Annotated in this window: 42 protein-coding genes and 7 pseudogenes (1 of these 49 only partly in view); 23 read left to right on the top strand and 26 right to left on the bottom strand. The window is 67.5% G+C overall.

Features of this window, described 5'->3' with window-relative positions; genetic code table 11:
* Window positions 1–932 precede the first annotated feature (932 nt).
* Window positions 933–2381, top strand: coding sequence for a cellulase family glycosylhydrolase (locus CPH93_RS00685; RefSeq protein WP_096211588.1), 1449 nt, complete (start codon window positions 933–935; stop codon window positions 2379–2381).
* A 285-nt stretch (window positions 2382–2666) separates the two neighbouring features.
* Window positions 2667–3038: a hypothetical protein gene (locus CPH93_RS00680; protein ID WP_096211587.1), complete on the top strand. Its 372-nt coding sequence runs from the start codon at window positions 2667–2669 to the stop codon at window positions 3036–3038.
* A 366-nt stretch (window positions 3039–3404) separates the two neighbouring features.
* On the opposite strand, the gene CPH93_RS00675 is transcribed toward CPH93_RS00680, so the two are convergent.
* Complete coding sequence (locus CPH93_RS00675) at window positions 3405–4262, bottom strand: RICIN domain-containing protein (RefSeq protein ID WP_231977122.1); 858 nt, start codon at window positions 4260–4262, stop codon at window positions 3405–3407.
* A 302-nt stretch (window positions 4263–4564) separates the two neighbouring features.
* Here CPH93_RS00675 and CPH93_RS00670 point away from each other — a divergent pair, with 302 nt between their 5' ends.
* Both CPH93_RS00670 and CPH93_RS00665 read left to right on the top strand, forming a co-directional pair.
* On the top strand, window positions 4565–4813 hold the full coding sequence (locus tag CPH93_RS00670; RefSeq protein WP_096211586.1) for a hypothetical protein: 249 nt from the start codon (window positions 4565–4567) through the stop codon (window positions 4811–4813).
* A 677-nt stretch (window positions 4814–5490) separates the two neighbouring features.
* Window positions 5491–5829: a MerR family transcriptional regulator gene (locus CPH93_RS00665; RefSeq protein ID WP_096211585.1), complete on the top strand. Its 339-nt coding sequence runs from the start codon at window positions 5491–5493 to the stop codon at window positions 5827–5829.
* A gap of 286 nt (window positions 5830–6115) precedes the next feature.
* Here CPH93_RS00665 and CPH93_RS00660 read toward each other — a convergent pair whose 3' ends face one another.
* The 6 genes from CPH93_RS00660 to CPH93_RS00630 form a co-directional block, all read right to left on the bottom strand.
* The gene (locus tag CPH93_RS00660; protein WP_269460136.1) at window positions 6116–6412 is read right to left on the bottom strand and encodes a hemolysin III family protein; all 297 of its coding nucleotides are present in this window, start codon (window positions 6410–6412) and stop codon (window positions 6116–6118) included.
* Window positions 6413–6488: 76 nt separating this feature from the next.
* On the bottom strand, window positions 6489–6791 hold the full coding sequence (locus CPH93_RS00655; protein ID WP_096211584.1) for an SCO5918 family protein: 303 nt from the start codon (window positions 6789–6791) through the stop codon (window positions 6489–6491).
* A 60-nt stretch (window positions 6792–6851) separates the two neighbouring features.
* Window positions 6852–7241, bottom strand: coding sequence for a CBS domain-containing protein (locus CPH93_RS00650; protein ID WP_096211583.1), 390 nt, complete (start codon window positions 7239–7241; stop codon window positions 6852–6854).
* Window positions 7242–7301: 60 nt separating this feature from the next.
* Entirely contained in the window at window positions 7302–8801 is a 1500-nt protein-coding gene (locus tag CPH93_RS00645) for a DEAD/DEAH box helicase (RefSeq protein WP_096211582.1), read from the bottom strand.
* A gap of 346 nt (window positions 8802–9147) precedes the next feature.
* Window positions 9148–9351, bottom strand: a complete 204-nt coding sequence (locus tag CPH93_RS00640; RefSeq protein WP_006604711.1) for a cold-shock protein — start codon at window positions 9349–9351, stop codon at window positions 9148–9150.
* A gap of 1686 nt (window positions 9352–11037) precedes the next feature.
* Window positions 11038–12114 (bottom strand): helix-turn-helix domain-containing protein, encoded by a 1077-nt coding sequence (locus tag CPH93_RS00630; protein WP_096211581.1) that lies wholly within the window; start codon window positions 12112–12114, stop codon window positions 11038–11040.
* A 182-nt stretch (window positions 12115–12296) separates the two neighbouring features.
* Between CPH93_RS00630 and CPH93_RS00625 the strand changes: the two genes are divergently transcribed.
* The gene (locus tag CPH93_RS00625; RefSeq protein ID WP_093488245.1) at window positions 12297–12590 is read left to right on the top strand and encodes a DUF1330 domain-containing protein; all 294 of its coding nucleotides are present in this window, start codon (window positions 12297–12299) and stop codon (window positions 12588–12590) included.
* A gap of 928 nt (window positions 12591–13518) precedes the next feature.
* Complete coding sequence (locus CPH93_RS00620) at window positions 13519–14226, top strand: peptidylprolyl isomerase (RefSeq protein ID WP_231977121.1); 708 nt, start codon at window positions 13519–13521, stop codon at window positions 14224–14226.
* Between the two features lie 352 nt (window positions 14227–14578).
* Here the strand turns inward: CPH93_RS00620 and CPH93_RS00615 are convergent, their stop codons facing one another.
* The 3 genes and pseudogenes from CPH93_RS00615 to CPH93_RS36555 form a co-directional block, all read right to left on the bottom strand.
* On the bottom strand, window positions 14579–16222 hold the full coding sequence (locus tag CPH93_RS00615) for a pyridoxal-dependent decarboxylase (RefSeq protein WP_231977120.1): 1644 nt from the start codon (window positions 16220–16222) through the stop codon (window positions 14579–14581).
* A gap of 537 nt (window positions 16223–16759) precedes the next feature.
* Window positions 16760–16906 (bottom strand): hypothetical protein, encoded by a 147-nt coding sequence (locus CPH93_RS36040; protein WP_162501003.1) that lies wholly within the window; start codon window positions 16904–16906, stop codon window positions 16760–16762.
* Window positions 16907–16941: 35 nt separating this feature from the next.
* Window positions 16942–17109 (bottom strand): annotated as a pseudogene (locus CPH93_RS36555) (IS5/IS1182 family transposase); the annotation flags it as partial.
* Between the two features lie 493 nt (window positions 17110–17602).
* Here CPH93_RS36555 and CPH93_RS00600 point away from each other — a divergent pair.
* The 3 genes from CPH93_RS00600 (at window position 17603) to CPH93_RS00590 (ending at window position 21793) form a co-directional block, all read left to right on the top strand.
* Window positions 17603–18406: an IS5 family transposase gene (locus CPH93_RS00600; RefSeq protein ID WP_231977119.1), complete on the top strand. Its 804-nt coding sequence runs from the start codon at window positions 17603–17605 to the stop codon at window positions 18404–18406.
* Window positions 18407–18756: 350 nt separating this feature from the next.
* Window positions 18757–20097, top strand: a complete 1341-nt coding sequence (locus CPH93_RS00595) for an NACHT domain-containing protein (RefSeq protein WP_159394939.1) — start codon at window positions 18757–18759, stop codon at window positions 20095–20097.
* Window position 20098: 1 nt separating this feature from the next.
* Window positions 20099–21793: an NACHT domain-containing protein gene (locus CPH93_RS00590; RefSeq protein ID WP_096211577.1), complete on the top strand. Its 1695-nt coding sequence runs from the start codon at window positions 20099–20101 to the stop codon at window positions 21791–21793.
* Between the two features lie 319 nt (window positions 21794–22112).
* Here the strand turns inward: CPH93_RS00590 and CPH93_RS36035 are convergent, their stop codons facing one another.
* The 4 genes and pseudogenes from CPH93_RS36035 to CPH93_RS00570 form a co-directional block, all read right to left on the bottom strand.
* On the bottom strand, window positions 22113–22553 hold the full coding sequence (locus tag CPH93_RS36035) for a hypothetical protein (RefSeq protein ID WP_162501002.1): 441 nt from the start codon (window positions 22551–22553) through the stop codon (window positions 22113–22115).
* 22 nt (window positions 22554–22575) lie between these two features.
* Window positions 22576–29427 carry a polymorphic toxin-type HINT domain-containing protein gene (locus CPH93_RS00580; protein ID WP_443031480.1) on the bottom strand — a complete coding sequence of 2284 codons (6852 nt, stop codon included), beginning with the start codon at window positions 29425–29427 and terminating at the stop codon, window positions 22576–22578.
* Window positions 29428–29591: 164 nt separating this feature from the next.
* Window positions 29592–33914 carry a LamG-like jellyroll fold domain-containing protein gene (locus tag CPH93_RS00575; protein ID WP_096211576.1) on the bottom strand — a complete coding sequence of 1441 codons (4323 nt, stop codon included), beginning with the start codon at window positions 33912–33914 and terminating at the stop codon, window positions 29592–29594.
* Between the two features lie 474 nt (window positions 33915–34388).
* Window positions 34389–35040 (bottom strand): annotated as a pseudogene (locus CPH93_RS00570) (HNH endonuclease family protein).
* A gap of 144 nt (window positions 35041–35184) precedes the next feature.
* Between CPH93_RS00570 and CPH93_RS36550 the strand changes: the two are divergent.
* Window positions 35185–35346 carry a hypothetical protein gene (locus CPH93_RS36550; RefSeq protein WP_231977118.1) on the top strand — a complete coding sequence of 54 codons (162 nt, stop codon included), beginning with the start codon at window positions 35185–35187 and terminating at the stop codon, window positions 35344–35346.
* A 38-nt stretch (window positions 35347–35384) separates the two neighbouring features.
* A complete protein-coding gene (locus tag CPH93_RS35650; RefSeq protein WP_159394938.1) occupies window positions 35385–35546 on the top strand; it encodes a hypothetical protein in 162 nt (53 codons plus the stop codon).
* 273 nt (window positions 35547–35819) lie between these two features.
* On the opposite strand, the gene CPH93_RS00560 is transcribed toward CPH93_RS35650, so the two are convergent.
* The 6 genes and pseudogenes from CPH93_RS00560 to sigJ all read right to left on the bottom strand — a co-directional run bounded on the left by CPH93_RS00560 (window position 35820) and on the right by sigJ (window position 42071).
* Window positions 35820–36242, bottom strand: coding sequence for an RICIN domain-containing protein (locus tag CPH93_RS00560; RefSeq protein ID WP_231977117.1), 423 nt, complete (start codon window positions 36240–36242; stop codon window positions 35820–35822).
* Window positions 36243–36379: 137 nt separating this feature from the next.
* Window positions 36380–36973, bottom strand: a complete 594-nt coding sequence (locus CPH93_RS00555) for an RICIN domain-containing protein (RefSeq protein ID WP_159394937.1) — start codon at window positions 36971–36973, stop codon at window positions 36380–36382.
* Window positions 36974–37324: 351 nt separating this feature from the next.
* Window positions 37325–38455 (bottom strand): annotated as a pseudogene (locus CPH93_RS37395) (IS630 family transposase).
* Window positions 38456–38542: 87 nt separating this feature from the next.
* Complete coding sequence (locus tag CPH93_RS00545) at window positions 38543–39037, bottom strand: DinB family protein (protein WP_096211574.1); 495 nt, start codon at window positions 39035–39037, stop codon at window positions 38543–38545.
* Window positions 39038–40461: 1424 nt separating this feature from the next.
* Window positions 40462–41088, bottom strand: coding sequence for a flavodoxin family protein (locus tag CPH93_RS00540; RefSeq protein WP_096211573.1), 627 nt, complete (start codon window positions 41086–41088; stop codon window positions 40462–40464).
* A 92-nt stretch (window positions 41089–41180) separates the two neighbouring features.
* A complete protein-coding gene (sigJ, locus tag CPH93_RS00535) occupies window positions 41181–42071 on the bottom strand; it encodes an RNA polymerase sigma factor SigJ (RefSeq protein ID WP_096215225.1) in 891 nt (296 codons plus the stop codon).
* Between the two features lie 829 nt (window positions 42072–42900).
* Here sigJ and CPH93_RS00530 point away from each other — a divergent pair.
* The 3 genes and pseudogenes from CPH93_RS00530 to CPH93_RS00520 all read left to right on the top strand — a co-directional run bounded on the left by CPH93_RS00530 (window position 42901) and on the right by CPH93_RS00520 (window position 45797).
* Window positions 42901–43782, top strand: coding sequence for a hypothetical protein (locus CPH93_RS00530; RefSeq protein ID WP_096211572.1), 882 nt, complete (start codon window positions 42901–42903; stop codon window positions 43780–43782).
* Between the two features lie 170 nt (window positions 43783–43952).
* Entirely contained in the window at window positions 43953–44810 is an 858-nt protein-coding gene (locus CPH93_RS00525; RefSeq protein WP_159394936.1) for a class I SAM-dependent methyltransferase, read from the top strand.
* Between the two features lie 238 nt (window positions 44811–45048).
* A pseudogene (locus CPH93_RS00520) lies at window positions 45049–45797 on the top strand (SOS response-associated peptidase).
* Between the two features lie 126 nt (window positions 45798–45923).
* On the opposite strand, the pseudogene CPH93_RS36540 reads toward CPH93_RS00520, so the two are convergent.
* Window positions 45924–46127 (bottom strand): annotated as a pseudogene (locus CPH93_RS36540) (hypothetical protein); the annotation flags it as partial.
* 525 nt (window positions 46128–46652) lie between these two features.
* Here CPH93_RS36540 and CPH93_RS36535 point away from each other — a divergent pair.
* The 4 genes from CPH93_RS36535 (at window position 46653) to CPH93_RS35645 (ending at window position 49276) form a co-directional block, all read left to right on the top strand.
* Entirely contained in the window at window positions 46653–47138 is a 486-nt protein-coding gene (locus tag CPH93_RS36535; protein WP_231977099.1) for a hypothetical protein, read from the top strand.
* A 58-nt stretch (window positions 47139–47196) separates the two neighbouring features.
* Window positions 47197–47541 carry a hypothetical protein gene (locus CPH93_RS00500; protein ID WP_159394935.1) on the top strand — a complete coding sequence of 115 codons (345 nt, stop codon included), beginning with the start codon at window positions 47197–47199 and terminating at the stop codon, window positions 47539–47541.
* A 695-nt stretch (window positions 47542–48236) separates the two neighbouring features.
* Window positions 48237–48797: a hypothetical protein gene (locus CPH93_RS00495; protein ID WP_096211568.1), complete on the top strand. Its 561-nt coding sequence runs from the start codon at window positions 48237–48239 to the stop codon at window positions 48795–48797.
* A gap of 47 nt (window positions 48798–48844) precedes the next feature.
* Window positions 48845–49276 carry a hypothetical protein gene (locus tag CPH93_RS35645; RefSeq protein WP_159394934.1) on the top strand — a complete coding sequence of 144 codons (432 nt, stop codon included), beginning with the start codon at window positions 48845–48847 and terminating at the stop codon, window positions 49274–49276.
* On the opposite strand, the gene CPH93_RS00490 is transcribed toward CPH93_RS35645, so the two are convergent.
* Window positions 49232–49444 carry a hypothetical protein gene (locus CPH93_RS00490; protein WP_096211567.1) on the bottom strand — a complete coding sequence of 71 codons (213 nt, stop codon included), beginning with the start codon at window positions 49442–49444 and terminating at the stop codon, window positions 49232–49234. The genes CPH93_RS35645 and CPH93_RS00490 overlap by 45 nt on opposite strands.
* Before the next feature lie 862 nt (window positions 49445–50306).
* On the opposite strand from CPH93_RS00490, the gene CPH93_RS35640 reads away from it, so the two are divergent.
* Window positions 50307–50621, top strand: coding sequence for a hypothetical protein (locus CPH93_RS35640; protein ID WP_159394933.1), 315 nt, complete (start codon window positions 50307–50309; stop codon window positions 50619–50621).
* A gap of 344 nt (window positions 50622–50965) precedes the next feature.
* On the opposite strand, the gene CPH93_RS00485 is transcribed toward CPH93_RS35640, so the two are convergent.
* Window positions 50966–52417, bottom strand: coding sequence for a glycosyltransferase family 39 protein (locus tag CPH93_RS00485; protein WP_159395133.1), 1452 nt, complete (start codon window positions 52415–52417; stop codon window positions 50966–50968).
* A gap of 972 nt (window positions 52418–53389) precedes the next feature.
* Between CPH93_RS00485 and CPH93_RS00480 the strand changes: the two genes are divergently transcribed.
* Window positions 53390–53614 (top strand): hypothetical protein, encoded by a 225-nt coding sequence (locus CPH93_RS00480; protein ID WP_096211566.1) that lies wholly within the window; start codon window positions 53390–53392, stop codon window positions 53612–53614.
* A 490-nt stretch (window positions 53615–54104) separates the two neighbouring features.
* Here the strand turns inward: CPH93_RS00480 and CPH93_RS00475 are convergent, their stop codons facing one another.
* Window positions 54105–54686 carry a PspA/IM30 family protein gene (locus CPH93_RS00475; RefSeq protein ID WP_231977114.1) on the bottom strand — a complete coding sequence of 194 codons (582 nt, stop codon included), beginning with the start codon at window positions 54684–54686 and terminating at the stop codon, window positions 54105–54107.
* Between the two features lie 84 nt (window positions 54687–54770).
* Between CPH93_RS00475 and CPH93_RS36065 the strand changes: the two are divergent.
* The 3 genes and pseudogenes from CPH93_RS36065 to CPH93_RS00465 form a co-directional block, all read left to right on the top strand.
* A pseudogene (locus CPH93_RS36065) lies at window positions 54771–54893 on the top strand (IS21-like element helper ATPase IstB); the annotation flags it as partial.
* 104 nt (window positions 54894–54997) lie between these two features.
* Window positions 54998–55198 (top strand): annotated as a pseudogene (locus tag CPH93_RS37520) (ATP-binding protein); the annotation flags it as partial.
* A gap of 162 nt (window positions 55199–55360) precedes the next feature.
* On the top strand, window positions 55361–56242 hold the full coding sequence (locus CPH93_RS00465) for an IS5 family transposase (protein ID WP_096215222.1): 882 nt from the start codon (window positions 55361–55363) through the stop codon (window positions 56240–56242).
* 19 nt (window positions 56243–56261) lie between these two features.
* Here the strand turns inward: CPH93_RS00465 and CPH93_RS00460 are convergent, their stop codons facing one another.
* A complete protein-coding gene (locus tag CPH93_RS00460) occupies window positions 56262–56807 on the bottom strand; it encodes a GNAT family N-acetyltransferase (RefSeq protein ID WP_096211564.1) in 546 nt (181 codons plus the stop codon).
* A gap of 274 nt (window positions 56808–57081) precedes the next feature.
* A protein-coding gene (locus CPH93_RS00455) for a hypothetical protein (RefSeq protein ID WP_096211563.1) crosses the window boundary here: on the bottom strand, window positions 57082–57671 show its 3' portion. Its footprint extends 445 nt past the window's final position; only the last 590 of its 1035 coding nucleotides appear in the window; the start codon falls outside the window, past its right edge; it ends in the stop codon at window positions 57082–57084.

Below are 57671 nucleotides of genomic sequence, written 5' to 3'. Positions count from 1 at the left end.
GGGGTGTGGTCGACAGTCCTTCGCCGTGAACGAAGTGCTGCCGCAGTTGCACGAGCTGCTGTTTCCTCAGTCGAGTCGTGTTGGTGGAATCGTTCGAGGTGATCGAGACGGTCGTCCGGGTCGGGGCCCGTACGACCGCAGGACGGGCGGCCTGTCCGGGGTGCGGGTGCTGGTCGGGGCGAATCACGGCTCCTACCTGCGATTTTTTGGTGATCTGCCGACGGCGGGCAGGTTCGTCGTGGTGTCGTTGCGGGTGCGGAGGTTCGTCTGCGAGGAAGGATCTTGCGAGCGCATGTCCTTCGTCGAGCAACTACCCGGTCTCACCCGCAGGTTCGGGCGACGGACCGAGCGGCTGCGGTCGACGCTGGTGTCGGTCGGCCTTGCGCTCGCGGGCCGGGCCGGCGCCCAGATGACGGACGCCTTCAAGGTTCCGGTCAGCCGGAACACCCTGTTGAGGCTGATTGCCTCGCTTCCGGACCCCGCCACCGCAGTACCCCGCGTGGTCGGCGTGGACGAGTACGCCCAGCGCAAGGGCCGCGAACGGCCCAGTCTCCGGAGCTTCGCCCAACACCTCGAACGACCTCGACGCCGTCACCGCGGGCCTCACACTGCCCTGGAACTCCGGCGTCGTGGAGGGTCATGGCCGGGTTTGGGGTGGTTGGCGCGGGCCGGGTGCCGCGGAGGGCCCCCAGCGAAGGCCTCGAGGAAGACGCAGGCGAGGCATCGGCAGGCGAGGACCCAGGCGAAGGCCCTGGGGGACGCTGGCGGTGACGCTGGGGGGCCGTTGAAGTAGGAAGTCCGCCAACTCCCGTCAACTCCCGCTAACTCCCGCCAACTCCCGTGCGGGCCTGGGAAGTTGACGCATCCGCCAGTAGCATCCGGCCGGCCATTAGCACGCTGCCCTTGCAGCCACCTTCGAAGGGGTCTTCTGCATGCGCTTGACCTGCCGCGTCGCCCCCGCCGCCCTCGCCCTCGCCGTGGCTGCTCTCCTGCTCGGCGTCCTCCCTGCGCAGGCCCAGACCCGCCCCGACCGCGTTTCCGATCGCGTCCCCGGCCGCGCCCCTGACCGGGTTACGGTCGGTGACCGCACCTTCATCGCCGACGGCCAGGGCCGCGCGCTGCAGTGGCGCGGCTTCAACCTGGCGGATAAGAGCAGCCGGGGCGCCAACGCGTTCGCCGGCATCCACGAGGGCGACCTCAAGGACATGGCCGCCCGGGGCTTCAACCTTGCGCGTCTCGCGTTCTTCTGGGACGACCTCGAACCCACCCCCGGGCACTACGACCGCGGCTACCTGACCAAGATGCGCCGCATCCTCGACTGGGCCGGCCGCTACCACATCAAGGTCATCCTCGACGCCCACCAGGACGTATACGGACCCCACTTCGGCTCCCGCGGCGTCCCCGACTGGGCCACCCGCGACGAGGGGCTGCCGTTCGAGCCGATACCCGACGACTGGTTCTCCGAGTACTTCGAGCCCTCCGTACAGACCGCCTTCGACCACCTGTACAAGGACACCGACCTGCGCGCCGCGCACGCTCGCATGTGGATGACGGTCGCCTCCGCCCTGGGCAGGCACCCGGCGCTGCTCGGCTACGACCTGATGAATGAGCCGTTCGCGAAGTTCCTCGAAGGCGAAGACCTCCCCGCCGCCGCGGCCCGCTTCGAGGCCACCGAGCTCACCGAGCTGTGGAACCGCCTTGCCCGCGCGATCCGCCTGGTCGACCACAGGTCGTGGGTCTTCGTCGAACCAACCGTCATCGTCGGTACCGGCGTCCCCACCCAGCTGGGCCACATCGACGACCCGCACGCCGGCTACGCGCCGCACTTCTACCAGACCGCGATGGAAACCGGCGCCGACTACGACCCCAACGGCACCTTCATCCCCGCCTACGAGGCCGCGATCAGCCACTACCCGACCCGTCACCGCATGCCGGTGATCGTGGGGGAGTGGGGCGGCAACCCCTACGTTGCGCACGCAGGCCAGTTCGTCACCGACATGACGGCCTCCCTGGACCGCTTCTCCAGCGGCTGGACGTGGTGGCAGTGGTGCCGGGGCGGCGGCTACTGCTTCCTCGACCACACGGGCACAGCGAAGCCCCACGCCCAACTGCTCGTCCAGCCGTACGCGCAGGCCGTCGCGGGCGACCCGCTCACGTTCACGTACGACCCGGCCACCCGCACCTACACACTCACCTTCCGCACCCGCGACAACGCCCAGGGGCCCACCCGGATCACCGTGCCCAGGGACATCTACCCAGGCGGCTACCGCGTCGATATCCAAGGCAGCAAAGCCAGTTGGGACGACCACGGCCAGACCGTCACCGTGACCACCCACGGCAGGGCCGAAGCCACCTACCGGGTCACGATCAGCCCGAGATAGCCCACCCGATTCGCCCGGGGCTGCGGCCCACGGCCCCGCCTCAACGAAAAGAAACGCCTTCTCCACCTCACTGCCGGCAAGTACCTGCCTCCGCAGCCGGCGACACCACCTCCCCCAGGCCATGCGATCGACGTTCACCACACACGACTAGGTTCGCCGGCAAGGAAGCCCGAACGACTGAGTTCGCTGTCGAACGCCTCGATTGGAAGACAGCGGTCACCAAGAGCCCTGATTCACCCGTGCGTGCGCTGCGCCGTAAATCGAACTTGCGATGCGATCCCGGGGGTGTCCTCCTACGACTTCCCCGACGACCAACGCGCCTTCAGGCGCCGCCAGGATCAGCGTGACCAACTCCGCGCGCAGCAGCGCGAGCAGGAGGAGCGGCAGCGCGAACGCGAGCGCCAAGAAGCGCGGGAGCGCCGGGCGGCACAGCAGGCCGCTGCCGAGGCGACCAAGGAGCCCGACCCGATATGCCAGAGGTGCGACGGACCGCTGGAGGGCAGCCCCTTCGACGACGACCCGCTGGAAGAGACCGCGCCGCCGGCCGACGGCGCGTACTGCGCGGGCTGCCGCTTCCAGCTGGCTGAACTCACCGGCCGTCTTGGCCGCATGTTCCGCCGCCTGGTCGCCGGAGACGAGCACCCCGGGCACAGGTAACCCGCCTCACTCCGGTCGTGATCGATTCCAGGATGGCTTACCCGGGCCTGTGACTTGCGGGGATGGGAGGTGGTGAGGCGGGTGGTAAGCGGGCTGCGGGCAACTACGCGATGGACGGCGCCTCTGTTGGGCGGGGGCCCCTGCTCAGTTCCACACCCAGCGCGGCGGTGACATCGCTGGCTTGGGAGGTGCCGCCGCGGACCTCTCACCGCAGCCCGTGAGGTCAGGCGTGGATCTCTACGTGGTAGCCCTGATCGTCGATCTCACGCAGGACACTGACGGCGAGCTGACCGACGTCCATCCCGTGCATCGCGATGTCCTGCCCGAGCGCAGCTGATAGACAAACGGGCGGCCACAGCTGCTCGTTCAGCCCCTCCGTATGAGGAATCGCTGGTCGGCCGCGCCGGTACACCGTTCTTCGATCGCTTCGGCTCCCTCGGTGGTGTCGTTGCCGGCGATGCCGATGCACCTGCTGCTGTTGGCCGGGAGGAGTCGGAAACCCTCGCGGTCAGTGGCGGTGGCTGCCACGCGGAACAGGGTGGCCTGAGCACAGTCGTTGCGGGGCTCGAGCATGCCCTTTACCGGCCCGGAGCTCATGACCGTCAGACATCCCTTCCCCATCTGGGGGTGATGCCACTGGATGCGGTAGAGGCCCTCGCCAGCCGGTTCGAGGTAGGTGCGGGGCACGGTGGCCTGGGCGCAGGGGAGCTGGGCGGCGACCGCGCTGGCGTAGGCACCGCGACGGTCACGTCCGTCGGTCAGGCAGAGGTCGGGTGTACGGGCGGGGCGGATGGTGACCCAGCCGTCTGCGGGGGCCCTAGGAGTGGACGGAGCATTGGGCCTGTCGGGGAGTAGCGCCCAAACGCCCCAGGCGAGCGGCGGGACCATGACCGAGGCCACGAGCTTGACTGTGCGCCCCTTGGTCAGGCGAGGCCGTGAGGCCGTGGCTTCTTCGCTCCGCGGTTGAGCCGCGGGCTCGGGCCCGGAACCGGGGGGCCCGGCATCGATACCTGCGGCGATCCGGCCCCTGGCGTCCAGCCAGGCGCTGACCCGCTGCCCGTCCCCGCAGGCGCGGACGAACGCGGCCAGCACGTCGGGGCGCGGCAGGCTCGTCCGTCGCAGGACGTCGGCCAGCGTGCTGCGCGCCAGTACGTCACCGTTTTGGGCAGCCCGCTCCTCCAATTCGCGGTACGTCAGTCCCGAACGCTCTTTGAGCTGCTGCATCGACCGGACAAGGTCGGCAGCGTCTTGGGCTGCGTGCGGCGACACCTCACCCCCCAGGTTCCCCATGACCGTCATCCTGCTGCGGTCATGTCATAGGGGCAACGGTGGAATCCGCCATGCCTCGCTGTCCGGGACGCGATCCGGGCAAGGTCCTGACCAGCCCGGACACGTCCCGGACTGTCCCGGACAGGTTGTGTGCTGACATCCCGAGAGCCAGTGAGCAAGCTTGGAACGTCCGACCCGACGGGAAACCCGAGCACAGGTACCCGTCCAACCTGCCTCAATACAAGTGGAGTTCACCTATGAGGATGCGTTTAGCCGTCGCGGCGGCTGTTCTGGGTGCTACCGCCGCTGTCGCCGTGCCGGCGACGGCGATTGCTGCCCCGCCAACGATCTCTTCGTCCTGGTACGACACCCACGAGGACTTCAACAAGAAAGCCGCGTGTCAACAGCGCGGTCAGTGGTTCCAGGACAACCACACCAACGTCATACGGTGGCGCTGCGACTGGACCTCGACCAGAAGGTTCCACCTGTACCTGCTGCTCCGCTGATCCAGGTACGTCAAACGGTCCGCCCCTCCGTAAGAGGGGCGGACCGTCGTCGTGTTGGGGGCCCGTGGCGTAGTGCGCAGCAGGCCGGTGTGCATGTCTGCAATCAAGCTCGCTTGCCGGAGATGCGGCCTGGTTCCTCGACTGAATACGACTCCGGCGACAGAAGCTCGGGCACTGCCTTCACAGAAAATCTGTCATGCCGGCAGCAGACATCCGGCCTCCCGCGGGTTAGGGTTTCCGTCGTAGCCAAGAGATCGAAAGGCGCGGCAGAGGTCGAACTGCCGCGCGTGCAGTACCAGAAGAGGCACGGCAGTGGAGTCGCGGGGCCGAAGGTATATGCGTGGGCCCCGCGACTGACTGCCGGGCTGGGCGGCCCCCGGGACCGCGAGCAGAACCGCAGTAGCAAGCAGGTCGGCAGAAGGATGAGAAGGAGGCAGGCGCCATCAGGATCGCCCGGGCGAGGAAGTGAGTCCGCTCGGGTACCGCAGGCCCCGGATTGGAAGGTGGTCCCCGGTCACGCATCCGCGATCCCCGCACTTCCCGCCCTCTCCCGGGCGACGGTGCGGAAACAGAAGGCCGGCACCGCAGTAAGCCGGCAGATGGTGTTCAATCCCTCGGGGCCCTGGTGCGTGTTCGGCACCAGGGCCCCACGATGCATTCCCCGATCAGAGGTGCAAATGACCGCAGAAATCTCTCACGACCGTCTCAACGACGAGGACTACCCCGCCTACACCATGGGGCGAGCCGCCGAAATGCTCGGCACCACCCCCGCCTTCTTGCGGGCCCTCGGTGAGGCCCAGTTGATCACGCCTTTGCGTTCCGAGGGCGGCCACCGCCGCTACTCCCGCTACCAGCTGCGTATCGCCGCACGCGCCCGCGAACTCGTCGACCAGGGAACCCCCGTCGAAGCAGCCTGCCGCATCGTCATCCTCGAAGACCAGCTCGACGAAGCTCAGCGCATCAACGAAGAACTGCGCACTGCGCCCTCCCGGCCCCACCTCAAGACCGACGTCTGAACTCCGTTTGGCGCCCGCGCCCGGCCGCCGCGCCCCAGGGACGCTCAGTCAGCGTCAGGCAGCCTGACCGCCCCCACAGCAGCCACGCAGCAGAGCTCCGTCGATGTCGATATCGTCGCCGGAGCTCTTCGCCTTCAGCCTGTCACCAACCGGGCTGAGCGCCGCGGCCGAGGTGTCCTCTGATCTCGCGGCAGCGTCCGAGGCTCCGCGCCTCTCATTCATCGGGGCCGGGCGGGCCACCGAGACATCGGACGGACGAGGCCCATGAGCCAGCACACCGCTGTGGTCAGCAGACGGCGAGAGAGACGGCGATGTAGTGCGCGGTGAAGCCTGCCACGGTCAGGGCGTGGAAGACCTCGTGGAAGCCGAACCAGCGAGGTGAGGGGTGGGGCCGCTGGATGGCGTAGACCACCGCGCCCACGCTGTAGAGAAGGCCGCCGGCCACGATCAGGGCGAGTGCGGCCGCTCCGCCGGTGCGCACGAAGTCGGTCAGGTAGCGCACCGGTGCCCAGCCCAGGGCCAGGTAGCAGGGGGTATGCAGCCAGCGGATGTCTCTCACCGTGGTCGTCCAGTGCGCAGTCATCACCCGACGGCCGGCCCCGAGACGGCGGCAACGTGAGCCGAGGTACTGGAGCGGATTCCTGGCGGTCCGGTCAGGCTCAGGCCGGGTACCCCAGCATGGCCGACGCCGTCTCCAGTGGTGTGAGACCGGTCGGTGGCACGAGCGCGGCAGCGGGGCGGCACACGAAGCCGAGGCGGCTCAGGGCTCGGGTCACTTCACCGGCGGAGAAGTCACGGCGATCCTGCCGGGTGATGATCTCCCCGACCTGCTTGACGGGATAATGGCGGCGACCGATGAGCACGGACTCACCCGTGACGGGTTCGGGTTTGATGCCCTTCATCGCATCCTGCACCTCGGTCTTGAGCAGGTCGAAGGGGAAGCGGGCGATGACGACGCGCATAGTGCCTCTACAAGGTCGAAAAGAAGCCGGAAACGGATCGCCGGCCCGGCCGGAGGGGGATCAACGGCTGAGGACGACGACGCCCAGGGCGTGCCCGTCCTCGCCGATCACGGGTGAGGCCCGCAGCGCGCGTTGGCGCATGGCGCCTTCCGCGTCGTGTGCAGACATCAGGGGCGAAGTGAAGGGCCCACGGTCGTAGAGGAGGTCCCGCAACCGGGTCTCCTCGGTGTACCAGGGGCCTTGATGGTGGGCTGTCATCTGGTAACGGGTGATCAGGCCCGTACACCGCCCGTCCTCGTCACGGACGAGGAGATGGTCGGCACCGGCACCGATGAGGACGGACAGAGCCACGTCGACGATCATGTCGTCGCCGACCTGTGGTCCCGGCGACGACATGACGTCGCTGGCCGCCTTGCCGGGGAAGTCCCCCTGGGGGTAGCTCTGCAGCATCAACGAAAGCCTCCGTGACGATGGTGATCCGACAAGCCGAGCGTGATCGTCCTGACCGGCCTAGGCGGCCGGGGCCGAGGAGGCCTGCCGCCCAGTCGGTGTCCCGGTACGGGCTGATCCGGCGGCACGACGGGCCTGGGCGGGGCGGCTGCGGCGGCCTCGCGTGGAGGAGCCGCTGCGCTTGGCACGTTCGACAGCTGGTGCGGCGATGGTGACCGGGGTGCCGGAGGGTGCCTGGGCGCCGGTGATGCGGCTCAGCTCGGCCTCGCCGGAGCGGACCTGGGTGGTCTGTGGGGTGATGCCCGCGTCCGCCATCAGGCGGTTCATGGTGCGGCGCTGGTTGGGCAGGACGAGGGTGACGACGCTGCCGGACTCGCCGGCGCGCGCGGTACGGCCACCGCGGTGCAGGTAGTCCTTGTGGTCGCTGGGCGGGTCGACGTTGACGACGAGGTCGAGGTTGTCGACGTGGATGCCGCGGGCGGCGACGTTGGTGGCCACCAGGACGGTGACATGGCCGGTCTTGAACTGGGCCAGCGTGCACGTGCGTTGGGGCTGGGACTTGCCGCCGTGCAGGGCCGCGGCGCGCACGCCGCTGTTCAGCAGGTGTTCGGTGAGGTTGTCCACGGCGTGCTTGGTGTCCAGGAACATGATCGACCGACCTTCGCGGGCGGCGATCTCGGTGGTGGTGGCGTGCTTGTCGGCGCCGTGGACGTGCAGCACGTGGTGCTCCATCGTCGTGACCGCGCCCGCCGAAGGATCGACGGAGTGGACCACCGGGTCCGTCAGGTAGCGCCGGACCAGGAGGTCGACGTTGCGGTCCAGGGTGGCCGAGAAGAGCATCCGCTGCTGGTCGAGCAGCGCGGTGACCTGAGGCATGAAGCCCATGTCGGCCATCTGGTCGGCCTCGTCCAGCACGGTGATGGCGACCTGGTTCAGTCGGCAGTCGCCGCGCTCGATGAGGTCCTTGAGCCGTCCCGGCGTGGCGACAACCACTTCGGCCCCACCGCGCAGTGCGCTGGACTGGCGGCCGATCGACATCCCGCCGACGACGGTGGCCAGCCGCAGCTTCAGCGGCCGGGCGTAGGGGGCGAGCGCGTCGGTGACCTGCTGGGCCAGCTCCCGTGTGGGGACCAGGACCAGGGCCAGCGGCTGGCGGGGCTCGGCGCGCCGGCCGGCAGTGCGGGCCAGCAGGGCCAGACCGAAGGCCAGCGTCTTGCCCGATCCCGTGCGTCCGCGGCCGAGAACATCGCGTCCGGCCAGCGAGTTCGGCAGCGTGGCGGCCTGGATGGGGAACGGGGCGGACACGCCTTCCGCGCTGAGGGCCGCCAGCAGCGCCGACGGCATGTCCAGCTCGGCGAAAGTCTCGGCCGGGGGCAGGGCGGGAGTGTGGGTGACGGGCAGGGCGAACTCTCCCTGCAGTGTCGCGGTACGCCGTCCGGGGCCCCCGGAACGGCCCGTGCCCGAGCGGTTCGGACCACCGGAGCCGTAGCCGCCGCGGCCTGAGCCGGACGAGCCGGCGGAGCGGGAGTAGCGGTCATTCGTGCGAGCTGCGCGGTTCATGGAGAACCTTCCTCGATGCGGTACGTCGAGGAATTCCCGGCGGTAATGAGCCGCACACCAGGAATCGCAAGAACGAACCGATGAAATGAGATGAAACGAAGCAGGGCGGAAATATGTCGACCCTGCACGCCGAAGCGGGATCAGCAGTGCCGCAAAGAAGAGCGAAACAGTTGCCGGATCATGCATGCGGGCGGATCGCCCGTCGCGTCATAGCGGACGGGAAATCAAACTGGCTGCGCGCACGCTGCCCGTGCGGCCGTTGTGGGGCACGCGGGAAACACCGAAAAGCAACGAGCTGGGGCCCGCACCCAAGGTGCGGGCCCCAGCTACGGTGTACGCGTCAGCGTCAGGCGGGAACGATGTTCTCGGCCTGCGGGCCCTTCTGGCCCTGCGTGACGTCGAAGTTCACCTTCTGGCCTTCCTGCAGCTCGCGGAAGCCCTGGGCAGCGATGTTCGAGTAGTGGGCGAAGACGTCGGCGCCGCCACCCTCCTGCTCGATGAAGCCGAAACCCTTTTCCGCGTTGAACCACTTCACGGTGCCAGTAGCCATGTCGAATCTCCTTCGGGGCAGTGCCCGGAGCCCACGCCGTGCGGGCTCCGTGTCGCTGCGTTGATTGCCCGTCCGGAAATAAACACCGGAATTACGAAAGCGCTCCGCCATGTACGACAGCGAGCACGCTTGAAGTCTTGGGAACCACAACTGCAACTGAGATCGACGGTAGCACGGTACCGGCAGCCATGCGCGACACATGATCCCGACGCTTTCGAGAGGGTAAAAAACCCTTACCGCAGCAGGGGTCATTTCTGCAGTTGCGGCATGAGATATTCAGCATCGAGCTCGCCCCTATTCGCCTGGAAATGCGTCGACCTCAACGGCTGCCGTCCAGGCTCCGCAGGCACGGGCGGGGCACCACCCGTGCCTGACCGAACCGCACCGCACAACCCTGACGAGGCCCGTGCCCTCTCGTGCCCCAACGAGCGGTAAATCACGGTCACCGCGGGCTCCCACTGACCTTCTGCGCCCTGCCTCGCAGCCCACGTCTAGGCAGGTCAGGCGTGCAATGATGCATGCACGCTCCATTGCTTACCAAGTTCAGAGCGCGGGTTCGATTGCCGTCACCCGCTCCATAGTTGAGGCCCAGGTCAGCGACCTGGGCCTTGTCTGTTGCCTTGACCAGTTCAGGCGTCCCGCACCAGTCAGGCCGGGATGCTCGACATCGAGCAGTTCCCGGCTGTCGAGGACGACGTGACGGAGTTGGCCCGAAGCATCATCAGCGAAGTCGAGACGCCGTTCGGGATGTGACCCGGCCGGCCGCACCTGGCACCGTTCGGTTCGCCAGCCTGCCGGTCGGCCTCGTCGCGCCATGCCCCCGCACTACGTCCAGCAGGTCATGGACCGCATCCACTCGCCGCCCACCACGGCCTGCCCAACTGGCAGAACTACATCAACGACTTGCGGTTTCCTGCGTGCGGCGTCGCATCCACCAGTTCAGCACTGCCCTGGTCGCCACGAGCGCCGCGGCGATGCCCGCGATCAGACCCACGGGTATCGGATCCGGTGTTGGCGAGGTCGCCGTCGGTCCTTCGTCGTCGAGGGTCGGCTGTGGCCGCCACCGCGTGTAGACGGGGCCGGCGCTGGCGTCGCCGGGCTGTGCCTCGGGGTGGGTTGCTGGTGCCCGTCGGCGTGGGGGCGGGGTGGGCTCGCCGCCGCCGCGCTCACCAGTGGACCCCAGGATGCGCCGCGGCGCTGCGTGTCAGCTGCCAAGATCGCGGGGACGGCCGGCCGGTGCCACCGCATCCGACGACGCCGGCTGCGCCCGCGGCGCCTCGGCCCGCGTGGGCACGGCCACCGGCTTCCGGGCTGCGTGTCGCACTTCGGGCAGGCGTGCCGCTCGACATCGTCCGCGTCCGACTGCTCGGACGGGCAAGGGGTTTGAGGGTCCGTCATGGGCCCGGATTTTCGCAAAATGCAAGTCTCAGAAGGGGGTCCACCTCGCTTTTGAGAACGGGTTGTGAGAACCAATCGCCGGTCGGGCGGGGTCCGGCGACCCGTTCTTGATCATGCTCGCGCAAAGGGCCGTTTGTGAGAGCCGGGGTGACCGCCACGGCGACGATGACGGATCAGCACCCCGTTGACACCGACGACGCTCGCGGGCGAATCGCCGCGCGCCGCGGCCGATGGACGTCCGGCGCAGAGGTTCGGATGAACCACCGGGAAGCGTACGGTGCGTCGTGGCTAGGCGGGAATGGAGCCCGCATCGCCGGCGTCCGGATCCGGGGCACGGAAGGTGCGACGGTACGCCGACGGGGCGACTCCGGCCTCCGCCGCGAGGTGCCGCCGCAGCGAGGTGGCGGTGGCGAATCCGACCTCGTGGGCGACGCGTTCCACCGGCAGATCGCTGGACTCCAGCAGGTGCCGTGCCCGCCGCAGCCGCTGCGAGGTCAGCCAGCGGCCGGGGCTCAGACCGGTCTCCTCCTTGAAGCGCCGGGCGAAGGTACGGGTGCTCATCGCCGCGTGCGCGGCCAACTCGTCCAGCGACAGCGGCAGTTCAAGCCGCTGCAATGCCCAGTCGCGGGTCGGCCCGGTGCCGGTTGCGCCCGTCGGCGGCAGTGGCCGCTCGATGTACTGTGCCTGCCCGCCGTCCCGGTACGGCGGCACGACGCAGAAGCGGGCGACCTGGTTGGCGACCTCGGTGCCGTGGTCCTGGCGCAGCAGGTGCAGGCAGACGTCGAAGCCGCTGGCCGCCCCCGCTGAGGTCAACACGTCACCGTGGTCAACGAAAAGAACGCCGGCGTCGAGCTCGACCCGGGGGAACAGTTCGCGGAAGCGGTCGGCGAGTGCCCAGTGGGTGGTGGCCCGACGCCCATCCAGGAATCCGGCGGCGGCCAGCAGGAAGGCGCCGCTGCAGATCGACACCAGACGGGTGCCGGGCCGGACGCTGGAAAGCGCGTCCAGGGCCTTCGAGTCCGTGGCGGCGGCCGAGGCCTGGGTGATCGCGTACCCAGGGATGATCACGGTGTCCGCCTCGGCCAGCACCTCAGGGCCGTGCCCGGGGGTGACGATCAGGTCCGAGACGGTGCGCACGGGCTTCCCGTCCACGCCCGCGGTCACCACCTCGTAGCGGCCACCGGCGGAGCCCAGAACGTGTTGAGGTATGCCGAGTTCGAAGGGGTAGATCCCGTCGAGTACGAGGACGACCACCTTGTGGGCGCCAGGCCGCGGTTCTGGGCGCATCGCGCGATCCGGTTCGGCGGTGCGACCGGCTAGGTCGCGGGCGCCGGGAGTACCGGGGGCGGCATGGTGGACGGGCATGGCGAGAATGTATCGGAGGCTGACCTTTCTGCCATGGCCGAGGCCGGCTCGAACGGCAAGGATCGAGGCATGACCTCGACGGAGGCATTTGAGAACCTCGACCCCCTGGGCCGTCGTCGGGATCGAGCAATCTGAGTGTCAATTCGAAGTCGGACGTGTCCGGCTGAGCACAGGAGGTTTCCATGGCCAAGGGCTACTGGGTCAGTGTCTACCCCGCCATTTCCGACCCTGAGGGGCTGACTGACTACAACGAGCTGGCGGGTCCGGCTGTCCGGGCTGGGGGCGGGCGCGTCCTGTCCAATTTCGGTCGAGTCGTCGCCCACGAGGCCGGAATCACCGAACGCGTCGTTCTGATCGAGTTCGACGGCTTTGAACAGGCGGTCGCGGCATACGAGAGCGAGGCATACCAGAAGGCGCTGGTGGCCCTCCCCGACGGCTTCGAGCGCGACTTCCGCATCGTCGAAGGCATCGACTGACCGGCGGGCCCAGCCATCGCTGGGCATGCGTCACCTGATACGCCCACGGTGCTCAACGACGACTCACGAGACGAGGTCCGGGCCGGCTGGACTGTCTCGCTGACCTTGTCGACGAAACTCACGCTCGCCGGAAGCGAACCGCGAACCGCTTCTCACACGACAGACCGGTCCAGCGAACACACGGGCTTCGATGACCAGGGGCGCATCCTGCATCCATGTGGGCTGTAACCGCCCGAAGGCGTCCGGGCCATCACCGCAGAGCGGACTGACCCGACCGGCTCGCGACCGTGTGGCACAGGTTGAAGATCAAGGCGAGGAGCAGCGGGTCAGCGACAGCGGATGACACACGCGCAGCCTGGGAAAGCCCAGGTCAGTCCAGGGCCCCGTCGTCCCACAGCGATCCCGCCGGGACGCCCTGGCCCACTCCGCTGTCCGCCTTCCTCACCCACGCACCGTGGATCCCGCAGACGGCCGCCCCGAGCGCCACGTCGGAGGGGACCGTGTTCGCCACCGCCGGCACGGCCTGGTGGTGGCACGGCACGCAGCGCTCTCGGTCTGCCGGAACGCTGGCCGACCGGCGGCGCCTTCCCCCGGAGTGACCCGAGATGACGGCAGCGGCACCGTCCTTCTCGACAGCGGCACCCCGGTGAGAGCACCTCGTCCGCACTGCAGCGATTGGTGGGGCTTCTGCGTGGGCTGGGGAGGCCACTCGACCGGGTTCGGGGAGCATCCGTCGTGCACCGGGTGGACGCCCTGATCGGCCAGTCGGCGCTGTGCCGCATCCGAAGTGGCCTGCGGCCGCAGGCCGATGGCTGGGAGGCGGATGTGGCTGGCGGGCGGGTTCTCGCCCGCCGGGCCGCGCTTTAGACTGCGACCGCTCCGAAATCTGGCGATCTTTTGGAGGGTGTGCAGGATGAGCCGAACTCTCATGACCACATTGGCCGCGGCGGCGCTGGTCGTGTCCGGGGGCAGCATTGCCTCTGCTTCCGATGTCCCGCCGCGAACCACGCATGGTCCTTGCCAGTACACCCAGACCCCGGACGAGCCGGCGGCGCGGCGGGTTCCCCTGCCGCCCGATCCGCGGCACACCCCCCGTCACGGCACGGTCGGTATGGCTGTCCGGACCAGCCAGGGCCCGCTCCCGCTGCGTCTGGACCGGGCGAAGGCGCCGTGCACGGTCCAGAGCTTCTTACACCTGGCGCGGCACCGGTTCTACGACCGTACGGTGTGCCATCGGCTGACGGCGTATCCGACGCTGAAGGTCCTGCAGTGTGGCGACCCGACAAGTACGGGCGAGGGTGGGCCGGGGTACAAGTACAAGGACGAGCTACCGGTGGACCTGCCGCCGGCACCGAGCGATCCGACCGGCGTCCGTCGCCTTTACGGGCGCGGCTTGCTGGCGATGGCCAACGCCGGGCCGAACACGAACGGTTCGCAATTCTTCGTCGTCTACGGCGACTCCGCGCTGCGACCGAACTACACGGTGTTCGGCACGGTCGGTGCCGCCGGCCTGAAGACTCTCGACAAGATCGCTGCTGGCGGTATCGAACCAACTGCGCAGGACCCGGCGCCTGTCGACGGCACGCCCGTGCTGCGGACCGAGCTGCTCAGCGTCCGGCCGTCCTGCCTGCCCTGACGAATTGTGGCGCGGTCAGCGCGGTTCAGCTACGCCACTGGCCGCGCCACGGTGATGCCAGTCACGGCGATGACGGTGTCGTCGGCGTAGGGCAACGGGCCGCGGAGGATGCAGCGATTGCGAAACCACTCCCGCAGATCAGGCCTTCGGCGAGGGATTGATCTCTTCGCAGACGGGAACGGGTGGCGGCGGTGGTCTTCGAACTTCTGGTCGAGGCGGAGGTTGCCGGCAGTCAGGGGCGGTGACGGGCCCAGGGTTGTGCCCTCGGCCAGTTGCCCCGCACGCGGGGATATACGGGGCAACATCGCCAGGAGGCGGGCGGGCGATTGCGGTCGGGCTGCCCGCCTGCGGGTCAGCGCTGGTGGGGAAGTGGGGGCCGTTGCGCGTCCTTGTCCGCGGAACGGTCGAATGCTCCGGGCTTGGCGAGGTCCTCGAGGAGTTCGTCAATCAACTCCTGGGTGACGTGGGGCATGACGTAGACGTGGCTGTAGTCGTGGCGGAGTCCACCGAGATTGAGTGGCACGCAGGCCAGCGAGTACTTCTGCGTGATCTCAGCCCGCGGCTGCTGGAACCAGACGCTGAGCGCGTGATCGCCGTGACCGACCTCGATACCGTCCTCGGCCCAGGGCTCACCGCGTTCCCGCAACTGCTCGCTCAGCCGGCGCAGGCGTTCGGCCGTGTACTCGGCGATCCGCAGGACCTCGGCGGCCTGTCGCACCTGCTGCTCCTCGCTGAATTGGGCGAGGTGGTTCCACATGGCCAGGGAGGCGAAGCCGCTGCGGGAGCCGGCGAAGGTGCTGTCGGGAGAGGAGACGACCGCCGGGTCGGACGGCGGGCGCAGCTTGGATCCCGCGCGGGACATGTAGATCCCGGTGGGGACGGGCGCACCGGGGTACTTGTGTCCGCTGGTGACGATCGAGGACACCTCGGGGATCCGGAAGTCGAAGACCGGCGGCGCGGTCTCGATGAGTCCGCTGTCGCGGGCCTTCTCCAGGTAGGGGGCGTAGGCGCCGCCGAGGGCTCCGTCGACGTGGATCCAGTACCCGTTGCGGATGCTGACCCGGGTGGGGTCGTCGGGGTCGAAGCGCACGGTGCGGTCGACGAGGCCGTGCCGCTCGAAGACGGGTCGCAGGCGCTCGCAGGCGCCCTGAACGTCGTCGTAGGCGCCCTTGAAGACGCTGCCGATGTTGAAGTTGACCAGGACGGGGTGGCCCTTGGCGGCGAAGAAGTCCACGAGGGCCACCAAGGCGTCGACATCGACCGTGCCCGGGCCCTCGTCGCCGCCGGTGGTCGGGACTCCGCCGAGCGGCCACCCGTTGTACGTCTGCATGCCGGTGCCGGCCACGTCGATGGGGCACTCGCCCGGGTAGAGGCTGCCGCCCAGGTCGTAGAAGGTCGGGATGTCCAGCACCCGCATCGCCTTGATGTGCGAGTAGTGGGTCTCCTGCGAGAAGAACGCTACCGGCATGTAGGCGTTGGGGTTGTCGTCGGGGTGTTTGGCCCGCAGGTAGCTGGTGCGGCAGCTGGCATCGCCGGAGACCTCGTCACGCACCAGAGCGTTGCCGTCCAGGTAGTCACGGGCGTTCCACATGGCGTACAGGTTGCCCTCGGTGCTGCCCATGGACAGCACGTATCCCCACCCGTCCTCATCCCCAGGACTGGCCGGGTCCTCGGGCAGCGTGGCGTGCCACAGGCGGGCGTAGTGCTCCAGGACCGCCCGCTCCAGCCACCGCGAGTGCAGGCTGTAGTTGCTGTCGACGAACGGGTCCCCGATGTTGTTGATGTGGTAGCCCAGGAAACGACCCAGCGCGGCGTGGCCGTCGAGCGACAGGTTCACCTGGTAACCCAGAAGACGCTCCCGCTGCCCGCCCAGGTACCCCTCCAACTTGGCCAGGACCGCGGTCCGCTGCTCATCGGTGTAGGCCTCGGTACCCAGCCGGTAGTCGTCGTTGGCCGGCCGTGCCGTGAGATGCGTAACGAAGTGTTCGGTAATCATTCGATGTCCCATTCTGAGCGAAACTGCTACAAGTGGGGATCGCCGCCGGGCGCCAAGGCTCTCGGGAATCGCTCGGATCTAAGGGGGGCAGGTGGTTGCGCGAGTCAGCCGCCTATACGACGGTCAACGGACAGTTGCTGAATTGGTCGGTCGCCTGTCGTTGAAATGTCGAAGCGGCGGTTGCCCGCGGAGCGCGGGTGTCCTGTCCAGGAACTCGCGGTACACAGGATATGCGTGACGCGCCGCCCCGATTGCCCATCCTTCTATATTTATCTCCATCTAGTTATTTCAAGTGGAAAGCGTTTGAGGCCAGTTATCCAGGGGTGCCTTCAGGAGTGACGTTTCGGCAACTCTCGGAAAGGCAGTTTCGTGCCGCAGAAGTGTGCTGCAGTCGTGTTCTTTTCCGGCCGGGACCAGTCCCGGGCGCCGTCAGCTACGGCCTACAACCCGGCCCGCGCTCCTGCCGTCCTCGCCTGGGGCCGGCCCGGACACGCTCGCCGAACGCGACGGCGAGCAGATCGCCCTCCACCTGACCGGTCACACCCGCGCGGCCGCCGCCGACGTACGACGCCGTGCCGACCAGATGCCCAAGGACAGCGGCCCCTGGCGCTCGCCGACGTCGTCCAGCGCGAGGCAGAAGACCGGCGGTCCGCGACGCTCGAAGGCACCAGGAGCTGTGTCCACAAGCGCGCCCGCCTGGGGGTGCAACCCCGCGACGCGTTGCGCACCTGATCGGCAACCGCATGATCCCGCGTGGGAGCCAGGGTGCCATCGACGATCAGCACAGCGTCCTTACGGAACCGCTGACGGGGCTGGAGCGCGAGCGCCGGTCCGAGGTGGCCGATGATGCGGTTAGCGGCCGACTTTGACACTTCGAACAGCGGGCGGAAGGGGGTGACAGTGATGTTCTTCCGGGTGAACGGCTCGGGCTGGAGATACCTCATGCCGCCGGTTCCGCATAGATACGACCTGGCCTCGGTGACGGCGGCCAGTTCGGCGAGTCGCTGCGAGCGTTCGGGCCGGGCGGGCAGCTGGCTGTTGCGAGGATCTGGCCCTGCCATCCGACCATCTCCAGCAGGACGCGGGTGGAGGTCTCCGCGACCACGGCCGTCTTGTCGGTTGTCTCGAACAGATCCAGCACACGCGGCAGCACCGCTTCGAGAGCGGGCCAGTGCGGGCTGGAACGGTAATACTGCCGCAGTCTCTCCGCGCACCGCCGCCGGGACAGAGCCAGATCGACGATCAGAGCGTCTTGGATGGCCGTCTGACGGCGCCGTGGGGCCGATGGATGGGGTGTGGGTGAGCCACTGCCCGCGCTCCGGGGCCTGGAGTGCCGCTAAGACGTCGTTTCTGATGGCGTGATCGCTCGTTGAGCCGTGCATGACGGATCTGGTGGAGCGATTGGTGCCGGACGAGTTGTGGGTGCTGTTCCGACGGGTGGTCCCGCCGACGGAGGTCATACGCCCACAGGGCGGCGGGCGACGTCGGGCCGGTGACCGCGAATGCCTGGCAGCGATCATCTTCGTGGCCACCTCGGGCTGCACCTGGCGGCAGCTGCCGCCGGTGTTCGGGCCGGCCTGGCCCACGGTCTACCGGCGCTTCGCCCAGTGGAGCCAGGATCGGGTGTGGGCCAGACTGCACCATCCTCGACGAACTCGGCGCTCGGGGCGAGCTGGACTGGTCGCGGTGCGCGATCGACTCCGTCAGCGTCCGGGCGGCAAAAGGGGGCCACTGACCGGACCGAATCCGACCGACCGCGGCAAGCTGGGATCGAAAATCCACCTCATCACTGACCGAAACGGCGTGCCGCTGTCGCTGGGCATCTCCGGCGCCAACATGCACGACAGCCTCGGCCTGGAACCGCTCGTGCGCGGGATCCCGCCCATCCGCTCCCGCCGCGGCCCGCGCCGCCGGCGTCCGGCCAAGCTCCACGCAGACAAGGGCTACGACTACGACCACCTGAGAAAATGGCTTCGCGAGCGTCGCATCCGCCACCGCATCGCCCGTAAGGGCATCGAGTCGTCCACGCGACTCGGCCGACACCGCTGGGTCGTCGAGAGAACGGTCTCCTGGCTGGCCGGATGCCGAAGGCTGCATCGCCGTTACGAGCGAAAGGCCGAACACTTCCTCGCCTTCGTCGGCATCGCCGCAGCCCTCATCGGCTACCGCAGACTCACCAACTGAAACGACGTCTAAGGCTACTAGCCACGCCGTACCTCGGGCCGCCTCCGCGCTCGTTTTGCTGCTCGCCGGGCAGCCTTGCCATCGAATTCCCGGGCCCGTCACAACCGCGGGTCCCGGGCACCACGCCCGTACCGGCACCGGCGGCTCCTAGGCTGTGCTGGAACTGGAAGGCCCACCACCAGTGGTGCCGGTAGCCAAAACACTGCGTCGGGCGTCTATCGACTACCTGGAACTCGTAGACAGGCGACCGGCCCGGTTCGGCCCGTTCGGCGCGGCCGGTCAGGACCTGCAGCCGCGGAGATTTCAGTGCTCCGCCGACAGAGGGCCTCCGCGCCTCTAACCTGATGTCGATGCGACGGTTCACCGAGAGGCGGTCGAGGGTGGAGCCTGCGGCTCTGGGGATGGCGGCGCGGGTCGCCTCGACACTGATCAAGCCGCTCGTGGCGAAGCTGTTCGTGCGGGAGGAGAGCGGCGCCGACCTCGTCAGCAAGCCGATCCGTGTCTCCCAACTGGTCAGCTGGCGTGGCCAGAAGCGCACCCTGGACGAGCGAGACGTACGCAAGATCAGCGAGAAGCTGATCAGCCGGACCCTCGCCGCGAACCCGTACGAGCCGGCGGTGCGCGACGGTGACCGGATAGCCGTGGTCGACGCGCTGACCAAGACCCTGCTCTCGCTCGGCGACCTGGAGATGGAGGACGTCCAGGCGGTCCACCTAGGGCACGTCGAGCTGGCGCGTAAGCTGTCGGCCGCGGCGGACGACTCGACGCGGAACATGAGCGCCGACGCGACGAACCTCTACCGTTCCCTGCTCGACGTCTGCTGCCTGCACATCCTGCAGTTCTTCACGAAGCGCTCGGCCTTCATCCCGGCCACGCTGATCACACAGACCCGCATGATCGACGAGACCATGCGCCGCATGGAGGTGCTGACGGCGCGGCTTCCCCCGCCGCGCAGCCAGGACGCCGATTTCGAGCAGCGCTACCTGGAACACCTCGGGCTCAAGTACGGCAAGCTCGCCATCTTCGGGCTCGACCTCAGCGCTCCCGGTCAGGCCCGATGGCCGCTCGACACAGCCTATTTGAGCCTGGAACTCTCGGCGCAGAGCCGCGACGGAGGTGTCTCGGCCACCCACCGGCTCCGGGTCGAAGGGGCCCTGACCGGGAAGCACCGTGTGGTGCTGCGGGGCCCTGCCGGTTCGGGCAAGACGACACTGGCCCAGTGGCTAGCCGTCAGCGCCGCGCAGAACGACTTCGACGACGAGCTCGCCTTCCTCCGCGGCCGTGTCCCGTTCATCCTCCCGCTCCGCAGCCTGGCGCAGGAGTCCACGCTCCCCACTGCTCACAAGTTCCTCGCCATGGCCGGCAGCATGCTGGACGGCGCGCAACCGAAGGGCTGGGCCGACCGGGTCCTGCACAGTGGGCGCGGCATCGTCCTCGTCGACGGCATCGACGAGATCTCGGAGTCGAAGAGGCTGCTGACCAAGCGGTGGCTCACGGAACTGACCGAGATCTACCCGCGCACGTTCTTCCTCGTGACCACGCGCCCCTCCGCGGTCCCGATCGGCTGGGCGGCGGACCTCGGGTTCGTCGAGTTCGACCTGCTGCCCCTCAACCAGCGACATCGACAAGTTCGTCAACCGCTGGCACGACGCGGCCCTGTCGACTCTCGGGGACGCCGAGGAGCGCGCTGAGGTGGAGCGGTACCGGGCCGCCCTGCACGTCACCCTGCGCCGCAAGCCCGACCTGTACCAGCTCGCCACCAATCCCCTGATGTGCTCGGTGATCTGCGCTTTGCACCGCGACCGGCACTCGCAGCTGCCCGAGGGGCGCATGGACCTGTACGCGGCCGCGCTGCGGATGCTCCTGGTCCGCCGCGACAAGGAGCGGGAGGTCATCGCGCCGGAGGGCTTGCAGCTGACCGAGGAGCAGCAGGTCCAGCTCCTCCAGCGGCTCGCGTACTGGCTTATCCGCAACGGGCGCTCCGAGGCGACCCAGGCGCTGGCCGTGCGCATCATCCGGGAACGGCTGCCCTCTATGCCGCACGTCGTCCCGGTGGACGGCGCGCACCAGGTGTTCCGTCATCTGCTGCTGCGCAGCGGGCTGTTACGGGAACCCACGCCGGACACAGTCGACTTCATCCACCGGACCTTTCAGGACTACCTTGGCGCGAAGGCGGCCGTCGAGACCTCGGACCTGGATCTGCTCGCCAAGAACGCCGGCGACGACCAGTGGGAGGACGTCATCCGCATGGCCGTCGGCCATGCCCGCGAACGCGAGCGCGCCGAACTGCTCCGCAAACTGGTGGCCATCGGTGATCAGCGTCCCTCCCAGCGGCGCCGCTATCATCTCCTGGCCGCGGCGAGCCTGGAGAACGCCACGACGCTCGACCCGGCGGTCAGGGCGGAGGTGATCAGCCGCGCCGCCTTCCTCATCCCTCCGGCCACCCGCGAGGAGGCGGAGAACCTGGCGCAGGCGGGCGCGGTGGTCCTCGACGTGCTGTCGGGGCCGGCCGACATGACAGAGGAACAGGCCGTCGCGAGCGTGCGCACGATCGGGCTGATCGGGGGCCCGGCCGCCCTGCAGCGGATGCGGGCGTACAAGGACGCGCCCCAGCGCGGTGTCCGGCAGGAGGTCGTCAACGCGTGGCCGCGGTTCGACACGGTCGAGTTCACCGAGTCCATCCTGGCCAGCTGCCGCTGCGACGACATCGAGATCCCGGTGACGAATGCGGAGCAGGTGGCGTGTCTGCGCCTGCTCCCCGAGGCGCCGAACCTGTCGCTCCCCCGGCCGTCACTGATCCACGAGCTCTCCGCCGTCTTCGACCGGGACTCCGTGGTGTCCCTCGCATTGGGCACGGCCGACCACCGCACATCGGAGCTTCCCGCCCTCGGCGGTCTGACCGGGCTACGGCGCCTGCACGTACGCAATCCGACGTCCACGGTGTCCCTGAAACCACTCGCCGACAGCGGCATCCGGGAACTCGTGCTCGACTGCGTGCCGGTCGGCCTGGACCTCTCCGCGCTCCAGGCCGTGCCGCTGCTGACCACGCTGAGCCTCGGCTTCGCCGACCGCGTTGCCCTCCCGGGGGTCGCGCTGCCCTCGATCACGTCCCTGCGGCTCAAGGGAGTGGCGGACACGGCGAGGTTGCCCGACTTCGCCGCTCTCTTCCCCGGCCTCACCCGGCTGCACCTGAATCTGCACCGCAGGCCGCGCCGGGCGCCCCTCGACCTGTCCCGGGTGCGGGGCATCGACTCCGTCACCGTCCGCGTCCGGAACACGACGAAGGTCATCGGCCTCGACGGGCTCGACCCGAGGCGGGTCTCGGTCACCGTGGAGGGCCGCCGCACGGGCGGTCTCCTCACATCGTTCCGCGACCAGCGCCCCTGACCCGGGCGGCCGCCGGGAAAGAACGCACCGCGCACACCGCGGCCGGCCCGTCCACAGGCTCGCAGGTGTGAAGGGCCTGGGAAACCTTGTGCCGCTTGAAAAGTCTTCCGGCGCCATCTGGTCTTGCTCCGGTGTACCGGCAGCTCCGAAAGTCGCTGGAGGATGCCAAAAACGAGCCGGACGCAGCAGATTTCTACTACGGCGAGATGGAGATGCGCCGGTGCCGCACCCGTCCGCTGACGTTGCTGTCAACTACTGCCGTCAAGAGCCCCAGAGGCCCCGCCGGATTCAAGAATTCCCGGCGGGGCCTCTGGCTTGTTCAAACTGACAGCTCCTGCTGCGCCTCGGCATACGAATTTGCCGGGACAAGCTCGGACATCTTCCTGAAGAAGATCATCCCAGCCGCTTTGACAGCCCCAAGGAAATCTGCGGATGAAGCATTTGCCGTCTTCGTTTCTTCGCCAATCTTGGCGGTCACCAAGACGCGAGGCCCTGCGGCCCGAAAGGAGAGCTTGATCGGCTGATCCGGGAAATACGTCTCCGCGTAACCCGATGACTGTATTTTCGTCACCATCTCGGCGATATAACACCAGAGCTGGTCAACGTAGTCCCACTCTTCAGTGCCGATGATTTCCAATCCATCAACGGACAGCCGAATGGCACCTTCAATGTAGTCAAGGTCGGGCGGCGGGGTACGGCAGGCTTCCACCTGCATGAACCCACCGTCCGCGCCCTTCAGAAACGTCTCAATCTCAACCACGTCTCAGGTCCTTCGATGATGGTTATTCCGGATAGAACTGGCCCACTCGGCCTCTATTCATGCCGAGTACGTAATCGACGCCGTTGACGTTTCCGCGAATCTGATACATTCCTTGACTGCCTCGCTGAACCAGCGTATTGCGGTTCTGTCGCATGACTTGACCGATAGCACCTTGGACGTCATCAACACTCATGCTCGAATCGAAGAAGGACTGCGTTTTCTTCACCGAGCCATCCCAGTACTTCGGGTGATGACGAGTGAGGATGTGCTCCATTCCCTTCTTATCCAGCAAGAAGGACTGATTCCCGAACTGGAACCGCTGACTGCTCCAGTCCCGGAGAGCGGAAAGGCATCCTCCACTGTTATGAACCAGAACCGGCGTCTGTCCAGCGAGTACATAGTACGTGTGCGTGCCTGCGATGGTTAGGTCGTGTGTCTGCTGCTGCTTGCTGAAGTGACGGACCGCGGCGATCTTGACCGTTGCGCCCTGAGGGGTACGGAGGTGAGTGCCGGGGCGGAGGTCGCCAGCGTTGATCCACCTTTTCTTGTCGACGGACCAGAAGGGGTGGGTGTCGGTGGCGATGATGCTTGCTTGGCCCGCGGGGGTTTTGATGGTGAGGTCGGTGAAGTGTTTGTCGTCCTTGGTGACGATGGTGGCGACGACGGGGCGGGTGGTGGTCTTGCCGGTTTCCGGGTCGGTGGCGATGACCTTGTCGCCGGTTTTTACGTCCTCGATGCGCTTTCGCTTGCCGTTGGCGAGGGCGACTTCGGTGTTTGGGACGAAGCTGTGGAAGCAGTCGCTGGCCTTGCCGGCGAGACGCCCGGCGATCCTGCCGGGGATTTCTCCTTCGGTTACAGCAGCTACCCCTGCTGTGGCGATGAGCTTGGTGAAGCTGTAGACATCGTCGGGGCAGCCGCCTTCGAGCCGGTAGCAGGCTTCGCTGAGCGCATGCATGATGCGTACGCCCGCCATCGGGCCGTCTTCGAAGCGCGGATTGCCCCACGGCTTGAATTCGCTGGTGACCTCCTTGAACTCCCGCTCGAGTTCAGGGGCTTTCGCCCAGCTCAGAGGGGCCGAAACGCCTGGGTAGATCTCGTAGCGAGTTGGCCCGTTGTAGGGGATGTGGCAGTAGGGTTGGATGCAGGCGCCGGGGCCGGGGATGTAGTTCTTGGAGCCGGAGAGGCGCATGCCGCCGTGGCGGTTGTGGACGACGCCGGTGCCGCGTCCTGAGCCATCGGGGTCTGCGAAGAGTTGGCCGGTGGGGTCGCTGAAGGTCAGTGGGCTGTTGTTGCTGTAGGTGTAGCCGTTGATCTGCTGGGGATCCGCCGGATCCATGACGGGGTCGACGGAGAGGAAGCGTCCGGTGTCCGGGTCGAATTCGCGGGCGCCGAGGTGGGTGAGGCCGGTGTCGTCGGTGTCGTCGGTGCCGCCGATGTAGCCCTTGGAGCCGGGCCAGTTGGTGGGTTTGGTGCCTCGGGGCCCGCCGAAGGGGAGGCTGCGGCGTTGGGTGAGGGTCTGGTCGGCGGCGTTGATGGCGAGTTGGCCGGTGCCGTGGTGGTCGGCGAGGGTGAGGGTGTAGGTGCCGTCGTCGGCCAGGACGGCTTGGTTGCCGCTGCCGAGGGGGATGTAGCGGGTGGCTTTGGGTTTGTCGGCGCCCTTGTAGAGGGTGACTTCGGTGTGGTCGCCGAGGGTGAGGGTGGTCTTGTCGCCGGTGTGGGTGATCAGGCGGTTGCCGTCGGCGTCGTAGACGTAGCTCGTGGTTTTGGTGCCCTTGTCGCCGGCCGGTTCGGTGACCTTGGCGAGGTGGCCTTCGACGTCCCAGCTGAGGGTTTGCTTGTCGCCGTGGAGGGTGCGGGAGGTGGTGTTGCCGGTGTTGTCGTAGCCGTAGGCAGAGGTGCTGGTGCCGGCAGGGCCGGCGGTGTCGACGGAGGTGAGAGTGTGGGGCCGAGGCGTGCCGGGCTTGGGGTAGGCGTAGGTGCTCTTCGTGTCCTTGGGGGCGTCGCCGGTGGGGTCGTGCTGGGTGAGGGTGGTGCGGTTGCCGGCGGTGTCGTAGCCGTAGGACTGCCAGTAAGGAGCCGGGCCGGCAATGAGGTTGCCGGCGGGTTTGTCGGCGCAGGTCTTTTCGTCCTGGGTCCAGGCCTCGGTGAGCCGGCGGAGATGGTCGTAGGTGAAGCACTGGGTGTCGGTGCCGGTGCGGGAGACGTCGGAGAGTGTGGTGATGTTGCCGGCCGGGTCGTAGCCGTAGGTGGCGGACTGGTCGACGCCGGCGACGTCCTGGCGGTCGACGCGGGAGTTGGACAGGCGCTGGGTGCCCCACTCGTAGGTGCTGGTGACCTGTGTGGGCTTTCCGCTGCCGACGATCCGGTAGGTGAGGGGCTTGCCGGTGAGGGTGTAGGTGGCGTCGGAGCGGATACCGGTGCCGAAGACGGAGGTCACCCGCATCGTGCGGTCGTCGTAGGTGTAGTTCCAGCCCTTGCCGAGGATGTTGCCCGCCTGGGACATGCTGCGGCCTCTGGGCAGACCGTTGGCGTACAGGCTGGTGCTGGCGGAGTAGGTGCCTGCCAGTGCGCCTTCGGAGTCCGGGATGACGGTGTCGGTGCGCAGGGGTCGGTAGACCGGGTCGTACTGGGTGATCTTGGTGGTGTAGGCCTTGCCGTCGAGGTAGCGGGTGGACTCGGCCAGCTGTCCCTTCGCCCCGGTGACGGTGTCGTAGACCCACTCGGCGCGCAGCGGGCCGTCGGGTGTTTTGTCGTGCAGCTCGGTCTTGCGGCCGAGCCCGTCGTAGACGGTGGCCAGTACGGCACCGTTGGCGTCCTCGCTGGAGATCTGCTGGCCGCGGTCGTCGAATGTCGCCTTGGTGATGCCCTTGTCGGGGTCCTTCGACCAGATCTGATTGCCGAGCTGGTCGTACTGGTAGGCCCACCTGTTGCCGGCCGGGTCTGTGACGCCTTCGAGCTTGCCTGCCGGGGTGTAGGAGTAGCGGGTGGTGTCTGCGGGCGCGTCGGCGGTGCGGGCGTGGTGCTGCAGGAGCTGGGTCGTTAGGCCGCGGGCGTCGGTCACCGTGGTGGTGGCGGTGCTGCCCTGCGGCGGAATGACGGTGGTGCGGTCTCCGCCGTAGTGGGTGGTGGTGACGGCGAGGACCTTGCCTCCCTCGCCGTTGCCGGCGACGTCCCGGCTCTCGGTTTCCCGGCCCAGCCCGTCGTACGTCTTCCAGGTCTGGGTCTCGACGCTCAGCGCATCGGCGGGCTTGAAGAGTGCGCGTTCCGGCTTCCCGGACACGTAGTACGGGGCGAAGGCCTTCGCGACCAGGCCGCGCTCGTCATAGAAGGTGTCGCTGATCAGCCACCCGGCATCGGGCCCGGGTGCCTGGGCCTGTCGAGTGCGCAGGTAGCCGTCGTAGAGGGTGTAGGAGACGTTCTGGCCGCCTTGAGGGTTGAGCGTGCGGGTGGCGACGGTGGCCGGTTTGCCCTCTTCGACGTAGTAGTCGAACTGGTAGTTGGGCAGCAGTGAGGTGGCCCGGCGGTCTGCCAGCCACACCTTGGTGGAGCGGCCCAGGGCGTCGTAGCGCAGGATGGTGCGCTTGCCGTTGGCGTCGAGGGTGAGGGAGGGCTGGCCGCGCAGCGGGTCGAGTTCGGTCGTGGTGGTCTGAGCGGTGGCGTTGTCCTTGGCGTCGGCCGGCGGTGTGGTGACGACGGTCTTGGTGGGGATGCCGGTGGCGGGGGAGTAGACCGTGGTGGTGGTGCGGCCGTCGGCGCGGGCGGTGCGGGTCGGCGCGCTGTCACCGATGGTGGCGACGTTCGCCGTGAGGTCGGTGACCTTTTCCGGCCGCCCGTAACCGTCGTAGGTGGTGCCGGCCTCCAGGTAGGTGGCCGTGGTGCCGTCGTGCTTCTTCAGTGTGGCGACGGCGGTGGCGTCGCCCTTGGTGGGCGCGGAGCTGTAGCCGGCGCCGTCGTAGGCGGTGCGGACGTCGGAGATGACGTCCTTGGACCGGTCCGGGCTGCTGCCGCATTCGGTGGCGACGGTCTCGACCCGTGCAGGCAGGGTGAGGATGTTCTTGTCGGCGTTGGTGGCATAGGTGGTGCGGGTGCACCGGTCGTCGTCGGTGGTGGCATCGTCGCCGCGGTCGCTGACCTCGGTGACGCGGCCGGCGACCGTGTCGAAGGTGGAGGCGGTGGTGGTCGTGCGCCACTTCGCGCCGGCCCCGTCGTCGAGCGAGGTCCAGGCGCGGGCGCTGGCCGTGCCGCTGAAGTTCGCGGTGACGGTCCCCCAGTCGCGGACCTTCCTGGCCGTCTCGTGGTGCCAGGGCCGGCTGACGGTCTTGGCGAGGATCTTCCCGCCGGGAGCCGCGTACGTAGCGGTCTTGTAGGGGAAGCCGGCCGCGGAGGCATCGTCGGAGAGCGGCTCTCCCTCGCCGTCCTCCAGAGCGACCTTGACGTCCTTGGTGCCGCCGCTCACCGTCTTGCGGTCGCCGTCCATGCCGCGCAGGAAGAAGCTGTCCTCCTGCGTCTTCATGGCATCGGCGGCGGTGCCCTGGCCACCGGTCTGAACGCGGACGTGGCCGTAGCCGCGCCACTGGGACCAGGTCTTGAACTTCTCCTTGGTTAGCCCGTCGTCATCGTCGTAGTGCCAGGCCGCGTCACCGAGGTAGCTGTAGCGGGTGACCTGGTCCGGTGCGCCCCCGGTGCGGTCGGTGGTCGTCACGGAGGTGACGACGTACTTGTTGAACCACGACTTGTCCATGTCGTCGCTGGCGCTGCCGCCGATGAACTGCGGGAAGCATCGGGTGGGGTTGGACTCCGGGGTGGGCAGGCTGTCGAACGAGCAGGCGGGAGCGGAGTAGTTGACGTCGGTCTGGCCGCCGTATTCGTCGTCGACGGTCGACAGCCGGTCCTTGACGTAAGGGGCGTAGCCGTCGCCCGTCTTGTCGAGCCGGTTGGCCAGCTGGGTGTAGGCGAAGGTGGTCTTCGGCAGGGTGAGGGGCGCGGTGCCGGTGCGACCGGTGTGCTGGATGGATTCCAGCTCCAGCTGGTAGTCGACGTCGGCCTTGCCCCAGCGGTGGGTCAGGGACCAGGAGTCGACCGGGGTGAGGGCGCCGTCCTTGAGGACCTCGGTGGTCACACCCGTCAGCCGCTTGCGCGTCCAGAAGGTGGGGGAGAAGCGCCCCTGGTCGCAGGCGGTGCCGGCCTTGCAGTTCAGGTCCCAGGGCGTGTCGTACCAGTAGAAGCTCTTGGCGTCGATGGTGTCGGCCGCGCAGGTGACCCCGGACTGGGGCAGGCAGCGCTCGGCGTTGGTGAAGGACACCTGAGCCAGCGGCTTGCCCGCGTACAGGTCGCTGGAGGAGCGGCCGTACTCGATGCGCTTGAGGGAGCCGCCGCGGGTGTAGGGGGTGTCGTCGTCCTTGTTCAGGTCACGTCCGTAGGAGTTGGTCTCCTTGTCGTAGTAGTACGAAATCGCGTTGCCGTGCGGATCGACGACGTAGTCGAGGTTCCAGCGCCAACCCTGCTGGCACCAGGAGTCCTTGAAGGCGTCCTTGTGGCAGTCCTCGCCGCTGTTGTTGCCGAAGACCGGGACGGTCCAGGTGGAGTCGGTGGTGTCCTTGCCGGCGGCCCAGCCGGGCAGCTTGTGGTAGCCGAAGTAGAAGCGGGTTCCGGAGGGGTTCGTCAGCTCCCAGTACTCGTTGTCGTTGTCGCCGTTGCCCCGTGCCGCTGACGTCAGCCGCTTGATCTTCGTGCCGTCATCGTTCTGGAGCTTCCACGCGTCCTTGCCGGCCGGGACGAGTTCGCCGGCCTTGCCGTTGAAGGAGATGAAGGCGTTGTCGTACGACCAGCACAGGTCACCCGGCTTGTTGCCGTCGGCGTGCTTCTCGCCGTCCTCGGAGCAGGGCTTGTAGCGGCGCTCGATGTAGCCGGGCCACAGCTCGAAGCCGTCACCGACCCAGGAGCCCTGGTTGTTGCTGTTGCCGGTGCGGCCGTCGACCGCTCCGGAGGAGTACGACAGGCCCACGCTGGGCTTGAGGCCGCCGGGGACCTCGGGGACGGGCATGTCGTAGGACCAGGTGAAGTCACCGGTGTTGAGGTTGGCGTCCCAGGTGGCGGAGGGGGCCAGGCTGGTGGCCTTGTAGTCGCCCTTGACGCTCTTGTCGTCACCGACCGCAGCGAGAACGGTGTGCCCGTTCGCACGCAGTGACACCGAGGACGCGGTCAGCGTGTGCTTTTCGGTGTTGTTGCTGGTGGTGAGCGGCTTCGCGGTACGGCAACCGGCCTTGTCCGGGGTGGTCGCCGCACACGCTGGTAGCTCCACGAGGCGCAGCCGGGAGCCGTAACCGCCGCCGTAAGCCCCGGCGAAGTCACGGTAGTTGACACCCACGCGCAGTGAGCCGGGCCGCTGCCGGACGGCCGGGGTGGAGCCGTCGGCAGGCTGAAGGGTGAACAACACCCCGTCGATGCCGGCCCGACGACTCTGCTGCTGGCTGAGGACGTGCACGGTCACCGCTCCCGGCACCGCTCCGGCCGCCGCACTGTGGTGCGTGCCTGTGGCCTTGGCTAACTTCCGCGACCTGGTTTCGGCGGGAGCGAGTGTCAGAGGAAGCCGCTTGTCCTCCCCGCCGGCCACCGATGACGGCGGCGCGGCGCCTGCCTCGGCGAGACGGATGATGGCCGCGGCGGCCTTGGGCCAGTCGCTCTTGGGGCGCACGTTCGGGGTGCGTGGCCCCGTAGGGAGCCTCCGGGGTTTCACCCGTACGCCAAAGGTGCTGGCGACGGCTTTGCCCGCGTCCGCATGGGCTGGCGCACCGGACGCTGCGGCGGGCTGTGCGGTCGCAGGCAGAAGCGACAGCAGGGAGCCGGTGAGCACCATGGAGATGCCCACGCCCATACTGCGCCGCAGTCGTGCGCGTCTGACAAGACCAAGCATGCCGTTCAACTTCCGTCCCACCCTTTTCCGCTCACCGCATATGCGCCGATGGCGCCGCCGCGATTGCCTACGTCAGAAAGTCCGCTCGGTGTGTGGCGTGCGCTCCCTGGCTGCACGCCACACGGTCAGGCCCCGTCGGGCACGTTGGGCACTTCGGTCGGCAACCCGTACAACTCGCTTGCGATCCGGCCGACCTGCGCGTCACTGAGGGCGCCCTGGAACGTCCACACGTCGTCGATCGCCCCGGGCCAGTAGTCACCGAAGGAGCCGTGTCCCTTGGCCCGCCCGAGCTGAAGCGACTTCAGGGCTTCGAAGGAGATGACGTTCTCCGCCCAGGGGACGGCCTCCAGACAGGCGGCGTCATCCGCCCGACCGTCATCGTCTCCGTCGATGCAGGCAGCTTCACCGAGATACCCGTTGACGTAAATGCGGGCCTGCTTGGCGAAGCCGTCATACACGATCGCGATGTGGTTCCAGTCCGTCACGCTGTTGAAGGACTGAGCGTTGCCGGCCCAGTCGAGCTCGGTGTCAGGGGTGTCCGCCCGAGGCAGGGCCAGCTCCCAGAAACCCTCTGCGGAGGGGTTCTTCGGGTTGGGCACAAAGCCGGCCCCGAAGCTGCTGGCATTGGTTCCTTCGGCACTGATCAGGGCCGAAGGACGGGACGGCACGGCTGCCGCCTGCACCCACGCGGTCACCGTGAAGCTCTCACTGGTGTCGAACGGGACCGCGCTGGAGGCGTAGTCCTGCTGCTTGCCGTTCAGGACCAGCCCGCCCTCGCCCAGGAAGCCGGCGCCGGGTACCTGCTGGGCGCTGCCGCCCAATGTCATGGCCGGCCCCCGCGCGACGGAGTTGGCCCCGGGATCGGCCGTCTGGTCGAACTGCCAGCGGCCGGTCAGGACCGGTCGTCGCTGGACGAGCTGGTGGATCTCGCCCTCGGAGACCGGGCGGTCGAAGATCCGGACGTCATCGATCTGGCCAATGAGGTAGTCGGTGTAGGCACCGCGGTACAGAGCCCGGCCGATCTGCAAGGAACCGTCGCCGTACCAGGCCTGCGGCGCCGCGGTGCTCCCCTGCAGGATCCCGTTGACATACAGGCTCACCGTGTTGTCCACCGTGTCGTGCACGGCGGCCAGATGCACCCACTTGCCGATGGTCGCCTTCTGCTTCGAGGCGACGCGCTGTTGGCCCACGCTGCCGTCAGCGGAGTCCTTGGTGGCCAGACGCGCACTCCACACGCCACCGGAGGCCTCGTACGACAGGTAGAAGGCGCTGAGAAAACCGCCGTCCTGTGCGACGACCGTCTGATTCCGGCCGGCGTCGGTGACCCGGGCCCACGCGGTGACCGCATAGGACCGTTCGGTGTTGAAGTGCGCCGCGTCCACCGAGGCGTAGTCGTCCTTGCCGTCCAGGCTCAGGGCGTTGCCGGCTACTCCTGCCTTGCCGGGCTCGGCACCGCCGTGGAGAACGGCCGGCATGACATCGCCGTGGCCGGTGACCTGCTGGGCCTCGGCCGGCTCGTCGAGCGGGAAGACCGCGCGGGCCGGCCGCCCGGGGCCATGGATGCGCTCCTTGGCGTACAGGCGGGTGACCTCTCCGGCGGAGACGGCCTTGTCGAAGATCTGCACCTCGTCGAGGGAGCCGGGAAAGAAGGCTCCAGGCTTTCCGTCGTAGGAACCGGCGCCCAGTTGGAGGCCACGCCGTGCGTTCCAGGCGCCAGCATAGGGCGTCTGGCCGACGAGCTTGCCGCTGACGTACAGCTGCAACACCTTGGCGGCGCTGTCGTAGACGCCCACCAGGTGGGTCCACTCATTAGCGGTGACACCGCCGGGCTGGGGCGCCATCGCGCGGGCGATGCCGGCGTCGGAGCTGTCGGAGGTGTACTGGTTGAACACCCACCGCTTGAGGTCGGAGGAGTAGTACAGCTCGAATCCCGGCCGGTTGTTGCCCGGCTGGGTGGCGACGATCGCCGGATGGTCGGGGATCTGACTCGGACGGACCCAGGCCGAGACGCAGAAGCCCCGGGAGGTGTCGACCACGGGGATGTCGGTCGCCGCGTAGCCATCGGTCCCGTTGAGGGCCAGGGCGGTGCCCGTCACTCCCTCCGCACCCGGTGTGGCGCCGCCGTGCAGGGCCGCGGTCCGGGCCGGCGTGGAACCCTTCGCCTCGGTGGCGTCGGCCGACTCGTCGAACTGCCAGGTGGCCCGCTCGGGCTGACCTGCCTTCACCCGGAACCGGTAGGTGCGGATCTCACTATTGTTGCCGGCCGCGTCGAAAGCCTGGACGGTCACGAAGTTCAGTCCGGGCTTCTCGGGCTGGATGGAGATGTTTCGCGCCGCACCGCCAGCAGTGGTCACCGAATTCTTGACGGACGGGTCGCCGTTGACGCCGTACGTGTAGCGGTTCACGTCCCGGTGGCTGTCCGCCACCTCGAAGGCGCCGTACTGGCCGACCCCGTCGTACCACGGATCGTCCGGATTCTCGGGGTCGGAGGGGGGATAGTCCCCTGAGCTGATCGTGGGGGCCGCGGGCACCCTGGTGTCGAGGACGAAGTAGCAGGCCTCGGCGGACCCGGTGAACGACCATGGGGAGTACTGTGCGCCGTCATAGGTCCGCACCGCCCAGTTCACGGTCTTGTTTGTCGGAATCGAGGCGGGCAGGCTGACGGCGAAGGAGGAGCCGGAATCCTTCGCCGTGGTCAGACCCGGCTTCCAGCGGGCGATGGTGCCCTTGCCGTCGCCCTCGTCCCAGCTCGCCTGGAACTGGACCCGGACCTTGTCCCGGTCGGGATCGGTGACATCGGTTGCGTAGATCTTTCCCCGGGTGCGGATTCGAGCGGCAGCTCCGGACTTCTTGCAGCCGCCGCCGTACTCCATCGTCAGCTGCGAAGGCTTCACCTGTGGCGGAGGCCGGTTGTAGGTCACCCGCAAAAAGGCCTTGTCCGAGAACCGCTTCCAGGCCAGCCCATCGACCTCGCTCCCGGCCTTCAGCCCGAAGGTCAGCGTGGGCCATTTGTTGTCCGCGGCCTCCTGCACCGCCGACCGGACGCCGAACTCCCCGTCTTTCGCTGCACAGCCGTCATAGCCGTACGCAAAGCTGGGGGAGGCCAGCCGCTTTTGCCAGAAGCCGTCCGCGTTCTGGGAATTCCAGGTCGTCGACGTGGAGATGGGCTTGGTGCGCCAGAGCTCGACCTTCCGCTCCTTGCAGGAAGCGGACCAGGTGTTGCGGACCACGAACTCCGCCGAGAGGATCGACTTGCCGGCGAAGGCGGAGGTCGGGATCTGGTAAAAGAGCCGCTTGGTGTCCTCGGGCTGGCAGTGGTTCCAGTCGCAGTACCCCATCCCCGCGTCGTGATCGCCGTTGAACTTCCACTGCGGGGAGGACGCCCAGTACTTCGACGCCATCGTCCAGGAAGTCGCCCGAGGGGTGGACCACTGGGGGTCGATGAAGACCGGATAGACGGTGTCCTTGCCCTTCAGGACGTCGGCGTCGGGCTTGAGGACGACCTGGTCCTGGCCGGCGGGGATATCCACTCCCACGGGCGCGAGCTTGCCCGAGTCACCGGCAGACGGCTCCTCGCCCTCAGCGCCGGCAGCGGGCGCCCGTCCGACGGCCCGGGCGGTCTTCCCTGCGGCCGGCGCGGACTTCAGGCTCTTGCGGGCTGCGGCGGGTTTCCCACCCGTGCTGGAGTCCCACATCAGCGGGGTGGGCGCCTCGAACACCGGCGAACCGGCGCCCTTGTCGAGCGCCTCCAAACCACCGGCCGCCGTTTCCTTCACCTCCATGCCTTCGGCCGCCATCTTCAGGCGAAGCCGTGCCAGCTCCGAACTCGCGGCAGCCTGAGCCGACCTGACGACTAAAAGCTGGGTGAACCCGTCGGCCTGTGCCCCCATCCGCAGGTCCACGTCCGGCAGCACGTCGCGGTACGTGGCCTCCGCGCCGTCAAGAACCGGGGCGGGCAGCGTCCCCGGCCAGGACAGTGCCAGCTCGCGCCCTGCCTTGCGCATCGTCACCAGCGGTTTGTCGCCGCCGCCAGAGAACGCCAGACCCACGGCTGCAGCCTTCGGCGCCACGGTCCCATTGCTCTGCCCGGCCAGGTCGGTGTCGATGTCCTTCCACTGTCCCGACATCCTGGTGCGGACCGGCCGCAGGTACTGCCGGGCCTGGAGCTTGCCATCCGCAGTGGCCACGACATCTGCCGACTCACTACGCAGGGAAGAGACTTCGACCTCCCGCCCGGTGCGCTTGGCCTGCTCCAGGGCGGCGTCCTCGGTGGGAGCCTGGCCGTCCGACCCCTGCGCATCGGCGGCGGTCGCGGCGCTTTTCGGTGGATGAGGCGCGGCCCAGGCGGACGAGCCGAGGATTGCCGGTAGCAGGCCTGCCGTCAGCAGCCCGGCCGTACTCGCCGATAACACCCGATGAAAGCGTCCTCGACGCACCGAGACAGGCATCCCCGTCATCCCCCGCCCACAAAAATGAAGATTTCATGAAGAAGTTGTGGGCGGGAACGTATAGGTGAATGTGTTCGTATGAATACCCTCGCGAAACGCCACCTATGGAGTGGAACCGACATTCCGGCTTGCAGAGTTAAGTGATGCTCCTCACGAAGCTGCAGGGTTGTACGGGTTCAAGCCGCAATCAGAGCGAGAACCCGCCAGCAGGGCAGCCGCAAGGGCGGCAGCGGGCGGTCCGATTCCGCGGGCCGAGCGGCTACTACGACGCACCGTCCGGCTAGCGGCGAGCCTGCGGTCGTAACCGATGGCAGCGGCGCTGCCTGTCGCTTGTTGCTGGAGTGGGGCCCCAAGCCAGCAGGGCGTCACCGTGTCGATGCCGAAGGCTACGGCCGCCGCGGTCACTGACCGCCCCGGAGCCGTGCCTGCGGCGCACCGCTGCCTCCCGGCGGAAGCTGTGGCCGCGGGTTGGTGCTATACCGGCGCGTACTCGACGTCGGTGCTCTCGCAGTCGGCTGCGAGCTGGCGCAGGGTGTCGCGTTCGTGCCGGTCGACGGTCAGGGACCAGCGGAGCTTGGTGCCCACCCAGTCGGCCAGGTACGTGCACCGGGCCGCGGCTGCTGGCGGCATCCATTGGGCCGGGTCCTGATCGGCCTTGGACCGGTTGGTCTTCGCGGTGACCGCGACCAGACTGCGGTCGGCGCCGAGGTCGTTGGCGTAGGCCTGGCGCCGCGCGGCGGTCCACTGGGAGGCACCGCTGTCCCAGGCCTCGGCCAGCGGCACCATGTGGTCGATGTCCAAGCCCGAGGGCTCGTTCACGGTTGCCTCGTCGTAGTAGGAGCGCCAGGTACCACCGGTGATCTTGCAGTCCACACCGACCGTGGGCTCGATGACGGCCTCGGCCAGCAGAACCTCGTTGCGGGTGTTGCAGCCGTCCTTGTCCTCATCGATCCAGTGGCGGAACTTGGTGCGCTCGTAGCCCTCGCGCACTTCGGCGGCCTGGGGGAAGCGCTTCGATGCCGTCGTAGAGGCTGAGCGTCTCGGCAGCCTGTGCGGGGGGGACTGTAGTGAGGGGTAGCAGGGCGAGGGCCGCGGCCGCGAAGGCGCGAGCAGTCGTCTTGTCCATGATCTGTTGATAGCGCCAGCACGGAGACCGCCGGGCGAAACAGATCGGCCAGTACGGCTACTCCGACACCAAAACCGCCCACTACGAGGAAGACCACCTCGTCCCCCTCGAACTGGGCGGGGCCCCGCGCGACCCCAAGAACCTGTGGCCGAGCCCCGCTACGGCAACAAGCCGGCCGCCAGCAAGGACTCCGTGGAGAACAAGCTGAAGGTCGCGGTGTGCAACGGCACCGTAAAACTCGCCGCCGCACGCAGCGCCATCGCCACCAACTGGACCACCGCCCTGTCAAAGGTCGGAATCGGCTGACCGCGTCAGCGCGGCTCACAGGGGCGTGCAGTTCCCCGATGGGCACCGCCCGCGAGCGGGCGAAGACCGACGCTCTCGCCTCCGTCCTCGAGGACATCGCTACCAGCGGCTACCCGGACCTGCAGACCGGCGTGCTGTGGGAGGCCGCCCGCGACGAGCACCTCGCCGGCCTTGCCGACGAGCAGCCGTGTGTCGCCTGAACACGGTCCCGCCGCGCCCAGGTCATCCTTGTCGAGCCGCCTGCAGCCAGCTGCGCAAGCTCTCCGCTCAGGGGCTCCGGGGAGCCGCCCGTGACAACGCCTTGCCCCGACCTCGGCATCATCGCATCGGCCGGGGGCGGGGCGTTTTGCATCGTAGCCATCGCGGTATCCGACGATAGACACGAGGCCGGGGGAGCAGAAAGCGGGCTGGACACTGCTGCAGAACAACTGCCGCGTGTTCGCTTCGGCTCAGCGGCGATGTGACCAGTGATCTCAGGGGTGACGTGTGATGTCCCATCGCTGATTGGAGTTGTGGTTGTCCCGCCAGAGGATGACAGGAGCGTTGTCCGCGGTGCTGGCCCCTTGGACATCGACGGCGAGCTTCGCGGTGAGCGGATGTGCGTAGAGCGGGGTATGCCGCAGCGCTACCGGAAGGTAGCTGAAGCTCTGGTTGGTTCCAGCGATGCAGTCGTACTGGTCGAGTCGAGCTCCCTTGGCTGCGCCGCCGTGCACGGTCAGGCACTTGCCGCTGTTTACGTTGCGCAGCACCAGGGTGCCCAGTGAGGGGTCTCCTCCGCCCCGTTCCACGGCCCATTGCTGGTTGCGGGCTCCCACGCAGCGGTATTGGTTGACGGTCGCGTTGTCGGCCTTGCTGGCGCCTTGCACCGTCAGGCACTTGCCGCTGTGGTTGTTCACTACATACCGGACGGAGGCTCCTTGAACCTGCGAGCTAGAAGAAGCGGCGCTTGAGGGTGCGGCTAGACCGGCCAGACATAGCGCAGCCGAGCTGGTTGCCAGCGCCGTGAGCACCCTGCTATGTGCTGACATAGCCATCATCCCGTTGCCTTCCAGTCCTGGTTGGTCCTGCGGTTGCAGGACCAGTTGATCACTGGTGCGTTGTCGGCCGTGCTGGCGCCTTTGACTTCGAGGCACTTGTCGTGGCCGTTGGCGGGCCGCAACTGGCCAGCCCAGTGTTGCGCGTTGGGAAGCTGGGAGTACCAGACCTGGCTGGTGTCGTCCTGGTACGACTCCTGGACAGCGACGGTTCCCTTCCGGTTGCTGCCTCCGCCCAGCGACAGCGCCTTCTGGCTGTGGTAGTTCTCGATTCGGCGCCGCAATCCGCCGAGGTTGTAGATGACCCACCACTGATTCCTTGCCCCCACGCACCGGTACTGATTGACGGGTGCGTAGTCGGCCGTGCTGGCGCCCTTGACCGTGAGGCACTTGCCGCTGTGGCCGTTCACGATGTAGTACACGTTATCCGCCTGGCCGGCGACGTGCCGGAATCCCAGGCTGCCCACGTGGGCAGCCGCAGGCGCCGGCGTCGCGGCGGCCGCGTCCGACTCCATGCCGCTCGGTACAGCCGCACCGACGGCCATCAGCAGCGTGATGCCGCTCAGCGCTGATCGTCCTGCTCGCCAAATCAAGGTGTCCTCACTCCTTCGCAGTTGTGCCGATGTGCTGTGAACACGTTGCCCGTTCCTCCGACCGGTGCCCACCGAATGGCGACAACTGGGAAATCCTGGGATCCCACGGCTCTGACCTGCACAGATGAAGGCGGGCATGGGATGAGAGTGGGACAGTCGCACCACCTTCAACAGAGGCGTCGAGCGACGCATGGCGACAGAACGGCGTCTGCAGGCTCGTAAGGCGACGGAGCAACTGCGCGAGGCGATGGACGATGTCGGGACCTCCGTCGCGGCGCTCGCTGCTCAGGGGTCACGACGCGCACGCCCGCCCGCATCTGGCTGCCGCTCGCTACCCGAGCTAGTCCCGCGTCAGGCAACGTTCGCCCTGTCGACCATGGCTCGTAGCCGCTGGTCGTCGGCATGCTTGTTCCGCCAGATGTTGTAGCGGCGGATCATGCTGCCCTGTTCCTTGTGGCCGGCGTGGTCAGTGCCGTCGAGGGTGAAGTAGCGCAGGGCGGTGAACTGGGCTTCGATGCGGTTGAGCCAGGAGCTGTTGGTCGGTGTGTAGGCGAACTCGACGTTGTTCGCCGTGGCCCAGTCGCCGACACGGGTGTCGTTCTTCGTGGTCGGGTGCGGGGAGAAGTTGTCGAGCACGATGGCGATGCGGATCTCGGGCGGGTGGAGGCTGCGCACGCAGCGGCAGAACTCCAGGAACCTCGTCCGGTTCTTTTTCTGCTTGGTGTGACCGTAGAGCCTGTCCTTGGCCAGGTCGTATGCGGCGAACAGATGCCGGACCCCGTGCGGGTGGGTGTAGGTCGCCCGCTGTCGCGGCCTCGGCTCGCGACCGGGGTCCTTGTGCCGTCCGCCACGCTCGGCCCATTGCCGTCCAGGGTGGGGCTGGAGGTTGAGGGGCCCGAACTCGTCGAGGCATAAGACGACTTCGGGTTCCCCGTCCTCGGGTATGACCTCACCGTCGGCGATCGCGTAGGGGTGTTCGACGCGGGCCTTCTTGGCGGCGTAGTCGGGGTCGCGGGAGGTCTTGCAGGTCTTTATGCGTTGAAACGACACGCCCTCCTGGCGGAGCAGGACCCGAAGGCCCTCGTGGCTGATGTCGTCGATCACCCCTCGGCGACCAGGAAGTCGGCCAGCTTGACCAGGCTCCAGGTCGAGAACGGCAGACCGTGCTCGGCCGGCTTGGACTTGGCGATCTTCTTGATCTCACGCTGCTCGGGCAGGGCGAACGTCCTTGGCCGGCCGCCGGAGTACTTCGGATACAGGCAGTCGAATCCGTCTGCATTGAAGTTATGAATCACGTCCCGGACCCGGTCCGGGCTGGTGAACGTCACCTCGGCGATCTTCACCATCGGCATACTCTGGGCGGACCGAACACCATCTGTGCCCGTCGCCAGTCACCACCGACCCGCTGCCCCTGCGGACAATCCGCAGCAACCGTCTGCCTTCGTCGTCATCGATCTCACGGACGCGTACTCGTTCTGCCACCCGGACGGCTTGGCGGCACCGAACCGCACGGGCCAACGTCCACCGTCGTGTCACATCACAACGGGACGAGGGTTCTGTGATGCGGCACTAGCGCCCGGTCGTCCCGTCGATCTGTTCCCGCAAGATATCGGCATGGCCAGCATGCCGGGCGGTCTCGCTGGTCATGTGAGCAACGACCCACCGCACCGAGAGGAACGTGCCCTCGACCGGTATCGCGACAGACTCTCCCAGGTCGCCGACGGAACGAATCGCGGCGTCGCTGGCCGCGATCGCCGCGTCGTAATCGGCCAGTACCTGCCCGGCACTACGACCGGCTGGCACCTGCATGCCGACATCCCCGGGATTGTCCGACTCCCGACCGGCCACGTGATACCCGAACCAGAACCGCTCCGCCAGGGTCAGATGATGGACCAGGCCCAGCAGCGTGGTCCCCGACTCCACCAAGCCCCGGCGTAGCTGCTCCTCCGTCAGACTGGCGGTCTTCTTCACCACGCACTGCCTGGAGAACGACAGGAAAGCCATCGCGGTATCCAGTTCACTACCGTCATTGCGGGGCACCGAGCGGCGCTGAGTCTCAGCCATGCAGGTGACTTTAGCGGCGCGCGCCCCGCCCGGCCCGCGAATTACAGGGCGGACGTTACCTGATACGGCACTAGCTGCGAACGCCTCTCAGTCGTAGCGGTTCCACTTGCCTGTTCATAACGCCGCAGACGTCAGAGGCTGGGCACATCGGCGTCAGACCCGTGCGCCTGGAATTTCCATGCTCGCCGTGACCCATCAGAACAGGACGTCCTGGTCCGGCCCTTCACGAGGCAGCGGTCGGCGTCCTCGCTGGCGATCTCTTTATGCACCGGCCCGGTGTGGGCTGCCGCCTCTCTGGGCACTGCACTTGTTTCTGATCGGCGTTGAGCCGTTGGCTTGGCCGGCTCGTATGCGATGTGCTCGGTGGCGGGACGTGGCGAAGGGTGGCGTAGGGGCACGCGGGGGCAGGGTGTTCGATTTTTCGGCATGGATGACTGGTGTCGGGAACTAGGGACGGAGCCTTGCGGCGCACCGCGAAGTGACCTGTCTCTTATTCCTTCTGATGCTGCATCCGATCGATTCTGCTTTCGGTTCGATCGGATGTGTCCGGGTGGGGGCGGGTGGCGGTGGAGGGGGAGCGGTGGAGGGGTTTTTGGGGCCGCTGGTCGTCTCCGGCCTTAACCCTCTGTGCTCGTGGCGCACGGCGTGCGGCGAAGTAGTGTCCCCGGCAACCGGAATGACAATCCGGGAAGACAGTGACCCTGGCCGGGGCGTCCAATCCGTGGCCAGGGCCTGTCGAGCAACGTCAGCTGCCTCGTTGAAGCCGCCCATGCCGAGACCCTCATCACCTGGGCGGCGATCACGCTGATGACCCACCGCCTGACCCGCACCGGCCCCGAACCCCCTGGACGAAGAAGGCGACGGCAGGGGCCGCGCGGATGAAGACGCAAGAGGATGCGTCCCTCCCACACCTCCATCATCGCGCTCCCAGAAGGACGACGAGAAGAAGGAGGCCGGGAACAACCCCGGCCTGACCTGCGAAGACGTCGGCTTGCCCGCCAAGACGGCCCAGGACCCGGCCTGACGCCCGCCCGAGGCCGGCGCCCCGGGCCTATGCCGGCACCCTCGTCTCCTGGGCGAAGAGGTCCCTCGCATGACCGTCAAGACCGTCAGCCGTCCCAGGGACGCGAAAGGCTTCGTCTTGCTGCCGCGGCGGTGGATCGTGGAAAGCTGGTGGATGCACGCCCGGCGGCTGGTCAGAGACTACGAGTGCCTCCCCGCGCACGCGGAAGCGATGCTCAACACGGCCGTCATCACGCTGATGACCCGCCGCCTGACCGGGCCCCGCCGCTACCCCAGCGCCGCCCCGCCGCGGACTCGTCCAGGCCGCGTGACGCCAGTTGTACGGGCGGCACGCGCGGAACGGGGCGCGCGGGCCGGGCGCGTACGTCGCTCACGGGCGCCCGGCACCCGTGGGAGGCGGATCAGGCGGCGACCGCGGCGCGACCGGCGGCGTACACCGCGGCCTGGGCGGCGACTCGCCGGCCGAGGTGTTCGGCGGTGGCTATGTCGGCCTTGTGGACGCCGTCCGGGCCCCGGTCGGTGTCGGTCTGCGCGCCAGCGCCCAGGTAGAAGCCGAGGCGGTTGAGGTCGTTCTCGGAGGCGGTGGTGGAGTGCCAGCCGGACGGCAGGCCGAGGTTGATCCAGTGCATTCCGTGCTGGGCGGCCAGCACGGAGAAGAACTGCAGGGTGTGCAGCTTGTCGCCGCTCTTTGAACCGGAGTTGGTGAAGCCCGCCGCCAGCTTGTCCTGCCAGGCGCGGGTCGCCCAGCGCTTCGAGGTGGCCTCGGCGAAGACGTGGAAGGCGCCGGACGCGGTGCCCATGTAGGTCGGTGAGCCGAAGACGATCGCGTCGGCGGTGTCGAGCAGCGCCCACTGCTCCTCGGTGATCTCGTCGACCTTGACCAGGTGGACGGTCGCCCCGGTGTCGGCGGCGCCCTCGCGCACCGCCTCGGCCAGCACCGAGGTGTGGCCGAAGCCCGAGTGATGGGCGATGGCGACGACCGGCGGGACGGCAGCGGCGGAAGAAGCGGCCGGGGCAGGCGTGGTCATGATGGCAGGGCTCCTCAGGATCGTGCCGCGTGGCGCGGCGCGAGTCGGTCAATTCACCAGGGAGACGAGGTAGCCCCTCCAGGTGTGACAGCTCAGACGCGCACGAGTTTGTCGGGATTGATGACCCTGCGGTACGCGGTGATCAGACCGTCTGTGATCTGGACCGTGTCCACGGAGTGGACCCGGCCTTCGCGGTAGAACACCAGGGCGAGCTCGCCGCCGACTTCAGCGAAGGCGATACGGTCCGGACGCCACCGGCGTCCCACACGCACCATGACCTCGGCAACGCGCTCGCCGCCGTGGATGAGCTTGCGTGCCGCGAATGCCTTGCCGCCGCCGTCGGTGACGAAGACGGCGTCCGGGTGCAGGAGCCTGACCAAGCCGGCCAGGTCCCCGGCCTCGTACGCGGCGCGGAAAACCGCGAGGACGCGTTCGCGCTCCGCCTTCGACGCCTGCGGCATGGACTGTTTCGCCTTGGCCACCCGCCGTCGCGCCCGCGAGGCGAGCTGCCGGGCGCCCGGCACGGAGACGTCCAGCACTTCGGCGATCTTGCCGAACTCAAGACCGAAGACATCGTGCAGGACGAAAGCCACCCGCTCCGGCGGGCTCAGCTCTTCCATGATCAGCAGCATCGCCGAGCTGACGGATTCATCGACGAGTACCGGCTGCGACGCGTCCGGCCCCGTCAGCAGCGGCTCCGGCAGCCACGGCCCGACATAGCTCTCCCGACGGAAACGGGCACTCTTGAGAATGTCGTACGACCGCCGCGCGGCCACCGTCACCAGCCAGGCCCGCAGATCACCGATGTCCCGCAGATCCGCTCCGGCCGCCCGCAACCACACATCCTGGGTCACGTCCTCGGCATCAGCCACACTCCCCAGCAGCCGGTAGGCCACACCGAAAACCGCAGGCCGGTGCCTCTCCCATCCGGCTCCGAGCGCCTCCTCCTGCTCAGACCGTCCGGGCCCGTGCGCATCACCCATACCGATCGCAACCTCCTCCAGCATGCGGATCCAGCGTAGCTACCCGAACTCGGGATCTTCGAAGACAGCCCCGCAGAAGCGAGCGAGCCCGCTCAGACCGACGACGTAGGACGGCGGCATCTCATAGTGGGGAAGGGCGGACTTGTGAAACACCCACTCAGTGGTGGGTGTTGGTGAGTTGGGGTGGGCGTCGGTCCGGGCCGGGCTCGTGGCTGCATGGCCGGGCGGACGCACCGGGGCGTGACCGGTGCGGGGGGGGGGGGGGGGGGGGGGGGGGCAGTGGGCGGGACGGTGCGCCGGCCGTACGGGTCGACGGCCAAGACGCGGCAGATGGTCCTCGCGGCGCTGGGTGTGGTGAAGGTGGCGACCGCCGAGCAGATCCGGCAGCTGATGTGTCCGGGCACTGCCAGCGCGCAGACCCTCCGCAACGGCGGCCTCGACCTCGGCCGCGACGCCTGGTGGAGTCGCTCGGCTCGGCCGGCCGCACCAACACCAACGGCAACCTGGTCTTTGAGAAGCTGTGGAACCTGACCGGCCCCGGCCTGGAGGCCGCGGCCGCGGTGCTGGACCGGCCGGTGCGGGAGATGGGCGGCACCGCCCGCGGCGCCGCGCGCTCCGGTGCCAAGCACGCGGTGAAGGTCACCGACACCATCACCGCGTTCCTGCAGACCCCACCCGAGCCGACCCGCCCCGTACCCCGCAAACGCCCCCACCCCGCCATCACAGCGCCGACCAGCGCACCGGCGGGCGATGCACCTCCGCTGCTCCAGCGGCCGCCCAGGAACGCTCGCAGGGGCTGGGACAGATTAGCTCCTGGGCGACAGAGGTCGTGCTCCCGGTCTCCGGCACGCTCACCACCCCCGGCAAGAACAGCCCCCGCGCCGACGCGGTGCTCACCGCTCCGGAGGCCGGGCAGCCGGTGGAGGTAGACAACGGCACCGAAAGCCCCGTCGCCCTCCCTTCCAAGGCCGCCCGCTACCGCGAGTTCTTCCGCCGGACCGTGAAGCCAGCCACCCGCTCAGGCGAGCCGACACCGATGTGGGAGACCCTCTACGGTCCCCTGGAAGGGGGGTATCCGCCCCTGGCGATCGTGTTCACCAAGCAGGTCGGGCCCACCGCGATGAACAACCGCATCAACAGCGTCATGCGGCTGACCGAAGAGCACTGGGCAGGCCGGTACTGCCGGTTCGCTCTCGGCTACGGCACCAACGAATACGACAGCTACACCGACTACACGGACGCCGTGCCGATCCTGGTCACCACCCTGGACCGGCTGCGCGAGCACGGGCCCCTGGGCCCGGTCTGGTTGCGCTTCGGCCACTCCACCTGGCAGCCCCTCAGCGAGGCCCTGGACAACCCCGACGGCGAGCGCGCCTTCACGCGCCGCCAGCGTCAGCGCGATCAGCTCCGCAAGCAGCAGCGCGAGCAGGAGGAGCAGCAGCGCGAGCGCGAACGCCAGGAAGCGAGGGAACGGTGGGCGGCACAGGAGGCCGCTGCCGAGGCCGCCAGGGAGCCCGACCCGGTGTGCCAGGAGTGCCACGGGCCGCTGGAGAGCAGCCCCTTCGAATATGACCCGCGGGAAGAGGCCGCGCCGCCGTCCGACGGCGTGCACTGCGCGGGGTGCCGTATCCAGCTGGCCGAGCCCACTGGCCGCTTCGACCGCGTGATCCGCCGTCTGGTAAACGGCGACGAGCGCCACCCCCGCCGATAGCGGTGTGCCTGCTGTTTCAGTGCATGGATCCATCCGTGCTTCTGTGCGCCCCGCCTTGTGGCCTCACTGCGCGCCCGTCCTGGGGAAGGTGGAGGGCAGCGGGGCGATCGGCCGGGTCGGCCCGGGGCGCCGGCCCACCTGGTGGGCTGCCCGGAAGCGAGGAGTTGGACATGAGTAATCCATCGGCCCGGGAGGTCGGCGAATGGTACGACCGCTTCGGGGGCCTGTACGGCCTGACCATGGGCGACAGCATGCACCTGGGCATGTGGACCGACGGCGTGCGGGCGGAGACGGGGGAGCTGACGGCCGACGAGATGTGGGAGGAACTCACCCGGGCCCAGGACTCCTGGACCGGCACCCTCATCGACGTGGTCGGGCTGCAGCCGGGACAGCGGATGCTGGACGTCGGCTGCGGCACAGGCCGCCCCACCGTGCGGATCGGCACCGAGTCGGGCGCGAGCGTGCTCGGCGTGACGGTCAGCGCCGGGCAGATCCGGGCCGGCCGCGACCGCGCCTTGAAGGCAGGGCTGTCCGACCGCGTCACCTTTGAACAGGCGGACGCCATGGCCCTGCCCCAGGAGTCCGAGACCTTCGACGCCGCGTGGGCCATCGAGTCCTTCGCTCACTTTTCCGACCGCCCCGCCGCGATCCGCGAGGTTCGGCGGGTGCTGCGGCCCGGGGGCCGCTTCGTCCTCGCGGACTGCTACGAAGCCGTGCCCTTCACACCCGAGGAAGTCCAGCTCTTCCAGGCCGCGTTCGCCCTTTCCCGCCTGCCCGCTGGACCCGAGGACTACTCCCGCATGCTCGGCGAGGCCGGCTTCGCCATCCAAGGCACTCGCGACATGTCCCGGGAGTTCAAGCCCACCTACGAGCTGATGCCGCGCCTGTTCGCCGCGAGGCGCGCCCAGATCGCGGAGCTGGTGGGCACCGATGCGATGGCTCAGCTCGGCACTGTCTACCCGCGGATCCTCGCCCTGTGCCGGGACAAGATGGGATACACCATGGTCAACGCCGTGAAGTCCCCCTGACGGCGGCCAGTCCCGTCCCGACTCCCGCATCTCCGTCGCCGCCAGGCCGATATCCACCCGGCACAGCGCCCCATCGCCAGCTGCCACCCCGGGCCGGCCGGGCCGTCGCCTGCAGCAAGGAGCGGTTCAGCACGGAACGGGCCGGTCAAACCAGCCTGGCAAACGGTCAAGACTGCATGTCAGAGGACACCGGTCGTCTGGGCCCGGCTTTCGGGCGGGTTCCTGGCAGGGTGGGGGTATGTGCGGTCGATTCGTGTCCATCCGAAGTCCGCAGGACCTGGCGAGCGTCTTCGATGTCACGTGCTGGGACTCTGACGGGGCTCTGGATCCGAGCTGGAATGTGGCGCCGACGGACGATGTGTGGTCGGTGCTGGAGCGGGTCGAGTGCGAGACGGGTGAGATCACGCGGCAGTTGCGGGCGCTGTGCTGGGGTCTGGTGCCGTCGTGGGCGAAGAGCCTGAACACGGGCGCGAAGATGATCAATGCCAGGGCGGAGACCGTCGCGGAGAAGCCGGCCTACCGCCGGGCGTTCGCCAAGCGGCGCTGCCTGCTGCCCGCGGACGGCTTCTACGAGTGGCAGAACGTCGCCGCCACCAAAACTGCCAAGGCCCGCAAGCAGCCGTACTTCATCAGCCCCGACGACGGTCAAGTCATGGCTCTTGCCGGCCTGTACGAGTTCTGGCGCGACCCGGCGGTCGAAGACGACGGCGCAGTGGGGGCGTGGTGGGCCACCTGCACGATCATCACCACCGAAGCCTCGATGCCGCCGGCCGCGTCCATCCCCGTATGCCGCTTGCGGTCGCTCCCGCCGACTGGAGTGCCTGGCTCGACCCCGCCCACCAGGACGCCGACGAGCTACGCGCGCTGCTGGCAACCCCCGCCGCCGGCCACCTCGGCGCCCGCGCCGTATCGACAGCCGTCAACAACGTGCGTAACAACGGCCCTCACCTCCTCGACGAGCCGGACGATGACACCGGCAACGCCTGAGCCGCACCACATCAGCCAAGCCGCCTGACTCGCTCCGTGAGCATGAGCCGCCGGCAGTGTGACTGAATGCTTCGTGTGGCGGGACTCGCCAATTGAAGCGCTATGCCGGCCCGTCATCGGACCTGGAAGGGTGCGGTACAGGCTCATCCGGGAGCGCGGCTGCTCCAGTCCGTAGGAGCGGCGGCCCGACCAGACCACGTGCAGCGGCAGGTCGACCGTGCCGTGGGCGGGACCGTTCAGGTCCTCCAGCTGCGCGGGCAGCCGCTGTGCGTACTGCGCACACAACAGCTCGAACGCGTTCGGCACCGGAAACGAAGACTGCAGGGTCATGACCCCAGTAACGCCCGGCGTGCCACACGATTGCTACGCAGCGCCGGAGCTCGGGTGGGTGCGGGGGCTGCCAGGATGGTGGGCATGGCGGATGAGACGGCGACCATCTACGAGCAGCTGCGGGACCTGGCCGGGGAGATCGAGTCCCTAGCCGACGCCGTCGGCGCGCCGAGGGAGCGGTCGATCACCCAGCGTCGAATGTGTTCTGGCCGCTCGGACAGGGATGGTCACCAGCCCCGTGCGGTGAGAGTCGACAAGGGCGGATCCGCGGATAGCGGCCTGCCGCCAGAAGCCGTCAGCTCTACTGCCGCCTGGGGCGGTACGAGTAATTCCGGTATCTAAGACGCCCTCCCAAATGGACTTTCCCGGTCCACTTCATTGCTCGCCAACGAGTCAAGCAGGCTCGCCATCCTGGCGTGTTGGCCACGCGGCGCAGATCACGCCAACGATCGAAAATTCACTCGACCCTGCCTTGCGCGGTTGCTACAAATAGTCACGCAAGCATTCGCGAAGAACGGGGAATTCATGAAGGGCAAGATAGTCAACGGGGAATTAGTGCGTCTCAACCCGGCTCGTGCCGCCAAGGTGGCACTTGCGACCGCCGTCGCCGCCTCGGCGCTGGCGATTCCGGCAGCCAGTCCGGCAAACGCGCAGTCCAGCAAGCCCAGGGGCGTCGCTGTCAGCAGCGTCGAGGAAACGTGCAAGCACCACGGCCGGTACTACATCGTGCGGCAGTACTTCCGCGGTCCTCGCAGGTTCACGCTGCGCTGCGGGACGCCGACGTGGGGGTGGAAGCACATCAAGAAGGGGCACGGTTGGAGCCGCGGGATGGACAGCACGATAGGCAACGCCATCGCCAATGGAACCCCCGTTACATTTGGATTTTCCATCTTCACCAATCAATGCCCGCCCAGGGAACGGTTCCGCACCATCATCGGAACCCCTGGCGGGCAAAATGATGTTCTCACTGCGTACAATGTCACGAGCTTGGCCAGTGCCAGCAAGTGTTAACGCTCCCGTGCGAGGGGAGTTCATTCATCGATAGGTGAGGCGAAGGGGGATGGTTCGCGTGGTGGAACAGACGCCGGCAGAGCGAGCTCTGGCTCGCTCGTTCGCCTCTGGCGACGGGCACGTCAGGTTTGAGGTCACGAACCTGACTGTTCATCACCACGCCAACCGCAGCGTCACCTTCACGTACTGGATCACCGTCGTGCGGCAACGGCACCCGGAAGAAGACTGGGAGTTCACTCTCCCCTGGGACGACAAGTCCTTCACCGACGTGCTCACCTCACCCCAGCCCGATCCTGAACGGCTGAAGCAACTCGTGCACTTGGTCCACGCCCTGCTCGAAGAGTGGTGGGACACCAAGGGGCACAACCGTCAGTCGGCAAAGATGGGACGCCAGCTGCGTTGACGCGGTACGCCAGCTAATCCCGCCAGATGCGCGAGGGCCTGGATCCGACGACGGATCCAGGCCCTCTGGCATAGCGGGCACGCACGTTTCCCCGCTGCGGTCATTGCAACCCCAAGGGTGGTTCAGCTGCGCCGTCCACGGGGCCGTCCAGGACCTCTCGACTCCGACCAGGACACTCTGTTATGAGCCGTCACCGACCCGGTCGACGCCGCTGCGACCCGCGCCCAGCAGAAGTCCGCTCCCCGCAGCGCCGAGGCAAGAGAGAGGCCGGGCCCCGAGGCGCTGAGGCAGAGCTGGCGTGAGCGCGCGGCCGCCGTCCGGCGACGCCGCGGCGGTCGATGCGATGGTGGCGGCCGTGCTACCCGGCCCGGATTCCTCAGCCCCCGCCAAGGCCGCAGGCGGCGGTCCGCTGATGCCGTCCACGCGCAGATCGCCGCCGAGGTCTGGGATGCCGAGCTGCGATGTGCCGGTTTAGTGTCAGTAGGTGGGTGTCAGTGATGGCATGTCAGGTCGGGATTGTTTCGCTGGTCGGGTGGTGAGGTAGGGCGTGGTCACTGACACAGGGTGGTACCTGTAGCGGGCATGACTGTCATGGGCCGGTACACCCCGTCCGGTGCCACTGGCTTGGGAACGGCACTTCTGAGTGATGTCGAGCAGGGGGAACACCACCAGGAACCTGCTGTACACCTGATGACATGAAGCTGAGTGACCTGGGCCCGCTGATGGCACGCCGCCGAGACGGCGGCCTCAGCTATGGCCGTTTCCGCACCGACCCTGAGCTGGCCTCGCTGGAGTGGCCGGACGATGTCCTCGAACAGTTCCTCTTCGACCACGGCGACAACGCCCCCTTCGTGTACGACTACGGCAGCATCGACCTGCGCGACATCGCATGGGGACTCGAGACCATCCCAGCCGCGGACTTCAACGAGATGCCGACCGGAGCGTCCGATGCTGGCTGCATCGAGATCTACGCCGAGAACCCGGTGCACTGGGTCACAGTTCGCCCGCCGGAGATCGGCCGACACTGGGAAAAGCACGGGACGTGGCTGCGCCCGCCGATCCTGATCGACCGCCGCCTCCTGGCCCTGTCGGACAGCGGGTTGCAGGTCATCGAGGGCAGAACACGCGTCGGTGTACTGCGCGGCCGCCTGCGCGAGGAACTGCACGTCGCGTCCAACCATCAAGCCTGGGTCGGACGCCCTACGACAGCACCAGGAACTGAAATCCGGCCGGACACGGCTGACCACGCCTGCTGACACGGCTGACCCGCGAGACTGGCAGATCACCGACTTATGGAGGGTTCATGATTCCGGCGACCGTGCCCACCGAAGCCATTTTCGACTGCGGTCGCCTGCCCGATAAGTCTCTCCCTGTGCATGCCTGGAACGACGACGGCGAGCCATTGGTGCTGTGGCGTAATGAGCTGCAACGAGCACAGAACGTCGAGGGCTTCAAGGAAGTCCGTGAGCGTCGCCAGATCGTGGGTGTCGTCCCGGGCGGGGGCTGGATGACGGAGTGGCAGGACCCGAGCGAGGGGACCTCGTTTGCTGATCCGGTGGTGGCCTGGGCGGTCTACTCCGACGGCGATGCCAGAGCTATCGACACCGACGCCGACGGCGAGGCTGTGCTGCTGTCTCCGATCGCCAAGCACCGGCGGACCTACCACCCGGGCCAGATCCCGGAAACGTCGCTATCCGGCGAGAAAGCGCCGGGTGCAGCGGCAGGAGGCAGGTGAACCGCGTTCGCGGATGAGCAGGCTCTCGGGCTGGCTGACCAGCATGTAGCGACCGCACGCGGCCCGCGCGCTGCCCGGCCCGTACGCGCGCAGCATCTCCTCCAGGCGGCCGCGGTGCTGCTGGGCGAACTGGACGTAGTCGAGGTCGGTGGTGTCCTCGAGCCACACGATGTCGGTTTCGTGCGTGAGGTCCTCGGGATCGAGCCCGCGGCCGAGGACGAGAAGCCGAAGCCGCGGGCTAGAGCAGCTGTCCGCGATCGGGATGCGGTGGTCGTGATGGGCATCGTCGTTACTACGGTCCCGCGCTCGTGGTCGGCTATCTGCTCGGACGGCTGTGCCGTTGGCGACGCTTGGGCGACTGGGCGGCCGATCAGGTCCGCTTCACCGGGGCGTGGGGCCGGGCGGTGCCGGGCGACAGGCCGTCGTCCTGGTCCACGTCGTCACCGTGCCGCGCACCAGCTGGCGCGTGATGCGCGCCCCGGCCACCGAGGCGGGCGCCGGCCTCCATACGCGATCCGGACTGGGACGCCCACCGCACCCAGAACGACGAGGGAGGCACGGCATGCGGCGTCCTTTCCGGGCCGGTGCGCCGCAGTCCGCGGCTGTGACCGGGCCGACCGGCGAACATAGCAATGTCGAAGCTGAGTCCCTTCAGACCCTGAAACGCTCGAACTGGCACCCTGAGTTGCATCTTCGCCCGGTCACTACGCAGGGACTCAGGAGGTCGAACGGGCCAACCTCGCCGACGCCACCGTGCCAGAGGGCGGAGGGCCCGCTGGAGAGCCACACTCCACCGAGCGCCGCCACAGCGTCGGGGTGGCGGTTGCCTCGTCGGCCGCGGTGATGTCGATGCCGAGTTCACCATTGCGCTGAAGGACCCAGTGTTCATTGACATCCCACAAGTCACCATCATCGCCTGGGGCTGCCGCCCCTCGCTCGCAACTTTGCATCCTGCGCGGGTGGTGCCTGATCGCACCCCTTTAGTGGGATACTCGTAGCGGCAGGCGACCGTTCGAGGCTAGGCGAAGCAGTGGACACCGACCGTCTTCAGCTCCACGTGACCGATTCCAATGGCGCTTCGGTGGACAATCTGTCGCAAAAGCAGCTCGTCGGACTGGTCCTCGGCCTGTCTGAGGGCCAGAGCTTTGAAGTGGCCACCAGCGGACCGAAGCCGGACAGCCGGTGGGGCGCGCAGGTAGTGGCTCAGCCTGACGGTTCCTACCGAGTGATATTTTGGGAAGATAGTCGAGACGTGCGTCGGGTTGCGGAAGAGACTGATGCTCAGAATGTCGCGCTTGCCATTGCGGTCTGGGAATCCGCCAGCCGGTTGACTGCACGGTACTAACGAATCCCGGGGGCCCGACCTGCTTTGCGTGGTGTCCGAGGTCCGGAGTTGAGTGTCTTGGCGATCCGGTTGAACAGCCGTGGATGTGGCCCGGGCGCCGGCGGTCGGTGTTCCGTAACCGGTTGTGAATGCCTTCGGCGAGCGTGAGAAGAGCCGCCGCGAACTGGCGGGTGGTCTCGACCTCTTTGACACCCCAGATCTGCTGACCGCGCAACGCGAGGCGAGCGAGCTCGTGCGTGGTTTCGAACTGGGATCGCGGAATTCCACTAGTTGCGACCCCGGTGAGGTTGAGGACCAAGCTCAGGGCGAAATCGTCCAGTCTGGTAGACACTCCATCGTGCCGATCAGCCGTTCCGACTACCCACTGGAGTTCCGTCGGTGGATCGTTGAGCGGGTCCGCGCCGCTCGTACACCGTCACTCTCCGACCGCGTACCTGCTCGTCCGTCACCACCGTGAAGTACTCCTTCAGCACAGAAGTCTTCACCTTGTCTCGCTCTGCTGACACCGGCTTCGCCACCTTCGTTGCGTCCGTGACCAGCAGGATCCGCCGGTGAGCCAGTATCGCAGCCCGGATCCGAGCCGGACTGGCTTCCACACCCTTCAGTGTCCCGGACTTCTTTGCGCTCTCCATCAGCGCGATGTCGCGCAGGCCGCTAAAGGCATCGGGGGAGACCAACTCGGTGTCGCGCCGTGCCGCCGGTATGAAGAGCACCGCAGCACCGCTCTGCTTGAGCCGCCGCACTTCGTCCGCCACTGCCAGGACGTCGTCCACCCGGCTGTCCGGGGAGCGCTTGGCTAGCGATTGCGGCACCAGTGCCACCATCGCCACGGCGACCACCACGGGGAGGATCCACGTGGACGCCGTGGGGAACCGTGGCGCGGCCGACCGTATGGCGCGGCCCAGCCCGGCCCCGATCAACAACGCCAGCCCCAGCATGCTGAACAAGATGTACCGGTCCACATACAGCGGCTGGACCAGAGAGAGACCGATCAGGGCGATCTGTGGCACCGCCAGCAGGGGTAACCCGACGGCCGCTGCCGACAGCCTGCCTGCCCGCGGCCGGTCCAGTAGTGCTCCGAGGCCGCCGATCGCCAGCAGAACGGCCGGGCCGATCATCATGTGCCAGGTCAGCGGCGGTATCCAGGACACCTGGCCGGACTGGCTTCGGCTGAAAAGAATCAACGGTAGAACACCCGCCGTAGCAGTCGTCGAGGTCGTTGCCCAGTGCTTCCATATGCCGCGCCCGGCTCGAGTCCAGACCAGAGTCACCAAGTGCGCGGGCAGAATCAGCAGCGACAACCAGTTCAACAGCCCGCATACCAGGACCGTCCCGCCGTACGCCGCCCAGCACAATGCCTGGCTACACCCCTCGAGCATGGTGACCAGGAGCAGTGTCGAGATCCCGGCCCCAGCCGCGACCAGAGCGTAAGGGCGGCCCTCTTGGAGATAGAACTGCACAGCCGGAAGCAGCCCGAACGCCAGTCCAGCCCCCAACCCCGTCCAGGCCCCGGCCAGCCGCTGGCCGATGACCGCCGCACAGACCGCCGCCACCGCCATGGCCAGGACAGAAGGCAGGCGCAGGGTCATGGTACTTGGGCCAAAAATCTCGAAAAATCCGTGCATCAGCAGGTAATAGAGCCCGTGCACGACATCGACCTGTCCCAACATGTGCCATATCTCAGCAGTGGATCGTTGGGCCACCTGCCAAGTAGCGGCCTCGTCCCGCCACACGCTGTGCTGGCGGGACAGTCCCCACAGGCCGAGGGTGTGAAGTGTCACTGAGACGCCAGTAATTGCTTGTCATCTCTGTGCCATCATCAGGAAGTTGATGTCGATGGGATGGGCTGGTGAAATGCCTGCCGCTCTGGTGGCATGATTTGACAGATCGTTGTGACAGGTAATGGCATAACTGCAGGGCAATTTGCTGAAAGTTCCTATAGGGCTGTTCGTCTTTCTTGCAGGTCAAAGGGATGTTGATCTTGAGTGGGGCGCACGCTAGGGCGCGAGATGCCGTAGGATTCCAGCGTGACGACGGAACTTGCGCCCAGGATGTTACAGGCGATGATGGGATACAACATTCCTGTTGACCGCTTCTTAGGTCAGCCCCTCGTGGTCTATGCAGACGGTAGGGGTGTTCTGCATGGGGACGTATCCTGCTGGAATCTTCGTCATGTGGCTCCTGGCGTCGCGGAGACCGTTAGCTTCAGTCGTGAATTGTCACGCCGGATGTGTGCCTTGTGCTTTTCTTTCGATTTCCCTCCCGAATCGCGGCAGCTCACTCACGCTCTAGCGGCCCTCATCTCAGCCCTTGACACCCTTGCTGAGGAAGACGACGAGGAGGTCGATCCTGAGGTACTGCATCCTGCAGGCCGTGTGGCTGGGCTCGCTGATCTTGAGAGCTGGAGACACACACAGCACTGGATGAGCGATGCCCTTTGCTCCGCCGCCCCATACCCCTGGCTCAGCCAGTGGGCGGAGCCGCGGCTGGCTCGGCTAGCTATGCATGTGGAGCGCAGGCGTTGGGACCTCCAGACGTTCCTGAACGTGGAAGAAATCGAACGACGAGTCTCTGTTCCGCAAGATGAGGGAGAAGTTTCCCAAGAAAAACTGCATAAGACATGGCTTCACTGGCGTCAGCGATGGGACGCGGAATACCCCGTGACCATACCGAGCCCAGACCATTGGTCAGCCGGCGGGGCTCAAGGAATGCGTCGCTCTACCCCGTCCCGAAAGGCTTCACTGGCAGAAGGAGCAACACCACTTACTGTGCGGCTACGCCTGCAGGTGCCGCTGCTGGAGTTCGCCGAATGGGACTGCGGCCTCCATATTGATCCACTGACGCATTGGGAGCTGGCGGTCATCGCTGCCTACCAGGTTGATGCCGATTGGGGGTCTGGACACGTCACGCTGGCAGTACCCCGTTCCATCGCCGACGAGATGCTGCGTCCAGCCCGAAGCCTTGACATCGTTGAGGTGCCACTTGGCCGGTGACGAGACGATGCTGCCGCCCTCAGGAGCAGCGTATGGGAAATCGTTACCAACTGCCTCTGCCGGTGACGCGACCGAGTGCTGGGCGCCGCCAGACATCCCCGCCCCCCAGCCTGCCTATCGCCAGGAAAACGCCGACATCGACCAAGCCCTTTATGCCTGCCGCTTACTGCCCACTCCACCCGCGAAGTAAGACGTTTGCCGTCCGGCAGTCCCATCCCGCCGCTTCGTCCGGGGCAACCGAGAGCTCCCGAATGACGGCTCTGCAGTCAGCCGGCGCAGGCATGCGAGACCGGCTGCAAATGGGACAGCGGCACCATCACCGAATCCACCGCTCACTCGAAGCGAGAGGCGGATTCGGCAAGCGGCGCCGACCGAGCCGTGATCGGGGCGCTAGTCTGAGGCGCCGAACGCCGGTGCGTGTGGTTGCCGGCTCCTCATGACGAGGGCGTGACGAGCAATTGCTTCCATCTCGGAACGAAGACGGTTCGTCTCAGGGCGCTGTGGCAGGGGGCTCGGTCGTCCCGCCTGCGATCCAGTAGCTACGGCTTCGCCCCATCCAGCCCCAGGGTTCAAGCAGGTGGCGCTGGGCCACGGTGACGTAGTTGTACAGGAAGTGCTCGATCTCAGCTACGCCCACCGAGCGGTCAGCCAGCGAGTCGTCGATCGCCTGCATCAGAAACTGCGCGTGCGCCGTGACATTGTCAGGGCCCTCCAGCCGCAGGACCTGATACGTCCGCTGCGCCTCGGCGAGGAGCGCCTCGTCCAGAGCTCCTTGAGCGCGCTTGCGATCTTCGACGAGTGCCTGGGCGGCTTGCAGAAAGGCCACGTACACCTCGCGCTTGGTCTCGAGCTGCTGCGTCCTGGCCTGCGCTTCCAGGGTCTGTTGCACCGTCTTCAAGACGGCCTGGGCCTGCTGCTCTCCAGCGAGCCGTGCTGCAGCAGCTTGCTCCTCACCGGCCAGTTGTGCTGCAGCCGCTTGACGAAACCCGGCACTCCGCGTGAGCCAGCCGGTTACGACGCTGCCAGCAATCGCTGATCCTGCCGCGATCAGTGCCACCCCCCAGTCACTCATGCCGACATCCTCTCGCATGCGGGGCGATGGGTGAACGCGAGGGACGGCCAGCGAGAAATGTCCCCACGTGCAGAGGCGCCGATCAGAAGGAGCGCGGCGATCGTTGAGCGGCTCACGTTCAACGGCACCATCATCGAGACCGGCACCGACTCCTACCGCCTCGCCAGCACCCGAGCACGAGCCGAAGAGCCCGCCAAGACTGGCTGACCTCGCTCGGCGAACTCCGGCCGACTGGCCAGAGCCCCCCTCAGCCTGCCGGGCCTGGAGGGGAGGGCCGAGTCCCGCCTGCGCTGTCAATCAGAGCAGCCACCCATCTACGACGGGCAGCCACCACCGACGAGGGCGGCCGCGGGCTCTTTCTCGTCGCCCAGTTCACCCAACGCTGGGGCACGCGCTACACCGCGCGCGGAAAAGTCATCTGGACCGAACAAGCCATCCACAATGGCGCCACAGGACCCGTCGAAGACCACGGTAACCATCTGCCCGATCTGTGGGATGACACGGAAACGTAGATCTAACGCGGCTGATTCCCCTGACCGAGAGTTGACCACCAAGGTGGTTCGTAATCGCCTCGTGGATGTTGCTAATCCGATGTTCCGGAGCGGATCGCCGTCTGCTAGGTACTGTCCGGCGGATCATGTGACCCGTTCCAGGTTCGCCTCGTTGGCATGGACATGGAGCGGGGAGATCTGACACGAGAGGAATGGGCCCGACTGAAGCCGCATCTACCGAAGTCTGGCAAGAGGGGCGGCCGTTGGGCGAACCACCGCAGGATCATCAACGGGGTCCTGTACCGACAGCGCACGGGGGTGCCGTGGCGGGATCTACCTGCGCGTTTCGGTAAGTGGAAGACCGTGTACGAGCGCCACCGGCGCTGGTCGGCGGACGGCACGTGGGACAAGATCTTCGCGGCTATCCTGGCCGACGCCGACGCGGCAGGTCGCATCGACTGGTCGATGGTGAGCGTGGATTCCGCCTCGTGCCGGGCCCACCAGCACGCCCGCCGGAGCACGCAAGAAACCCCCGCGGATGCCGGGAAAAGGACAATGCCCCGGCAGCACCGCCCCGACGAGGGGCTCGGACGTTCCCGGGGCGGGTTGACCTGCAAGATCCACCTCGCCGGTGAGGGCGGACAGCGCCCGCTGGCCCTATTGGTCACTCCGGGCCAGTGGGGCGATGCCCCGCAGCTCATCCCCGTCCTGGAGCGCATCCGCGTCGGCCGGCTCGGTGGTGGGCGTCCCCGTACCCGACCCGACCACCTCTGCCGGGATAAGGCGTATTCCTCTCGCCGTAACCGCCGCTACCTGCGCCGACGTCAAATCAAGCACACCATCCCCGAACCCAAGGACCAACGAGCCCACCGCAAAAGACGCGGCCCTCACGGCGGGAGGCCCACCGGCTTCGACAAAACGATCTACAAGCGCAGGAACGAAGTGGAGCGGACGATCAACGCGCTCAAGAACTTTCGGGCCGTGGCCACAAGGTTCGACAAGCGTGCCTACGTCTTCCACGGCACCGTCGTCGTCGCTTCGATCCGGCTCTGGCTCCGGGCATGACCTGCTGAGCTACGGCCGGTTACCGGCCCGGGTGGTGCTCGTCTCGTGTGATCGCGTGAACTGCTACGGGTGGTCCGTCTTTGGGAACCGTGGTCTCGAACTGGAACCGGATGCCGAGCTTGTCCATCACCCGTCGCGAGCGTTCATTGTCGACGTGCCGGATGCTCACGACGCGGTCCAGGCCGCAACTGCCGAACCCGAACTCCAACAGGCCCCCCGCCGCTTCGGTGGCGAATCCGTATCCCCAGAACTTCCGGGCCAGTCGCCACCCGATCTCCACCGCCGGCAGGATCTCGGGCAGGAAGGCGGGCTCCGCGAGTGCGACCCATCCGGCGAGCTGCTCCGTCTCACGCACTATCACGCACAGGAGGCCGTAGCCGTTCTCGTCCCAGTTCTGTCGTGCGCGCTCGATGCTGCGTGCCGTGCGGTCGAAGTCCAGCGGCGGAACCGAGCCGTCACCGATGTACCGCATCACCTCCGGGTCGGTGTTCAGCAACGCAAGAGGCTCGATGTCATCCTCCATCGGTCGGCGCAGCAGGAGCCGTTCGGTAGCCATTGAGATCATTCAGCCACCCTCTCAGCTCAGAGTGCTGACATCGGTGCCAACCAGACCATGATCCGCCGGACAGTGCCTAGGCGATGTTGCGCCGCCTTCCTACCTGCGGCAAGTAAGCAGCCGGCTCTACTGCTCGTCACCCAGGTCGGACCCGGCGGCCGACCGGATGGGCATATCGCCTGCGTGCACGTGAACACGAGGTCGTACGCCGACAGTCCAGTCACGTCAAAGCCGTTGGACATCCAATTGACGTGCCTACCTGGGTGGTACGGCACCCTCGGATTCAACCCAGGTCGTCGAAGAGCGACTGCTGACCCGCGGGTGCATCACGGGGCTGGGGAAAGCGACGACGGCGGTCCACAGGCGGCAGCGGTGTCCCTTCGGCGCCATCGGTGAGTGCGTACTGGCATCCGGCACGCAAGTCCGGCAGGGGGAGTTGGGCTCCGCACAGGCCTAGGAAGTCCTCGGTACTCCAGTCGATGAGGGCACCCTGGCGCGAGAGGTAGAGCCCCACCTCCTTGATGTCGTAGGTATCGCTGTAGTCGAGCAAGAGGTAGCCGGCCAACTGGTAAATCGCGGGGCGCCCGACACTACGCTCGGGCCGCTTGGTGGCCTTGCAGTCGATCAGCATTCCGTTAAGCACGAAGTCAGCGTCTGCGCCGCCCACATGCAAACTCCCGTCAAAGACAGGGCCGCAGATCCGCTGGGGCGCCGGAAGATCCCGAAGACTGCTGAACGGGCCGGGACTTGCCGCGAGTGCCAGCTGCTGTCGGATGTCGTCCACCACGTAGCCAGGCACGGCATCGACGAGATCGTCGAGAGTGGCGCCGGGCTTGCAAAAACCGAGACTGTTGCCTCGTACCCAACCCCCGA

It is taken from the genome of Streptomyces sp. 2323.1, assembly GCF_900221035.1.
Classification (GTDB): Bacteria; Actinomycetota; Actinomycetes; order Streptomycetales; family Streptomycetaceae; genus Streptomyces; species Streptomyces sioyaensis.
The sequence above is the reverse complement of the archived record's forward strand: the minus strand, read 5'-3'. Positions and strand labels throughout refer to the sequence as shown.

Excerpts from the sequence above, each read along its gene's own strand:
- CPH93_RS00685 (WP_096211588.1), top strand. The coding sequence starts at position 933 with ATGCGCTTGACCTGCCGCGTCGCCCCCGCCGCCCTCGCCCTCGCCGTG.
- CPH93_RS00675 (WP_231977122.1), bottom strand. The coding sequence starts at position 4,262 with ATGCAGCAGCTCAAAGAGCGTTCGGGACTGACGTACCGCGAATTGGAG.
- CPH93_RS00670 (WP_096211586.1), top strand. The coding sequence starts at position 4,565 with ATGAGGATGCGTTTAGCCGTCGCGGCGGCTGTTCTGGGTGCTACCGCC.
- CPH93_RS00665 (WP_096211585.1), top strand. The coding sequence starts at position 5,491 with ATGACCGCAGAAATCTCTCACGACCGTCTCAACGACGAGGACTACCCC.
- CPH93_RS00660 (WP_269460136.1), bottom strand. The coding sequence starts at position 6,412 with ATGACTGCGCACTGGACGACCACGGTGAGAGACATCCGCTGGCTGCAT.
- CPH93_RS00655 (WP_096211584.1), bottom strand. The coding sequence starts at position 6,791 with ATGCGCGTCGTCATCGCCCGCTTCCCCTTCGACCTGCTCAAGACCGAG.
- CPH93_RS00650 (WP_096211583.1), bottom strand. The coding sequence starts at position 7,241 with ATGCTGCAGAGCTACCCCCAGGGGGACTTCCCCGGCAAGGCGGCCAGC.
- CPH93_RS00645 (WP_096211582.1), bottom strand. The coding sequence starts at position 8,801 with ATGAACCGCGCAGCTCGCACGAATGACCGCTACTCCCGCTCCGCCGGC.
- CPH93_RS00640 (WP_006604711.1), bottom strand. The coding sequence starts at position 9,351 with ATGGCTACTGGCACCGTGAAGTGGTTCAACGCGGAAAAGGGTTTCGGC.
- CPH93_RS00630 (WP_096211581.1), bottom strand. The coding sequence starts at position 12,114 with ATGCCCGTCCACCATGCCGCCCCCGGTACTCCCGGCGCCCGCGACCTA.
- CPH93_RS00625 (WP_093488245.1), top strand. The coding sequence starts at position 12,297 with ATGGCCAAGGGCTACTGGGTCAGTGTCTACCCCGCCATTTCCGACCCT.
- CPH93_RS00620 (WP_231977121.1), top strand. The coding sequence starts at position 13,519 with ATGACCACATTGGCCGCGGCGGCGCTGGTCGTGTCCGGGGGCAGCATT.
- CPH93_RS00615 (WP_231977120.1), bottom strand. The coding sequence starts at position 16,222 with ATGATTACCGAACACTTCGTTACGCATCTCACGGCACGGCCGGCCAAC.
- CPH93_RS00600 (WP_231977119.1), top strand. The coding sequence starts at position 17,603 with ATGACGGATCTGGTGGAGCGATTGGTGCCGGACGAGTTGTGGGTGCTG.
- CPH93_RS00595 (WP_159394939.1), top strand. The coding sequence starts at position 18,757 with ATGCGACGGTTCACCGAGAGGCGGTCGAGGGTGGAGCCTGCGGCTCTG.
- CPH93_RS00580 (WP_443031480.1), bottom strand. The coding sequence starts at position 29,427 with ATGGGCGTGGGCATCTCCATGGTGCTCACCGGCTCCCTGCTGTCGCTT.
- CPH93_RS00575 (WP_096211576.1), bottom strand. The coding sequence starts at position 33,914 with ATGCCTGTCTCGGTGCGTCGAGGACGCTTTCATCGGGTGTTATCGGCG.
- CPH93_RS35650 (WP_159394938.1), top strand. The coding sequence starts at position 35,385 with ATGGGCACCGCCCGCGAGCGGGCGAAGACCGACGCTCTCGCCTCCGTC.
- CPH93_RS00545 (WP_096211574.1), bottom strand. The coding sequence starts at position 39,037 with ATGGCTGAGACTCAGCGCCGCTCGGTGCCCCGCAATGACGGTAGTGAA.
- CPH93_RS00540 (WP_096211573.1), bottom strand. The coding sequence starts at position 41,088 with ATGACCACGCCTGCCCCGGCCGCTTCTTCCGCCGCTGCCGTCCCGCCG.
- sigJ (WP_096215225.1), bottom strand. The coding sequence starts at position 42,071 with ATGGGTGATGCGCACGGGCCCGGACGGTCTGAGCAGGAGGAGGCGCTC.
- CPH93_RS00525 (WP_159394936.1), top strand. The coding sequence starts at position 43,953 with ATGAGTAATCCATCGGCCCGGGAGGTCGGCGAATGGTACGACCGCTTC.
- CPH93_RS36535 (WP_231977099.1), top strand. The coding sequence starts at position 46,653 with ATGAAGGGCAAGATAGTCAACGGGGAATTAGTGCGTCTCAACCCGGCT.
- CPH93_RS00495 (WP_096211568.1), top strand. The coding sequence starts at position 48,237 with ATGAAGCTGAGTGACCTGGGCCCGCTGATGGCACGCCGCCGAGACGGC.
- CPH93_RS35645 (WP_159394934.1), top strand. The coding sequence starts at position 48,845 with ATGATTCCGGCGACCGTGCCCACCGAAGCCATTTTCGACTGCGGTCGC.
- CPH93_RS00475 (WP_231977114.1), bottom strand. The coding sequence starts at position 54,686 with ATGAGTGACTGGGGGGTGGCACTGATCGCGGCAGGATCAGCGATTGCT.
- CPH93_RS00465 (WP_096215222.1), top strand. The coding sequence starts at position 55,361 with ATGGAGCGGGGAGATCTGACACGAGAGGAATGGGCCCGACTGAAGCCG.
- CPH93_RS00460 (WP_096211564.1), bottom strand. The coding sequence starts at position 56,807 with ATGATCTCAATGGCTACCGAACGGCTCCTGCTGCGCCGACCGATGGAG.